At 69.1% G+C, this 57671-nt stretch carries 55 protein-coding genes and 1 rRNA gene (1 of these 56 running past the window's edge); 42 read left to right on the forward strand and 14 right to left on the reverse strand.

Annotation, left to right across the window (positions count from 1 at the left end; translation table 11 throughout):
- The 13 genes from rrf to ACIRG5_RS38970 form a co-directional block, all read left to right on the forward strand.
- Window positions 1-104 (forward strand): 5S ribosomal RNA (gene rrf, locus ACIRG5_RS38910); the annotation flags it as partial.
- A gap of 92 nt (window positions 105-196) precedes the next feature.
- Window positions 197-2770 carry a hypothetical protein gene (locus ACIRG5_RS38915; protein ID WP_402914593.1) on the forward strand — a complete coding sequence of 858 codons (2574 nt, stop codon included), beginning with the start codon at window positions 197-199 and terminating at the stop codon, window positions 2768-2770.
- The gene (locus ACIRG5_RS38920; RefSeq protein WP_402914595.1) at window positions 2767-3561 is read left to right on the forward strand and encodes an HAD-IIA family hydrolase; all 795 of its coding nucleotides are present in this window, start codon (window positions 2767-2769) and stop codon (window positions 3559-3561) included. The genes ACIRG5_RS38915 and ACIRG5_RS38920 overlap by 4 nt, the downstream gene beginning before the upstream one ends.
- A gap of 4 nt (window positions 3562-3565) precedes the next feature.
- A complete protein-coding gene (locus ACIRG5_RS38925) occupies window positions 3566-3733 on the forward strand; it encodes a hypothetical protein (RefSeq protein ID WP_382428719.1) in 168 nt (55 codons plus the stop codon).
- Between the two features lie 6 nt (window positions 3734-3739).
- Window positions 3740-4537: a TlyA family RNA methyltransferase gene (locus tag ACIRG5_RS38930; RefSeq protein ID WP_319978696.1), complete on the forward strand. Its 798-nt coding sequence runs from the start codon at window positions 3740-3742 to the stop codon at window positions 4535-4537.
- Complete coding sequence (locus ACIRG5_RS38935) at window positions 4534-5424, forward strand: NAD kinase (RefSeq protein ID WP_093604897.1); 891 nt, start codon at window positions 4534-4536, stop codon at window positions 5422-5424. The genes ACIRG5_RS38930 and ACIRG5_RS38935 overlap by 4 nt, the downstream gene beginning before the upstream one ends.
- Window positions 5425-5519: 95 nt before the next feature.
- The gene (gene recN, locus ACIRG5_RS38940; protein WP_402914599.1) at window positions 5520-7301 is read left to right on the forward strand and encodes a DNA repair protein RecN; all 1782 of its coding nucleotides are present in this window, start codon (window positions 5520-5522) and stop codon (window positions 7299-7301) included.
- A gap of 117 nt (window positions 7302-7418) precedes the next feature.
- On the forward strand, window positions 7419-7976 hold the full coding sequence (locus tag ACIRG5_RS38945; protein WP_402914601.1) for a hypothetical protein: 558 nt from the start codon (window positions 7419-7421) through the stop codon (window positions 7974-7976).
- Window positions 7969-8577, forward strand: a complete 609-nt coding sequence (locus tag ACIRG5_RS38950; protein ID WP_402914604.1) for a hypothetical protein — start codon at window positions 7969-7971, stop codon at window positions 8575-8577. Before ACIRG5_RS38945 ends, ACIRG5_RS38950 begins: the two co-directional genes overlap by 8 nt.
- Window positions 8574-9005, forward strand: coding sequence for a hypothetical protein (locus ACIRG5_RS38955; RefSeq protein ID WP_402914607.1), 432 nt, complete (start codon window positions 8574-8576; stop codon window positions 9003-9005). The genes ACIRG5_RS38950 and ACIRG5_RS38955 overlap by 4 nt, the downstream gene beginning before the upstream one ends.
- A complete protein-coding gene (locus tag ACIRG5_RS38960; RefSeq protein WP_402914610.1) occupies window positions 9002-9442 on the forward strand; it encodes a hypothetical protein in 441 nt (146 codons plus the stop codon). The genes ACIRG5_RS38955 and ACIRG5_RS38960 overlap by 4 nt, the downstream gene beginning before the upstream one ends.
- A gap of 62 nt (window positions 9443-9504) precedes the next feature.
- Window positions 9505-10689: a putative cytokinetic ring protein SteA gene (gene steA / locus ACIRG5_RS38965; protein ID WP_360032471.1), complete on the forward strand. Its 1185-nt coding sequence runs from the start codon at window positions 9505-9507 to the stop codon at window positions 10687-10689.
- Window positions 10686-11624 carry a copper transporter gene (locus ACIRG5_RS38970; RefSeq protein WP_402914613.1) on the forward strand — a complete coding sequence of 313 codons (939 nt, stop codon included), beginning with the start codon at window positions 10686-10688 and terminating at the stop codon, window positions 11622-11624. The genes steA and ACIRG5_RS38970 overlap by 4 nt, the downstream gene beginning before the upstream one ends.
- Here ACIRG5_RS38970 and ACIRG5_RS38975 read toward each other — a convergent pair.
- On the reverse strand, window positions 11621-12304 hold the full coding sequence (locus tag ACIRG5_RS38975; RefSeq protein ID WP_402914615.1) for a hypothetical protein: 684 nt from the start codon (window positions 12302-12304) through the stop codon (window positions 11621-11623). The genes ACIRG5_RS38970 and ACIRG5_RS38975 overlap by 4 nt on opposite strands.
- Before the next feature lie 177 nt (window positions 12305-12481).
- Between ACIRG5_RS38975 and ACIRG5_RS38980 the strand changes: the two genes are divergently transcribed.
- The 3 genes from ACIRG5_RS38980 to ACIRG5_RS38990 are packed head-to-tail and all read left to right on the forward strand — an operon-like array spanning window position 12482 to window position 15183.
- The gene (locus ACIRG5_RS38980; protein WP_402914617.1) at window positions 12482-14164 is read left to right on the forward strand and encodes a CTP synthase; all 1683 of its coding nucleotides are present in this window, start codon (window positions 12482-12484) and stop codon (window positions 14162-14164) included.
- Window positions 14161-14778, forward strand: a complete 618-nt coding sequence (locus ACIRG5_RS38985) for an NUDIX domain-containing protein (protein WP_402914620.1) — start codon at window positions 14161-14163, stop codon at window positions 14776-14778. Before ACIRG5_RS38980 ends, ACIRG5_RS38985 begins: the two co-directional genes overlap by 4 nt.
- Window positions 14779-14817: 39 nt before the next feature.
- Window positions 14818-15183: a DUF2752 domain-containing protein gene (locus ACIRG5_RS38990; RefSeq protein ID WP_402914622.1), complete on the forward strand. Its 366-nt coding sequence runs from the start codon at window positions 14818-14820 to the stop codon at window positions 15181-15183.
- Between the two features lie 10 nt (window positions 15184-15193).
- Here ACIRG5_RS38990 and ACIRG5_RS38995 read toward each other — a convergent pair whose 3' ends face one another.
- Window positions 15194-15802, reverse strand: coding sequence for an NINE protein (locus ACIRG5_RS38995; protein WP_402914624.1), 609 nt, complete (start codon window positions 15800-15802; stop codon window positions 15194-15196).
- 53 nt (window positions 15803-15855) lie between these two features.
- Here ACIRG5_RS38995 and ald point away from each other — a divergent pair, with 53 nt between their 5' ends.
- The 14 genes from ald (at window position 15856) to ACIRG5_RS39065 (ending at window position 32977) form a co-directional block, all read left to right on the forward strand.
- Entirely contained in the window at window positions 15856-16926 is a 1071-nt protein-coding gene (gene ald / locus ACIRG5_RS39000; protein WP_402914627.1) for an alanine dehydrogenase, read from the forward strand.
- Window positions 16923-17810 carry a site-specific tyrosine recombinase XerD gene (gene xerD / locus ACIRG5_RS39005; RefSeq protein ID WP_402914630.1) on the forward strand — a complete coding sequence of 296 codons (888 nt, stop codon included), beginning with the start codon at window positions 16923-16925 and terminating at the stop codon, window positions 17808-17810. Before ald ends, xerD begins: the two co-directional genes overlap by 4 nt.
- A gap of 24 nt (window positions 17811-17834) precedes the next feature.
- Entirely contained in the window at window positions 17835-18164 is a 330-nt protein-coding gene (locus ACIRG5_RS39010) for an ArsR/SmtB family transcription factor (RefSeq protein WP_402914633.1), read from the forward strand.
- 139 nt (window positions 18165-18303) lie between these two features.
- Window positions 18304-19227 (forward strand): ParA family protein, encoded by a 924-nt coding sequence (locus ACIRG5_RS39015; protein WP_402914635.1) that lies wholly within the window; start codon window positions 18304-18306, stop codon window positions 19225-19227.
- Complete coding sequence (locus ACIRG5_RS39020) at window positions 19224-19547, forward strand: hypothetical protein (protein ID WP_360032446.1); 324 nt, start codon at window positions 19224-19226, stop codon at window positions 19545-19547. The genes ACIRG5_RS39015 and ACIRG5_RS39020 overlap by 4 nt, the downstream gene beginning before the upstream one ends.
- Entirely contained in the window at window positions 19544-20377 is an 834-nt protein-coding gene (locus ACIRG5_RS39025; protein WP_402914639.1) for a segregation and condensation protein A, read from the forward strand. The genes ACIRG5_RS39020 and ACIRG5_RS39025 overlap by 4 nt, the downstream gene beginning before the upstream one ends.
- Entirely contained in the window at window positions 20374-21240 is an 867-nt protein-coding gene (scpB, locus tag ACIRG5_RS39030; protein ID WP_402914641.1) for an SMC-Scp complex subunit ScpB, read from the forward strand. The genes ACIRG5_RS39025 and scpB overlap by 4 nt, the downstream gene beginning before the upstream one ends.
- Window positions 21233-21967, forward strand: coding sequence for a pseudouridine synthase (locus ACIRG5_RS39035; protein WP_402914644.1), 735 nt, complete (start codon window positions 21233-21235; stop codon window positions 21965-21967). The genes scpB and ACIRG5_RS39035 overlap by 8 nt, the downstream gene beginning before the upstream one ends.
- 169 nt (window positions 21968-22136) lie before the next feature.
- A complete protein-coding gene (locus ACIRG5_RS39040) occupies window positions 22137-24869 on the forward strand; it encodes a hypothetical protein (RefSeq protein WP_402914647.1) in 2733 nt (910 codons plus the stop codon).
- 172 nt (window positions 24870-25041) lie between these two features.
- Window positions 25042-27756, forward strand: a complete 2715-nt coding sequence (locus tag ACIRG5_RS39045) for a helix-turn-helix domain-containing protein (protein ID WP_402914650.1) — start codon at window positions 25042-25044, stop codon at window positions 27754-27756.
- Window positions 27757-27871: 115 nt separating this feature from the next.
- Complete coding sequence (locus ACIRG5_RS39050; protein ID WP_402914653.1) at window positions 27872-30604, forward strand: helix-turn-helix domain-containing protein; 2733 nt, start codon at window positions 27872-27874, stop codon at window positions 30602-30604.
- A gap of 246 nt (window positions 30605-30850) precedes the next feature.
- On the forward strand, window positions 30851-31429 hold the full coding sequence (locus ACIRG5_RS39055) for an ABC transporter permease (protein ID WP_402914655.1): 579 nt from the start codon (window positions 30851-30853) through the stop codon (window positions 31427-31429).
- Window positions 31426-32193: an ABC transporter permease gene (locus ACIRG5_RS39060; protein WP_330273634.1), complete on the forward strand. Its 768-nt coding sequence runs from the start codon at window positions 31426-31428 to the stop codon at window positions 32191-32193. The genes ACIRG5_RS39055 and ACIRG5_RS39060 overlap by 4 nt, the downstream gene beginning before the upstream one ends.
- Window positions 32177-32977 (forward strand): ABC transporter ATP-binding protein, encoded by an 801-nt coding sequence (locus ACIRG5_RS39065; RefSeq protein WP_402914659.1) that lies wholly within the window; start codon window positions 32177-32179, stop codon window positions 32975-32977. The genes ACIRG5_RS39060 and ACIRG5_RS39065 overlap by 17 nt, the downstream gene beginning before the upstream one ends.
- A 175-nt stretch (window positions 32978-33152) precedes the next feature.
- On the opposite strand, the gene ACIRG5_RS39070 is transcribed toward ACIRG5_RS39065, so the two are convergent.
- Complete coding sequence (locus ACIRG5_RS39070) at window positions 33153-33890, reverse strand: IniB N-terminal domain-containing protein (RefSeq protein WP_402914662.1); 738 nt, start codon at window positions 33888-33890, stop codon at window positions 33153-33155.
- Window positions 33891-34066: 176 nt separating this feature from the next.
- Window positions 34067-35236, reverse strand: a complete 1170-nt coding sequence (locus tag ACIRG5_RS39075; RefSeq protein WP_402914665.1) for a 4-hydroxybenzoate 3-monooxygenase — start codon at window positions 35234-35236, stop codon at window positions 34067-34069.
- 198 nt (window positions 35237-35434) lie between these two features.
- Here ACIRG5_RS39075 and ACIRG5_RS39080 point away from each other — a divergent pair, with 198 nt between their 5' ends.
- The 5 genes from ACIRG5_RS39080 (at window position 35435) to ACIRG5_RS39100 (ending at window position 41595) form a co-directional block, all read left to right on the forward strand.
- Window positions 35435-36430, forward strand: coding sequence for an ABC transporter substrate-binding protein (locus ACIRG5_RS39080; protein ID WP_402914667.1), 996 nt, complete (start codon window positions 35435-35437; stop codon window positions 36428-36430).
- A 219-nt stretch (window positions 36431-36649) separates the two neighbouring features.
- Window positions 36650-39472: a nitrate- and nitrite sensing domain-containing protein gene (locus ACIRG5_RS39085; RefSeq protein WP_402914670.1), complete on the forward strand. Its 2823-nt coding sequence runs from the start codon at window positions 36650-36652 to the stop codon at window positions 39470-39472.
- Complete coding sequence (locus ACIRG5_RS39090; protein WP_030468876.1) at window positions 39469-39891, forward strand: roadblock/LC7 domain-containing protein; 423 nt, start codon at window positions 39469-39471, stop codon at window positions 39889-39891. Before ACIRG5_RS39085 ends, ACIRG5_RS39090 begins: the two co-directional genes overlap by 4 nt.
- 16 nt (window positions 39892-39907) lie before the next feature.
- Complete coding sequence (locus ACIRG5_RS39095) at window positions 39908-40504, forward strand: ATP/GTP-binding protein (protein ID WP_319978727.1); 597 nt, start codon at window positions 39908-39910, stop codon at window positions 40502-40504.
- A 572-nt stretch (window positions 40505-41076) separates the two neighbouring features.
- Window positions 41077-41595, forward strand: a complete 519-nt coding sequence (locus ACIRG5_RS39100) for a snapalysin family zinc-dependent metalloprotease (protein WP_402914673.1) — start codon at window positions 41077-41079, stop codon at window positions 41593-41595.
- 43 nt (window positions 41596-41638) lie between these two features.
- Here ACIRG5_RS39100 and ACIRG5_RS39105 read toward each other — a convergent pair whose 3' ends face one another.
- The 5 genes from ACIRG5_RS39105 to ACIRG5_RS39125 form a co-directional block, all read right to left on the reverse strand.
- A complete protein-coding gene (locus tag ACIRG5_RS39105) occupies window positions 41639-43471 on the reverse strand; it encodes a diguanylate cyclase domain-containing protein (RefSeq protein ID WP_402914675.1) in 1833 nt (610 codons plus the stop codon).
- The gene (locus ACIRG5_RS39110) at window positions 43471-44271 is read right to left on the reverse strand and encodes an SAM-dependent methyltransferase (RefSeq protein WP_402914678.1); all 801 of its coding nucleotides are present in this window, start codon (window positions 44269-44271) and stop codon (window positions 43471-43473) included. The genes ACIRG5_RS39105 and ACIRG5_RS39110 overlap by 1 nt, the downstream gene beginning before the upstream one ends.
- A 98-nt stretch (window positions 44272-44369) precedes the next feature.
- Complete coding sequence (locus ACIRG5_RS39115; RefSeq protein ID WP_402914680.1) at window positions 44370-44813, reverse strand: hypothetical protein; 444 nt, start codon at window positions 44811-44813, stop codon at window positions 44370-44372.
- Window positions 44791-45408: an RNA polymerase sigma factor gene (locus ACIRG5_RS39120; RefSeq protein ID WP_402914683.1), complete on the reverse strand. Its 618-nt coding sequence runs from the start codon at window positions 45406-45408 to the stop codon at window positions 44791-44793. The genes ACIRG5_RS39115 and ACIRG5_RS39120 overlap by 23 nt, the downstream gene beginning before the upstream one ends.
- A gap of 54 nt (window positions 45409-45462) precedes the next feature.
- Window positions 45463-46350, reverse strand: coding sequence for a S8 family peptidase (locus tag ACIRG5_RS39125; RefSeq protein WP_402914686.1), 888 nt, complete (start codon window positions 46348-46350; stop codon window positions 45463-45465).
- Here ACIRG5_RS39125 and ACIRG5_RS39130 point away from each other — a divergent pair.
- Both ACIRG5_RS39130 and ACIRG5_RS39135 read left to right on the forward strand, forming a co-directional pair.
- A complete protein-coding gene (locus ACIRG5_RS39130) occupies window positions 46321-46743 on the forward strand; it encodes a hypothetical protein (RefSeq protein WP_402914688.1) in 423 nt (140 codons plus the stop codon). The genes ACIRG5_RS39125 and ACIRG5_RS39130 overlap by 30 nt on opposite strands.
- Window positions 46740-49328: a CHAT domain-containing protein gene (locus tag ACIRG5_RS39135; RefSeq protein ID WP_402914690.1), complete on the forward strand. Its 2589-nt coding sequence runs from the start codon at window positions 46740-46742 to the stop codon at window positions 49326-49328. The genes ACIRG5_RS39130 and ACIRG5_RS39135 overlap by 4 nt, the downstream gene beginning before the upstream one ends.
- On the opposite strand, the gene ACIRG5_RS39140 is transcribed toward ACIRG5_RS39135, so the two are convergent.
- A complete protein-coding gene (locus ACIRG5_RS39140) occupies window positions 49325-50107 on the reverse strand; it encodes a hypothetical protein (RefSeq protein ID WP_402914691.1) in 783 nt (260 codons plus the stop codon). The genes ACIRG5_RS39135 and ACIRG5_RS39140 overlap by 4 nt on opposite strands.
- Before the next feature lie 94 nt (window positions 50108-50201).
- Here ACIRG5_RS39140 and ACIRG5_RS39145 point away from each other — a divergent pair, with 94 nt between their 5' ends.
- A complete protein-coding gene (locus ACIRG5_RS39145; protein ID WP_402914694.1) occupies window positions 50202-51737 on the forward strand; it encodes an FAD-binding oxidoreductase in 1536 nt (511 codons plus the stop codon).
- Here ACIRG5_RS39145 and ACIRG5_RS39150 read toward each other — a convergent pair.
- On the reverse strand, window positions 51718-51990 hold the full coding sequence (locus ACIRG5_RS39150; RefSeq protein ID WP_402914696.1) for a YggT family protein: 273 nt from the start codon (window positions 51988-51990) through the stop codon (window positions 51718-51720). The genes ACIRG5_RS39145 and ACIRG5_RS39150 overlap by 20 nt on opposite strands.
- An 84-nt stretch (window positions 51991-52074) precedes the next feature.
- Here ACIRG5_RS39150 and ACIRG5_RS39155 point away from each other — a divergent pair, with 84 nt between their 5' ends.
- The 4 genes from ACIRG5_RS39155 (at window position 52075) to ACIRG5_RS39170 (ending at window position 55660) form a co-directional block, all read left to right on the forward strand.
- A complete protein-coding gene (locus ACIRG5_RS39155) occupies window positions 52075-52404 on the forward strand; it encodes a TfoX/Sxy family protein (protein WP_319978743.1) in 330 nt (109 codons plus the stop codon).
- A gap of 113 nt (window positions 52405-52517) precedes the next feature.
- Window positions 52518-54848 carry an immune inhibitor A domain-containing protein gene (locus tag ACIRG5_RS39160; RefSeq protein WP_402914700.1) on the forward strand — a complete coding sequence of 777 codons (2331 nt, stop codon included), beginning with the start codon at window positions 52518-52520 and terminating at the stop codon, window positions 54846-54848.
- 10 nt (window positions 54849-54858) lie between these two features.
- On the forward strand, window positions 54859-55305 hold the full coding sequence (locus ACIRG5_RS39165) for a nucleoside deaminase (protein WP_093604833.1): 447 nt from the start codon (window positions 54859-54861) through the stop codon (window positions 55303-55305).
- Between the two features lie 10 nt (window positions 55306-55315).
- Window positions 55316-55660 carry a hypothetical protein gene (locus ACIRG5_RS39170; protein ID WP_402914703.1) on the forward strand — a complete coding sequence of 115 codons (345 nt, stop codon included), beginning with the start codon at window positions 55316-55318 and terminating at the stop codon, window positions 55658-55660.
- Here ACIRG5_RS39170 and ACIRG5_RS39175 read toward each other — a convergent pair.
- The 3 genes in view from ACIRG5_RS39175 to ACIRG5_RS39185 are tightly spaced (at most 31 nt apart) and all read right to left on the reverse strand, a layout consistent with a single transcriptional unit that may run on beyond the window.
- Window positions 55645-56010 (reverse strand): STAS domain-containing protein, encoded by a 366-nt coding sequence (locus ACIRG5_RS39175; RefSeq protein ID WP_330273653.1) that lies wholly within the window; start codon window positions 56008-56010, stop codon window positions 55645-55647. The genes ACIRG5_RS39170 and ACIRG5_RS39175 overlap by 16 nt on opposite strands.
- A gap of 31 nt (window positions 56011-56041) precedes the next feature.
- Window positions 56042-56797 (reverse strand): iron-containing redox enzyme family protein, encoded by a 756-nt coding sequence (locus tag ACIRG5_RS39180; protein WP_402914707.1) that lies wholly within the window; start codon window positions 56795-56797, stop codon window positions 56042-56044.
- Window positions 56797-57671, reverse strand: the 3' portion of a protein-coding gene (locus tag ACIRG5_RS39185) for a glutamate--cysteine ligase (RefSeq protein WP_402914709.1). The gene runs 193 nt beyond the window's last position; only the last 875 of its 1068 coding nucleotides appear in the window; its start codon lies beyond the right edge, outside the window; its stop codon occupies window positions 56797-56799. The genes ACIRG5_RS39180 and ACIRG5_RS39185 overlap by 1 nt, the downstream gene beginning before the upstream one ends.

Consider the following 57671-nt stretch of genomic DNA (forward strand, 5'->3'; position numbering starts at 1 on the left):
GCGTTGGGGAAACACCCGGTCCCATTCCGAACCCGGTAGTTAAGCCCTTCTGCGCCGATGGTACTGCACTGGTTACGGTGTGGGAGAGTAGGTCGCCGCCGAACTTTACTTCCCTGAAGGGGCTTGTGATCGCGGGGCACAATTACAGTGCTTCGCTCACAGGCCCCTTTCAGCGTGTCCATAGTAGGAGGATTTGGTGTCCAGGTTCGGGGATCGTCCCGGCGACCGTCAGCGTGGCCAGGGAGACCGACCGCGCCATTCCGACGGTGGCCGTCCATCAGGCGACCGCAAGTTCAGCAGCAGCAACAACTCCAGCAGCAATTCTCGGGGCGGTGAAGGCTCCGGCGACCGCACCAACAGCGGCGACCGTCGAGACAACCGCGCCGGCTCCAGTGACCGCGGCGGTTACCGCGGCCAGGGTTCCAGCGACCGCGGCAGCTACCGCAAGGACGACTCCGGCGACCGCGGTGGCTACCGCGGCGACCGTTCGAGCGACCGCGGTGGCTCCAGCGATCGTGGTGGCTACCGCGGTAAGAGCGACTCGGGCGACCGAGGCGGCTATCGCGGCCAGGGTTCCGGTTCCGGTGAGCGCAGCGGTTTCCGCAGCGACCGGCCCGGATTCCGCAAGGACGATTCAGGCGACCGCGGTGGTTACCGGGGCCAGGGCTCCAGCGATCGCGGTGGCTACCGCAAGAGTGAGTCCAGTGACCGTGGCGGCTATCGCGGCCAGGGTTCGAGTGACCGCCCCGGCTACCGCAAGGACGACTCCGGCGATCGTGGTGGCTACCGGGGTCAGGGCTCCAGCGAACGCGGCGGTTACCGCAAGAGCGAGTCGAGCGATCGCGGCGGCTTCCGCAAGGACGACTCGAACGACCGTGGCGGTTACCGCGGCAAGAGCGAGTCCGGTGACCGTGGCGGTTTCCGCTCCGGCTCGGGCGAGCGCGGTGGGTTCCGCAAGAGCGACTCCGGTGACCGTGGCGGCTACCGGGGTTCCAGTGACCGCGGTGGTTTCCGCAAGAGCGAGTCCGGCGACCGTCCTGGCTTCCGCAAGGACGACTCGGGCGACCGCGGTGGCTACCGCAAGAGCGACTCGGGTGACCGTCCCGGCTTCCGCAAGAGCGAGTCGGGCGACCGTGGCGGCTTCCGCAAGAGCGAGTCGGGCGACCGTGGCGGCTATCGCGGCCAGGGTTCGAGTGACCGTGGCGGCGACCGCGGTGGTTACCGGGGCGAGCGCTCCGGCGACCGTCCGGGCTTCCGCAAGGACGATTCAGGCGATCGCGGCGGTTACCGCAAGAGCGACTCCGGCGACCGTCCCAGCTTCCGCAAGAGCGACTCGGGCGATCGCGGTGGCTACCGCAAGAGCGAGTCCAGTGACCGCGGTGGTTACCGCAAGAGCGACTCTGGCGACCGTCCCAGCTTCCGCAGGGACGATTCAGGCGACCGTGGCGGTTACCGCAAGAGCGAGTCGAGCGATCGCGGCGGCTTCCGCAAGAGCGACTCCGGTGATCGTGGCGGCTCGCGTTCGAGCGACCGTCCCGGCTTCCGCAAGGACGACTCGGGCGACCGCGGTGGCTACCGCAAGAGCGAGTCCAGCGACCGTGGTGGATTCCGCAAGGACGACCGGGGTTCCAGTGACCGCGGTGGGTTCCGCAAGAGCGACTCGAACGACCGTGGCGGCTACCGGAAGAGCGATTCCGGCGACCACCGCAACGACGAGCGTTCCGGCCCGCCGCGCGACGACCGTCGTGACGAGCGCAGCCGTGAGCGTGCGGCGCGCTTCCAGGGGCGTCAGTCGGAGCAGGAGACCACGGACAAGGACGGCACCGGTGCCTCTGCCGAGGTGACCCCGGCCGTCGAGCGCGCCGGGTACCGCCTGGGCGATGGCGCCGCCGCCACGCGCGCGGCCGCCGGTCGTGAGCCGGCCGCTGACGCCGAGGTCGTCGCTGAAGGCGCCGAGGTCGCCGAGACCGAGGTCGCCGCTGACAGCGACGCCGCGGTCGACGCGCAGAAGCGGGACGACGAGCCCCGTGCGGAGCAGGACGACGCCGACAGCGCGGAGCCGTCCGACGAGGCGCCCGCGCCCCGTGGCGGACGGCCCGAACTGCCGGAGGAAGCCGACCTGTCGCTGCTCGACCCGGAGATCAAGGCCGAACTGCGCAGCCTGCCCAAGGGTCTCGCGGAGATCATCGGACGGCACCTGGCCGCGGCCGGGTTGCTGATCGACGAGGACCCGGAGCTGGCTCTGGAGCACGCGCGGTACGCGCGGAGCAAGGCTGCTCGCGTCGGTGTCGTGCGGGAAGCGGCGGGTCTCACCGCCTACTTCGCGGACGAGTGGGCCGAGGCGCTCAGCGAACTGCGGGCCGCGCGCCGGATGATGACCGGACCGGGCCACCTGGCGATCATGGCCGACTGCGAGCGGGCCCTGGGCCGGCCGGAGCGGGCGATCGACCTCGCCAAGGACCCGGCGGTCAAGGACCTCAGCCAGGAGGACGAGATCGAGCTGCGGATCGTCGCGGCCGGCGCTCGCCGCGACATGGGTCAGCTCGACGCTGCCGTGATCGCACTGCAGGGTCCGGACCTCGACCCGGGGCAGCGCAATCCCTACTCCGCGCGGCTCTTCTACGCTTACGCCGACAACCTGGCCGCGGCCGGTCGCATCGAGGAGTCCGTCAAGTGGTTCCTCAACGCCGCCGAGGCTGACGACGAAGGGGAGACGGACGCCGCCGAGCGCGCGTTCGAGCTGACCCAGGAGGAGACCCCGCAGCAGTGAGCGAGACGTTGGTCGACAGGTACGACGCGTTGCTGATCGATCTCGACGGCACCGTCTATCGAGGGTCCGAGGCCGTGCCGGGTGCCGCCGAAGCAATCGCGGCGGCCAGAAGCAAGGGCGTCGGGATCCGCTACGTCACCAACAACGCCTCCCGCTCACCGCAGATGGTGGCCGATCACCTCGTCGAGCTCGGGTTCGAGACGAACGTCGACGAGGTGAGCACCTCCTCGCAGGCAGGCGCGGCCATGCTGGCCGAACGCCTGCCGAAGCGATCCACTGTGCTCGTGCTCGGCACCAAGGCCCTGGAGGCCGAGGTGCTCAAGCGCGGACTCATCCCGACCGACACCGCCGAAGGCGCGGTGGCGGTCCTGCAAGGGCTGTCCATGGACCTCGGCTGGCGTGAGCTGGCCGAGGCCGCGGTGGCCATCCGCAACGGCGCGCTGTGGGTGGCGTGCAACGTCGACGCCACCCTGCCCACCGAACGCGGCCTCCTGCCCGGCAACGGCAGCCTCGTCGCGGCGCTGAAGACCGCGACCGACCAGGAACCGCTCGTCGCCGGCAAGCCCGCCACCCCGCTGCTCCAGCAGGCGGCGAAGGACCTCGGCGCGAACCGTCCGCTGGTGATCGGCGACCGGCTCGACACCGACATCCTGGGCGCGGTCAACGCCGGCATGGACTCGCTGCTCGTGCTCACAGGTGTGTCCACGGAGCAAGAGGCGCAAGCGCTTCCGGCTGAGCAAAGGCCCACGTATGTCGGCGCGGACCTGTCGGTACTCCATCGGCTACCGTAAGACCGTGAGCTACCCCCTGCCCGGACCTCCGCCCAACCCGGCTGACGCCATCGACGGCGCGCTGGAGCGGCTCGACGGGCTCGAGAACGTTCCCCTCGACGAGCACGTGGCTCGGTTCGACGCCGTGCACTCGACGCTCACCGACGCACTGTCGAGCATCGACAAGGTGTGATGCACAGTGCCTCGCAGGGTGCGGCTCGACGCCGAACTCGTGCGCAGGGGGCTCGCCAGGTCCCGTGAGCACGCCAGCCAACTCGTCGCGGACGGGCGCGTGAAGGTGCGCGGCACCGTCGCGACGAAACCCGCGACCGCCGTGGAGACCTCCGACCCGGTCGTCGTCAAGGACATCGGCAACGACCCGAACTGGGCCTCCAGAGGCGCGCACAAGCTCATCGGCGCGCTCGAAGGCTTCAAGATCGACCCCACCGGCAGGCGTTGCCTCGACGCCGGCGCGTCCACTGGCGGTTTCACCGACGTGCTGCTGCGCAAAGGCGCGCGTCAGGTGGTCGCGGCCGACGTCGGCAGAGGTCTGCTCGACTGGAAACTGCAGACCGACGACCGGGTCGTTGTGAAGGACAAGACCAACGTCCGTGCCCTCACGCCCGAGGACATCGGCGGCAAAGTTGAACTCGTGGTGGCCGATCTTTCGTTTATCTCGTTGAGGCTTGTGCTTCCCGCACTGGCCGCGTGCCTCGACGAGGAGGGCGACCTGCTGCCCATGGTCAAACCGCAGTTCGAGGTGGGCAAGGAACGCCTCGGCTCCGGTGGCGTCGTGCGTGAGCCCGAGCTGCGTGCCGAAGCCGTGCTCGACGTGACCAGGGCGGCAGCAGAACTCGGTCTGGCCGTGCACGGGGTCGTCGCGAGCCCGTTGCCCGGCCCGTCCGGGAATGTCGAGTACTTCCTCTGGCTTCGCAAGGGTGAACCCGTCCCTGCGGAGGAGATGGTGCGCACCGCCGTCGAAGAAGGGCCCCAATGAGGGAAGTCCTGCTGGTCGTCCACACCGGTCACCAGAGCAACATCGATCTCGCCCGTCAGGTGGCAGGCCGTCTCGCGGTCGGGGGCGTCACGACGAGGGTGCTCGACGACGAGGCGCGTGACCTCGGCCCGTCGTGCTGCACCAAGGTCGTGCCCGCCGACGACCACGCGGCCGAGGGCACCGAGCTGGTGCTCGTCCTCGGCGGTGACGGCACGCTGCTGCGCGGCGCCGAGCTCGCCCGCCCGGCGCGGGTGCCGGTGCTGGGCGTGAACCTGGGCCGCGTCGGGTTCCTCGCGGAAGCCGACTCGGACGCGTTGCACGAGGCCGTCGGCCACGTGCTGGAGCGCGACTACTTCGTGGAAGAGCGCATGACGCTCGACCTCGTCGCGAAGGTCAACGGCGACGTGGTCGCGCAGACCTGGGCGCTCAACGAGATCACCGTCGAGAAGCTGATCCGCGAACGCATCCTCGACGTCGTCGTCGAGGTCGACGGCCGGCCGGTGTCGGCGTTCGGCTGCGACGGCGTGATCTGTGCGACGCCGACGGGCTCGACGGCCTACGCGTTCTCGGCGGGCGGACCGGTCGTGTGGCCGGACGTGCAGGCGATCCTGGTGGTGCCGAGCAACGCGCACGCGCTGTTCTCACGGCCGCTGGTCGTCTCGCCGAAGTCGCACGTGGCGTTCGAGATCGACTCGTCGGGCCACCCGGCGGCGCTGTCCGCGGACGGCCGGCGCACGTTCGAGCTGCCCGCCGGCGCGCGGATCGAGATCGTGGAAGGCGCGGTGCCGCTCAAGGTCGTGCGGCTGCGCCAGGCACCGTTCACGGACCGGCTGGTCGAGAAGTTCGCCCTGCCGGTGAAGGGATGGCGGGGACCATCGGCAGGCTGACCGCGCCGCTCGGCGCGTCGGCACTCGCTGGCTATGGTGCCCCCAGAGCAAGGATCCATCCGGAAATGTCGGACCCGACAAGTAAGGTTCGCCCTGTGCTGGCCGAGATGCGCATCAATGGCCTTGGCGTGATCGACGAGGCCACCCTTGAACTGGACCCCGGATTCACCGTAGTGACTGGTGAGACGGGTGCGGGCAAGACCATGGTCGTGACCGGGTTGCACCTGCTCGGCGGTGGCCGTGCGGAGGCGTCGCGGGTCCGTACCGGAGCCGACAAAGCGGTGGTCGAAGGCCGCTTCCAGGCCCCGGCGGGCAGCCCTGCCGCGAAGGTGGCGGAGGAGGTCGGCGGCCAGGCCGACGAGGACGGGTCGCTGATCGCGATCCGCACCGTCGGAGCCGACGGCCGCTCGCGTGCCCACGTCGGTGGCCGCTCCGTGCCGGTCGGCGTCCTGTCCGAACTGGCAGAGCAGCTCATCGCCGTGCACGGCCAGAACGACCAGCTGCGTCTCATGCGCCCGACCGAGCAGCGCGCCGTGCTGGACCGTTTCGCGAGCGACGACGTGAGCGAGCCGCTGCGCGCGTACCAGGCCGTCCGCGAGGAGTGGCTGCGCGTCTCCACGGAACTGAAGGAACGCACCGAGCGCTCGCGTGAGCTCGCCCGTGAGGCCGACCTGCTGCGGCACGGCCTCGGCGAGATCGACGCCGTCGACCCGAAGCCGGGCGAGGACGTCGAGCTGCACGACGAGGCCCGGCGGCTCGCCGACGCCGACCAGCTGCGCGAGGCCGCTCAGGGCGCGCAGTTCGCGGTGTCCGGCTCGTTGGAGGGTGATCCCGACAATCCCGGCGCGCTCGGGTTGATCTCCGAGGCCGCTCGCCGGTTGTCGGCCTCCGAGGACCCGAAGCTGCGGGAGATGGAGCCGCGGCTGGTCGAGGCGGCGACGTTGCTGGCCGACGTCGGTGCCGAGATCTCCGGCTATCTGGATCACCTCGAGGCAGACCCCGGCCGGCTCGAGTCGGTGTTGCAGCGGCAGGCCGAGCTGAAGGCGCTGACCCGGAAGTACGCGGCCGACATAGACGGTGTGATCGCCTGGGCCAACGATGCTCGGGCTCGGCTGGGCGGGCTGGACACGTCCGAAGAGGCCCTGAGCTCGCTGGCTGCTCGGCGGGACGAGCTGGCTGTCGAGCTGGCCGCGTTGGCTGAGCGGGTCACCGCGGCCAGGGTCGAGGCCGCGCTGGAGCTCGGGAAGGCTGTTTCCGAGGAGCTCGACGGGCTTGCCATGCCGCACGCGACGGTGGAGCTGGCCGTCCGGCCTCGGCACGCTGAGGCGGGGGATGCCCAGGCGCTGGCAGTGGGGCGGTCGATCCTGCACGCCGGGTCGTCCGGAGTGGACGACGTCGAGCTGCGGTTGATCTCGCATCCCGGTGCGCCCGCGCTGCCCGTGCACAAGGGGGCCTCCGGAGGTGAGCTCTCCCGGGTGATGCTGGCGCTGGAGGTCGTGCTGTCGCACTCCGATCCGGTGCCCACCCTGGTGTTCGACGAGGTCGACGCCGGAGTCGGCGGGCGGGCTGCCGTCGAGGTCGGGCGTCGGCTGGCTCGGCTTGCCCGGTCGCACCAGGTGATCGTGGTGACCCACCTGCCTCAGGTCGCCGCGTTCGCCGACCGGCATCTCGTGGTGGACAAGTCCGCTGACGGGACCTTCACGCGGTCCGCCGTGCGGAAGCTGGACGAGACGCAGCGGGTCGTCGAACTGGCCCGGATGCTGGCCGGCATGGATTCGACCGACACCGGCCGGGCCCACGCCGAGGAGTTGCTGGCCGCGGCCAAGGCGGACAAGTCCTCCGCGGCAGTGGTCCGGCGGCGCAAGAAGAAGGGCTGACCTCGGCTCCGCCTTCGTCATCGCGGCCCAGCTGGGCGGTCGCGGTGCGGCCTGTTTCGGCATGATGGGGGTGTGACCGTTACCGGAACTTTGACCACGCGCCGGGTGTTCGGGGCCGTGCTGGTGGTCGTTGCCGCTGGGCTGGGTGTGACGGCCACGTTCTTGCCCGCCTACACGGTGCAGGTCGCGGCCAACGGGCGCACCCTGCGGTTCGAGGCCACCTTCTGGGCGGTCGAGCGCGACGACTTCCACGAATTGCTGATTCTGGAGCCCCTTGAGTTCGGGGAGCCCGCTCTGGGGGCCGCGCTGGTCATGGCCTTGGCCGCGGTGCTGGCCTTCCGTGTTCCCGCTGCCAGGGTCGGATCGTTGCTCGGGGCCGGGCTGCTGGCCGGCGTGGCCTGGTCCGCTGTCATCCGGCTGCAGGGGCTGGCCGACAGACTGGCCGACCTCGAGCCGCCGTTCACCATGGAGGTGGCGCAGGGAGACGGGGTCACCATGCTGATCGTCGCGGCTGGAGTGGCCGTGGTGGCGGCCGTGTTGCATCAGGAGCTGCCTCGGGCGGTTCAGACCGAGAGCGCCGGCGGAGGAGTGGTCATCCACCAGATCGACGAGGCGGATGACACCGACACGCCACCGTACGGGTATCCGGTGATCGTGGAGCCCAAGAGTGATTGAGCGTCGCAAGATCGCGTGGGTGCTGCTGGCGCTCGGGGCCGTGCTGGCGGTGATCGGGTCGATCCAGGACGTCTTCAGCACGGTCTACAAGGGGTTCGGGGCCGATCTGCGCTCCACCTCGACCCTGTGGGTCACCACGTCGAACCCGCAGGACGGGGCGGTCGAGCAGACCGCGCTCTTCGCCGCCGGGTGGCCCGTGGTGGTCGCGGCGATCATGATGACGGTCGCCGTGGTGCTGCTGGCGCGTCAGGAGACCGCGTTCGCCGGACGACCACTGGCCATGGCCGGGGCCGGAGTGCTGGCCGGGATCCTGTTCCTCTACGTGTTCCAGTTGCGGGAGCTGAACGAGCTCATCGACTCCGAGCCGCCGCGCGGTGCAGGCAAGGACGAGCTGCTCTACCACGACGGCTTCTACCTCCTGCTGATCGCGGCCGCCGCAGGGCTCGTGGGTGCGATGCTCGCCCAGCGGAGGAATCCCGAGCCGGCGGTGGAGGACGAGGACGAGGGGGACGGGGTGGTCGTGCACCAGCTCGACAGCGACGACGACACGCCTCCGTTCGGGATTGCCATTCCTGACGACGACGAGCGGGAGCCCCGGTGATCGGGAGACCTACGGCGATCGCGTTGATCGCGGCCGGAGTGGTGCTGAGCGCCACGGCGATGGTGTTGCCGTGGTACTCGACGGCCTACGCCGGTGGCGTTGAGGTCGTGGTGCGGGCCTGGGGGACCGAGGTGCTCAACAAGCCCGGCGACTGGCCCGCCGGGGAGCTTTCGCCCTGGTACGGCGTGCCCGTCGTGGTGACGGTCGCGTTGCTCGTGGCCGGGATCTGGATCAACCGCGCGGCGTTGGCCGGGGCCGCCGGGCAGCTTGGTGCGGTGGGAGTCATCGGCGCGCTCGTGGTGTCGGAACGCGGGCACGCGATCGAGCAGCAGGGGGACTTCGCAGTCGGGTTCGGGCTGGTGTTCCTCGTCGTGGGGACGCTGGTCGGGCTCGTGGGAGCTGTTGCCGCGCAACGGGAGGCGGCGTGAGGAAGATCCTTGGCGTCGTGCTGCTCGGGCTGGCCGCGGTGGCGGCGGTCGGGGCCACGTTCCTGCCGTTCTCGGAGTTGCTGATCCACCTCGCTCCCGGGCAGCCGCAGACCGCCTACGTCACCAGTGGGTGGAGCACGCACTTCGGTGGCGCCAAGGACGAGCACGGACCGTTGTTCGGCATCCCGATCGTCGCGATGGCCGCCGTGGTGCTCGTGGGCGTTCGGTGGCGGAAAGTCGCCTTTGCCGGAGCGGCGGGGCTGGCGGGCGTCACCGGAATGTTGTTCGTGTATTTGCTGAACGCGATCAGCTTTCACCAGGAGGGCAACATCGCCATCGATCCGGCGCTGGAAGCCGGGTTCGGCAACGGTATTTGGGTGCTCATAAGCGCAGTGGTTCTCGCGTTTGGAGCCGTAGTAGTTCACCCCGACGACTGACCAGCGAGAAATGCCCGGCGTGCCTCACCTGTCGCGTGCGCACCGTGAGTCACTATCGGCCCATGAAGCTTTCCGGGCTGCTGAGCCGCACCAACCACGAACTTCCCGGTGTCACGGGCGTCGCGCGGGTTGATCGGCGCGCGAGCGACCTGGTGCGGCGCGTCAGTGCCGGTGACATCGCTGTGATGGACCTCGTCGACCTCGATCGGCGGACCGTCGAAGCGCTCGTCTCGGCCGAGGTCGTCGGTGTCGTGAACGCGTCACCGTCGATTTCCGGGCGGTTTCCCAACCTCGGGCCGGAACTGCTGATCGAGGCGGGCATTCCGCTGATCGACAACGTCGGCGCCGTCGCGCTGCGGGAGATCAAGGAAGGCACGAAGATCCGGCTGCACGAAGGTGTCGTGTACGCAGGAGAACGTGAGCTCGCCAAGGGGATCGAGCAGAACGCCGAAAGCATCGCCGACGCGATGATCGAGGCGAAGGCCGGCATGTCGGCTCAGCTGGAAGCGTTCTCCGCCAACACCATCGAGTTCCTCCGCCGCGAACGCGCGCTGGTGCTCGACGGCGTCGGCGTGCCCGAGGTGTACGTGCCGATGCGTGACCGGCAGGTGCTCGTCGTCGCGGGCGGCCCGTCGCACGCGGAGGAACTGCGCAAGCTCCGCAAGTACATCCGCGAGTACCGGCCGGTGCTGATCGGCGTCGACACCGGCGCGGACACGCTGCACGACGCCGGGCTCAAGCCGGACATCATCGTCGGCGACCCCGACGGCATCGGCACCGCGTCCCTGCGCGCCGCGTCCGAGGTGGTCGTGCCCGCGCAGACCGACGGTCACGCGCCCGGCCTGCAACGGATCCAGGACCTCGGCATCGGCGCGGTGACGTTCCCGGCGTCGGGCAACGCGGAGGACCTCGCGTTGCTGCTCGCCGAGGCGCACGGGGCGTCCCTCGTGGTGACGGTGGGGCTGCGCGCGACGTTGCGCGAGTTCCTCGACCGCGGGCACTCCGGTTCCAACCCCTCCACGTTCCTCACCAGGCTCAAGCTCGGCAGCAAGCTCGTCGACGGGGAGGCCGTCGCGACGTTGCACCGCAGCCGGGTCTCGCTGGGCGTGATCGTCCTGCTGGTGACCGCCGCGATCGTCGCCATGGCGGCGGCCCTCGCGGTGTCCGGCGTCGGTCACGTCTACGTCGACATCGTGGTCGACGGCTGGCAATCCGTCGTCAACTGGTTCAAGGGGTTCTTCTCGTGATCACGCTGCGCTACCACATAGTTTCGATCACCGCGGTGTTCCTCGCGCTGGCGGTCGGTGTCGTGCTGGGGTCGACCGCGATCAGCGGGCGGCTGCTCTCCGGGCTGAGCGACGAGAAGAACTCGTTGGCACAGCAGGTGAACGACCTGCAGAACGACCGCAACGCGTTGAACGCCAAGCTGACCGAGGCGGACAAGTTCGCCGCGTCTGTCGGCCCGCTGGCGGTCAAGGACCGGCTCACCGAACGCACGGTCGTCATCGTGACCACGGCGGACGCCCGTCCGTCCGATCGGGACGCTCTCGCCGGGCTGCTGAAGTCCGCGAGCGCCACCGTCACCGGCGAGATCCAGCTGACCGACGCGTTCGCCGACCCGTCCCGCGGCGACCAGCTGCGCGATCTCGTGGCACGGTTGCAGCCCGCCGGCTCGCAGCTGCCCACGGCCGCCGACCCCGGCACCCGCGCGGGCGGCCTGTTCGGGACGTTGCTGCTGCTCAACCCGTCCAACAACGAGCCGCAGGCCACGGCCGACGAGACGGCGTCCGCGCTCGCCGGGCTGACCAACGCGGGCTTCGTGAAGGCGACCTCGGGCGTGAAGCCCGCGCAGCTCGCGATCGTGCTGACCGGTGGAGCCGCGATCGGTGACTCGGCCGCGGACCGGGCGGCGACCGTCGCGCGGTTCGCCACCCAGCTCGACCGGGCAGGCGCGGGTGTCGTGCTGGCCGGTGCGAACGGTTCCGCGAACGGCACGGGTGCGATCGGCGTGGTCCGCGCGGACACCGCCGCGACGTCGATCCTGTCCACGGTGGACAACTCCGACACCCCGGCGGGCCAGGTCGTCGTGGTGATGGCGTTGCGCGAACAGCTGGAGGGCCGCTCCGGCCGTTACGGTGTCGCGGGCAACGCGGAGGCGTCCTCGCCCGGCACCGCTGGTTAGTGCTCAGTCGTCCACTCGCCGGGCAGGGCCTTCAGGAGTTGGTCCAGCGCGTCCGGCGTGCGGGCGCGGGCCCACAGCCACTGGCGGTCGTCCTCGCGGACGATCAGGTCATCCGCGGCGAACCAGCGGGTGCCCGGACTGTGCAGCGGCAGCAGTGCGAAGTGATCTTCGAGCAGGGAGACGTCCGCCTCGGACGTCTCCCTGTCCGCTGTGTCGGCCCCGTCGCGGAACAGCGCCTCGGACAGCACCATCTCCACGCACGCCAGCGAGAACCGGGGCAGCCACGCGTCCCAGCGCTCCTCGGTCCTGTCCACGAGGTCGAGCTTGATCCGAACCTCCGGGTCGTCACCGTCCAGCGCGGTGCCCCAGGCCGCCACCCACTGGTTCTCGTCGCGGAACACCAGGACGTCGTCGACCACGCGCAGTTCGGACGGCGTCAGCAGGCGGTCCTGGTTGCTGGTCAGGTCGGGACGCTTGCCGAACAGCGCCAGCGCCTCTTTCACCGCCTCGGGCAGCCGGACGAGCAACTGCTCCTCGGTCGCGGCGAGATCCGACCGGTTCCAGCCGTCCTGCGGTTCCAGCGGCTCGGCCCACGCGGCCGCGAAACCCTCGATGAAACGCCACGCCGCCGAGCGGTCGTGCATGGCTCGTGCGGCGCTCCCTGCCACGTCGAAGGTCACGTGACAACGATTCCTGATCCCGGCGCGTGCCGTGGGAGTTCGGGAAAACCCCTCGCTGCGCCGATCGGGTGATGTGATCTGCCGGGTCGTGGTGCGCTGAGTGACCGGCGGCGTGTTAGCGTTATGGCCCGTGGATAGGGGGATTCGGCCCCCACGATTTTCACGGGAGCCCCGTTGGTGCAGCAGGCACGTACGACCAAGCACGTCTTCGTCACAGGGGGCGTCGCCTCCTCCCTGGGCAAGGGGCTCACGGCCTCCAGTCTCGGCCAGTTGCTCACCTCGCGCGGCCTGCGGGTAACGATGCAGAAGCTCGACCCGTACCTGAACGTGGACCCCGGCACGATGAACCCGTTCCAGCACGGCGAGGTCTTCGTGACCGACGACGGCGCGGAGACGGACCTCGACATCGGCCACTACGAGCGGTTCCTGTCGCGAGACCTGAGCGGCGAGGCCAACGTCACCACCGGCCAGGTGTACTCCGAGGTGATCGCCAAGGAACGGCGGGGTGAGTACCTGGGCGACACGGTCCAGGTCATCCCGCACATCACCGACGAGATCAAGCGCCGCATCAGGGCGATGGCCGAGCCGGACGCCGACGGCGTCACTCCGGACGTGGTCATCACCGAGGTCGGCGGCACGGTCGGTGACATCGAGTCGCTGCCGTTCCTCGAGGCGGCCCGCCAGGTCCGTCACGACGTCGGCCGCGACAACGTCTTCTTCCTGCACGTCAGCCTGGTGCCGTACCTGGCGCCCAGCGGCGAGCTGAAGACCAAGCCGACGCAGCACTCCGTCGCGGCGCTGCGGAACATCGGCATCCAGCCGGACGCGATCGTGTGCCGCGCGGACCGGGAGATCCCGGACGCGCTGAAGCGCAAGATCGGCCTGATGTGCGACGTCGACACCGACGCCGTCGTCGCGGCCGTGGACGCGCCGTCGATCTACGACATTCCGAAGGTGCTGCACGCCGAGGGCCTCGACGCCTACGTCGTGCGCCGTCTCGACCTGCCGTTCCGCGACGTCGACTGGACGGTGTGGGGCGACCTGCTGGAGCGGGTGCACAACCCGTCCGAGACGGTGAAGATCGCGCTCGTCGGCAAGTACGTCGACCTGCCCGACGCCTACCTCTCGGTCACCGAGGCGCTGCGTGCGGGCGGTTTCGCGCACCACGCCAAGGTCGAGATCAAGTGGGTGCCGTCGGACGAGTGCCAGACGCCAGAGGGCGCGGCACGGGCGTTGTCCGGCATGGACGCGGTGCTGATCCCCGGCGGGTTCGGCGTGCGCGGCATCGAGGGCAAGGTCGGCGCGCTGAAGTACACCCGCACGCGCGGGGTGCCGACGCTGGGCCTGTGCCTCGGCCTGCAGTGCATGGTGATCGAGGCCGCGCGGAACCTCGCGGGCATCGAGGACGCGAACTCCAGCGAGTTCGAAGAGGGCGGCACTCCGGTCATCTCCACGATGGCCGACCAGCAGGACGTCGTGGCCGGTCAGCGCGACATGGGTGGCACGATGCGCCTCGGCGCGTACACCGCCAGGCTCACGCCGGGGTCGGTCGTCGCTCAGGCGTACGGCGCGACCGAGGTGTCCGAGCGGCACCGGCACCGTTACGAGGTCAACAACGCGTACCGGGGCAAGCTCGCCGAGGCCGGTCTGGTGTTCTCCGGCCTGTCGCCGGACGGCCGCCTGGTCGAGTTCGTCGAACTGCCGGCGGACGTGCACCCGTTCTACGCGGGCACGCAGGCGCACCCGGAGCTCAAGTCGCGTCCCACGAAGCCGCACCCGCTGTTCGCGGCGTTCGTGAAGGCCGCGATCGACTACCGGGTGGCCGACCGCCTCCCTCTGACCGCGGGGGTCGGCAAGTGAGCCGGCACGACTTCCGGACGGTCTCCAGCGAGGACGTGCACGTCGGGAAGGTCGTCGCGCTGCGGGTCGACGAGGTCGAGATGCCCGGTGGCGGCACGGCCAAGCGCGAGATCGTCGAGCACATGGGCGCCGTCGCGGTCGTGGCCGTGGACGACGCCGGTGAGGTCGTGCTGATCCACCAGTACCGGCACGCGCTGGGCAGGCACCTCTGGGAACTGCCGGCCGGGCTGCTCGACCACGACGGCGAGGAGCCCGTCGTCGGCGCCCGCCGTGAGCTGGCCGAGGAGGTCGGGCTCGACGCCGGGCGCTGGGACACGCTGGTCGACACGGCCGCGTCTCCCGGGTTCACCGACGAGGTCGTGCGGGTGTTCCTGGCACGCGAACTGTCCGAGGTGGACCGTGACGTGCAGGGCGAGGAGGAGGCGGATCTGGAGATCCACCGCTTCCCGATCGACGAGGCCGTGCGGATGGTGCTCTCGGGCGAGATCGTGAACTCCTCGGCGGTCGCCGGGCTGCTCGCGGCGCGTGAGGTGCTGGAGAACCGGGCAGAGCCGCGTCCGGCCGACGCACCGTTTCGGGACAAGCCGACCCGGTTCGCCGCGCGCAGGAAGTAAGTTGGACTGATGCAGACGCTGAAGGGTTCTCTCTCACGGATGAGGGGACCCCTCAGCGTGCTCGCGGCCGGCGCCGCGGGTTCCGTGCTCTTGCTGTTCGTCGACCCGAACCAGCCGGGCAACCTGTTGCCCAAGTGCCCCTTCAAGGCGCTCACCGGGCTCGACTGCCCTGGCTGCGGGATCACGCGCATGGTGCACGCACTGCTGCACGGCGACGTGGTGGCCGCGTGGCACTTCAACGCCGTGCTGCTCGTGCTCGGTGTACCGCTGATGGCCTGGCTCTTCACACGCTGGACGGTGAGCCGCTGGAAGGGAGAACGGCGACCGGTGCCGGCATCGGTCGGATTCGCCGCTCTCGCCGTCATGCTCGTGTGGGGCGTGGGCCGCAACATCGCGGGTGTCTAGTGGCGGGCCACTAGCCCTTCAGCGGGCGTCCTTCCGCGTCGGTGCCGCCGTTGATCAGGATGAGCACGCCGTCGATCAGCGACCAGATGCCGCAGCCACCGCACGTCAGCAGCTGGGCGACCGCGATTCCGGTGTCCCCCATGTAGAACCGGCCGATGCCGAAGTTGCCGAGGAACAGCTGGAGCAGGCCCGCGGCGATCTTCGACTTCTCCGAGTACGGCACGCCCGTGTACGGGTCGCGGCCCCACGGGGCGCCGGGGTCGTAACCCACGCTGTGGGGAACCATGCCGGGCGGCGGGACCGCGTACTGCGGCTGCGGGCCGGTGGGCGGCGGGTAGTACGGCTGGTTGGGCTGCGGCGGGTAGCCGGGCGGCGGCGGGGGCACGGCGGTGAACGGCACCGAGGGCGGCGCGAGGAACGGCGGGTGGGGCTGCGGCAGGTCGCGGAACAGCTCCGCGAGCTCGACGTAGCTCTGCGCGCCGGACGCGCGGTTCACGCGTTCCTGGTACTCGCCGATGTCGAGCCGCGCCATCGCGAAGTGGTCGTTGAGCGCGGTGATCGCCTCTTCGCGCTGCTGGTTGCCGATGCGCTGCTGCTCAGGCCCGAATGCTTCTGACACGGCTGGCCACGTTATCCGATGCAGCAGATCGATATCGGGAATACGCTGCGACGATGCTGGTCGGTGTCCCAAAGGAGATCAAGAACCACGAGTACCGCGTCGCGATCACACCGGCCGGAGTGGTCGAACTGGTGCGGCGCGGACACTCCGTCGTCCTCGAGCGCGACGCCGGCGCGGGCTCGTCGTTCCCCGACCACGAGTACGTGGCCGCCGGTGCGCGGATCGCCGCCACGGCGGACGAGGTGTGGGGTTCCGCGGACCTGGTCCTGAAGGTCAAGGAGCCGATCGAGCCCGAGTACCACCGCATGCGCCGCGACCAGGTGCTGTTCACCTACCTGCACCTGGCGGCGTCGCCGTCGTGCACCGAGGCGATCGCGTCGGCCGGCATCACGGCCATCGCCTACGAGACCGTGCAGCTCGCGGACGGGTCCTTGCCGTTGCTGGCGCCGATGAGCGAGATCGCCGGGCGGATGGCCGCCCAGGTCGGCGCGCACTGCCTGGAACGGGCCCAGGGCGGGCGCGGCGTGCTGCTGGGCGGTGCTCCCGGCGTCGCGGCGGGCAAGGTCGCGGTGATCGGCGCGGGTGTGGCGGGGATGAACGCGGCGACGATGGCCGTCGGCATGCAGGCCGAGGTGATCGTGCTGGACAACAACGTCAACCGGTTGCGGCAGATCGACTTCACCTACCGCGGGCACCTGCAGACGATCGCGTCGAACGCCTACGAGGTCGAGAAGGCCTGCCGTTGGGCGGATCTCGTCGTCGGGGCCGTGCTGGTGCCCGGTGCGAAGGCGCCGAAGCTCGTCAGCAACGACCTGGTGTCGCGGATGCGCTCCGGCAGCGTGCTCGTGGACATCGCGGTGGATCAGGGCGGGTGTTTCGAGGACACGCGGCCGACGACGCACGACGCGCCGACGTACCGTGTGCACGATTCCGTGTTCTACTGCGTCGCGAACATGCCTGGTGCCGTGCCGAACACGTCGACGTACGCGCTCACGAACGTGACGCTGCCGTACGTCATCGCGTTGGCGGACAAGGGTTTTGAAGCTGCGGTGGCGTCGGATCCGGCTTTGGCCAAGGGCGTCAACGCGCGTGACGGGAAGATCCTGTTGGAAGGGCTCGCGTGATTGCTGAGTTGGTGGCGACCTATCTCGACCACCTCGCCGTGGAACGCGGCACCGCCCGCAACACGCTCGACTCCTACACCCGCGACCTGCGCCGCTACACCGAACACCTGGAGTCCCTGGGTGTCACGGATCTGGGTGCGGTGACGGAGCTTCAGGTGAGTGAGTTCCTGGCCGTGCTGCGCGAGAGCGGGCTCGCGGCGTCTTCTGCCGCACGGACGTTGGTTGCCGTGCGCGGGTTGCACCGCTTCGCACACCGTGAAGGCGTTGTGCCGCAAGACGTTGCACGGGCCGTTCATCCGCCGTCGCCGCCGAAGAGGCTGCCGAAGGCTTTACCGATCAATGAGGTTCTCACCCTCCTGGAAACTGTGGGAAACCTCAGGGACAAAGCGCTGCTGGAGCTGCTGTACTCGACAGGAGCGCGAATCTCCGAGGTGGTCGGGCTGGACGTGGACGACATCGACGCTTCCGAGCGGACGGTGCTGCTGGACGGGAAAGGAGGGAAACAACGGCTGGTTCCGGTCGGGCGGCCGGCGTTGGCGGCGGTCGACGCCTACCTGGTTCGAGCGCGTCCCGCGTTGGCGGCGAAGGGACGTGGCACACCTGCATTGTTCTTGAATACAAGGGGCGGAAGGCTCTCTCGGCAGAGCGCGTGGACCGTTCTGAAGACCGCCGCGGAGCAGGCTGGAATCACGGCGGTGGTGTCTCCTCACACGTTGCGGCATTCGTTTGCCACCCATCTGCTCGAAGGGGGTGCTGACGTTCGGGTGGTGCAAGAACTCCTTGGGCACGCATCGGTTACGACCACTCAGGTGTACACACTGGTAACCGTTACGACTTTGAGGGAGGTCTACGCAACTGCACACCCTCGAGCCACTGGAACATGAGGCTTCCACGGGTACGGTGGGCAGGTGCCGAACTTGGACGAGCCGTCCCCACAGGCCATTGATCTAGCCGCTGTGCTGCACGCGCTGAGTGACCCGACAAGGCTCGCGGTCGTGCGCCAGATCCAGATGAGCGGCGAGAGGCTGTGCGGGGCTTTCGAGGTCGACGTAGCGAAGTCGACCCTTTCCCAGCATCTGCGGGTATTACGCGAAGCGGGCATCACACGAACACGATGCCGCGGCAATCAACGGTGGGTGTCACTGCGCCGCGATGACCTGGATCATCTGTTCCCAGGCCTGCTGGACGTGGTGCTCTCGGCCGCCGATCGGCGAACACGAACGGATGTCACTGTCTAATCAAGTCTTGACTGCGACATGCCGACCCCCAAAACATGTTCCCACCCCCACCGGCCCGGCGAGGCGCGTTGCCGCTCGCACGGGTGCGGCCTAGGCTGCGCCCGGAGAGACGACTACGACCAGTGAGGGATCGCCAGCCATGTCGACACCGGAGCACGCTTTCGCGCCCCGTGCCGATCTGAGCCTGGCTCCGCACGCCGCGCCGGTGGACGACGTCGCCACGGAGCAGGTCGACGGCATCGGCCCGACGGGCAGACCGCGTCGTCACATCCCTGATCCGCCGGCGTTGCTGCACCACGGCCCGGCGAAGATCCTGGCCGTCTGCAACCAGAAAGGTGGCGTCGGCAAGACGACGACGACCATCAACCTGGGTGCGGCGCTGGCCGAGTACGGCCGGCGTGTGCTGCTCGTCGACTTCGACCCGCAGGGCGCGCTCTCGGTGGGTCTCGGCGTGCACCCGCACCAGCTGGAAACCACGATCTACAACGTCATCATGGAGAACGACACCGCCGTTCCCGACGTCATCCGCAAGACCATGATCGACGACATGGACCTGCTGCCGAGCAACATCGACCTGTCGGCGGCCGAGATCCAGCTGGTGTCGGAGGTGGGCCGCGAACACACCCTCGTGCGCACCCTTCGTCCCGTCATCGACCACTACGACTACGTGCTGGTCGACTGCCAGCCCTCGCTCGGCCTGCTCACGGTGAACGCCCTCGCGGCCGCGGACGGTGTGCTGATCCCGCTGGAGTGCGAGTTCTTCTCGCTGCGCGGGGTGGCGCTGCTCATCGACACCATCGAGAAGGTCAAGGAACGCTTGAACCCCAAGCTCGACATCACCGGCATCCTCGCCACGATGTACGACCCGCGCACGCTGCACTCGCGTGAGGTCATGGCACGCGTCGTGGAGGCGTTCGGCGAGATCGTGTTCGACTCGGTCATCAACCGCACGGTGCGCTTCCCGGAGACCACCGTGGCCGGTGAGCCGATCACCCGCTGGGCGCCGCGCTCGGCCGGCGCCAACGCGTACCGCGGCCTGGCTCGCGAGGTGATCGCCCGGTGAACCGTCGCCCTTCACTGCCGGGGGCCGCGGAACTGTTCCGGCTGACCTCTGCCGCGCCCGCGCCCGAAGTCTCCTCGGACGAGGTCACGCCGCAGCAGCGCCGTGGTTCCGGCCGCACCAAGCACACCACGAAGATCACGGTCTACGTGTCCGACGAGGAACTGCTGGCCCTGGAGCAGGCGCGGCTCGTGCTGCGCGGCTCGCACTCGCTGGCCGTCGACCGCGGTCGTGTGGTGCGTGAGGCGATCGCCATCGTGCTGGACGACCTCGAGACGCACGGCGACGCGTCGTTGCTGGTACGCAGGTTGCGCGAGCAGTGACCGAGGAAGCCCCTGCTGAGGTTGCTGCTCCGGACGATGGCAAGTTCAAGGTCAGGCTCACGAACTTCGAAGGTCCGTTCGACCTGCTGCTGCAGCTGATCTCCCAGCACACGCTCGACGTGACCGAGGTGGCCCTGCACACGGTCACCGACGACTTCATCGCGCACCTGCGCGGCATGGGTGACAAGTGGGACCTCGACGAGACCACCGAGTTCCTGGTCATCGCGGCCACGCTGCTGGACCTGAAGGCCGCCAGGCTGCTGCCCACCGGTGACGTCGAGGACGAGGACGACCTGGCCCTGCTGGAGGCACGCGACCTGCTGTTCGCCCGCCTTCTGCAGTACCGCGCCTACAAGCAGGTCGCGGCCCTGTTCGCGGAACTGGAGCAGGGCGCGTTCCGGCGCTACCCGCGTTCGGTGTCGCTCGAACCGCGCTTCGAAGGCCTGCTGCCCGAGGTGATGCTCGGCGTCACGCCCCACAAGTTCGCGCTGATCGCGGCCGCCTCCTTCCGCCCGAAGCAGAAGCGCACGCTGTCGGTCGACCACATCCACCAGCACCGCGTGTCGATCCGTGAGACCGCCGACATGCTGCGCGCGATTCTGATCGAGAAGGGCACCGCGTCGTTCTCGGAGATCGTCGCCGACTGCACCGAGACCATGGAGGTCGTGGCGCGGTTCCTCGCGCTGCTGGAGCTGTACCGGGAGAAGTCGCTGGCCTTCGAGCAGGAGGACCCGCTCGGGCCGCTGCAGGTGACGTGGGTCGGCGGGACGTTGGACGACGCGCAGGCGCAGGTGCACGCCGGCCACGAGGATGAGGACTACGGCGGATGAGCGAGCCACTGGTCGGGCCGGACGCGGCGGAGATCGAGAAGCCGGGACCGGCGTTCGACGGGGGCGAACCCGAGGTCACGGAAGTCGAGGCGGCGGAGGTCGAGGCGGCGGAGGTCGAGGCCGCCGAGCCCGAGCCTGATGCCGCTCTCGACGACGCCGCTCCCGCCGCCGTTGTGCTGGACGAGCCCGCTGCCGAGCCCGAGGCCCCTGAACCCGAGCCCGAGCCCGACCCGGCCGACGCCGAAGACGCCACCGCCCTCGAGGCCCAGCTCCTCGCCGCCGCCCCCGAGGAGGCGATCGAGGACAGCGGCCTGCCCGACCTGACCGACGACGCGGTCTTCGAGGCCGCGCTCGAGTCCGTCCTGCTCGTGGTGGACAGCCCGATCGCCGAAGACCAGCTCAGCAGTGCCCTTGAGCAGCCGGTTAAGCGAATCAAGGCGGCACTCCGTAGACTGGCTGCTCGGTACACCGAGTCCGGCAGCGGCATCGACCTGCGCAGGGCGGGGGACGGCTGGCGGTTCTACACGCGGGACCGGTTCGCCCCGTTCGTGGAGAAGCTGCTGCTCGACGGTCAGCGCGCGAAACTCACCCGCGCGGCCCTCGAGACGCTCGCGGTGATCGCCTACCGGCAGCCTGTCACGCGGGCGCGGATCGCGGCGGTTCGCGGCGTCAACGTGGACGGCGTGATCCGGACCCTGGTCGCACGGGGGCTCATCGAGGAGACGGGCACCGACAGCGACACGGGTGGGATCCTGTACCGCACGACCGAACTGTTCCTGGAGCGGTTGGGGCTGTCGTCACTTGCCGACCTGCCGCCAATCGCCCCGCTCCTGCCCGAAGTGGATGCGATCGACGATGTCTGACAACGAGGGCGTGCGCCTGCAGAAGGTGCTCGCGCAGGCGGGGGTCGCCTCGCGCCGCGCTTCCGAAGAACTGATCGAGCAGGGGCGGGTGCAGGTCGACGGCAAGGTCGTCACCGAGCAGGGGCGGCGGATCGACCCCGAGACCGCGATCGTGCACGTCGACGGGCTGCGGGTGCAGATCCGCGAGGACGTCGTCACGATCGCGCTCAACAAGCCGTACGGGATGCTCTCCACCATGGAGGACGACCTGGGTCGTCCGTGCGTGGGCGACCTGGTGCGCAGCCGCAAGGAACGGCTGTTCCACGTCGGCCGCCTCGACGCCGAGACCGAGGGCCTGCTGCTGCTCACGAACGACGGCGAGCTCGCGCACCGGCTGATGCACCCGAGCTACCACGTCAAGAAGACCTACCTCGCCGAGGTCCCCGGGCCTCTCGAGAAGGGCCTCAACAAGAAGCTCAAAGAGGGCATCGAGCTCGAGGACGGGCCGGCCAAGGTCGACTCCTTCAAGCTCATCAGCTCCGTTCCCGGCAAGGCGCTGGTCGAGATCGTGCTGCACGAAGGCCGCAAGCACATCGTCCGCCGCCTCATGGAGACCGCCGGTTTCCCGGTGCAGTCGCTGGTCCGTGTCGCTGTCGGCGGCGTCTCCCTCGGGAACCAGCGTCCGGGTTCGATGCGGGTGCTGAACCGCCAGGAAGTCGGCGGCCTTTACAAGCTCGTCGGCCTCTGATCAGAATCTGAACCCCGCTCGCTCCTCCGGCCCCCAGAGCCGGAGGAGCGACCTGCGGTGAATCCCCATTCACCTTGCGACGGAAACGCTATGGCGACGACGTTGTAAGGGGTCGGAAGTGCGCTTTGAACAACAAGGTGTGGACAATCAGTCTCAGGGGGAGACCGACATGCCACGCACCGAACGTCCGCTGGACTGCGAAGACACCGAACTCGGCCAGTTCGCCGCCGACCTGAGGAAACTCCGCGAGAAGGCGGGCAAACCGTCCTATCGCGCGCTCGCTTCACGCGCGCATTACTCGGCCGCGACGCTGTCCGACGCCGCCGGCGGCAAGAAACTCCCGAGCCTCGCGGTCACTCTCGCCTACGTCACGGCGTGCGGTGGCGATCCGCAGCAGTGGGAACAGCGCTGGCGAGACATCGCCGCGCCACCGGAACCGACGGGTGAAGCCCCGTACGTGGGATTGAAGGCCTTCCAAAAGGAAGATGCCGACCGTTTCCACGGCCGCGAGAAACTCACCGCGAAACTGGTCGAACTCACGCACGCGCGCCCGTTCGTCGGCGTGTTCGGCGCGAGCGGCTCCGGCAAGTCGTCACTGCTGCGTGCCGGCCTGCTGCCGAGGCTGAAGCAGGCGCTGATCTTCACCCCCGGCGTCCAGCCGCTCGACGAGTGCGCCGTCCGCCTCGCCCAGCTCACCGGGCACTCGGCGGTGGTGCTGCGCGGCGAGCTCGCCGATCCCGCGGCGCTGGGCCTGCTGATCCGGCAGCACGACGCCGGCCTCGTCCTGGTGATCGACCAGTTCGAGGAGGTCTTCACGCTCGCGAGCCCCGAACAGCGCGACTGGTTCGTCCAGGCCCTGATGAGCGCCCCGCACGTGGTCATCGGCGTCCGCGCCGACTTCTACGGCCACGTCGGCCGCCACCCCGAACTGGTCGAGGCCCTCGACGGCGCCCAGCTCCTCGTCGGCCCCCTGACCACCGACGAACTGCGCCGAGCCATCACCGAACCGGCCCAGCGCGTCGGCGCCACCGTCGAGTCCGCCCTGGTCACCCGCCTGGTCGCGGACGTCGCGGGCCAGCCGGCCGCCCTGCCGCTCGTCCAGCACGCCCTCGTCGAGACCTGGCACCGCCGCCGCGGCATGACCCTCTCGCTCGTCGGCTACGAGCAGGCCGGCGGCGTCGAGCACGCCATCGCCCGCACCGCCGAGGCCGTGTACTCGCAGCTCACCGAGGACCAGCAGCAGACCGCCCGCCGCACCTTCCTGCGCCTGATCGCGCTGGGCGAAGGCACCGAGGACACCAAACGCCGCGCGAACCGCGAAGGCCTCGACGCCGAGGTCCTGGAACACCTCGCGAACGCCCGCCTGGTCACGCTCACCGAGCAGCACGCCGAACTCACCCACGAGGCGTTGATCCGCTCCTGGCCGAGACTGCGGGACTGGATCGCTGAAGACCGCGAGACACTGCGCGTGCACCACCAGCTCAGCGAGGCCGCCGCCGAGTGGGACGGCGACCGCGACCTCCTCTACCAGGGCGCCCGGCTGGCCCAGGCCGCGGAACTGAGCGCGGACTCGCTGACCGAACCCGAACGCGCCTTCCTCAGCGCGAGCCAGGCGGAAGGCCGCCGCCGCGTCCGTCGTGCCCGTGCGGTCGTGGCCGTGTTGTCGGTCCTGGTACTGCTGCTGGCGGGCACCGTCGTGTTCGCGATGAGGAAGGCCGACGACGCCGCCGCGCAACGCGACATCGCGGTGGCGGGCAACGCCGCCGCAGAGGCCAGGTGGCTCGCCAGGATGCCGATGGACACCGGACAGGCCGTGCGCCTCGCTCTGGCCGTGTACCGGGTGTCGCCCAGCGATGCCCACCGCGATCTTCTGCTCAGCACCGATGCCGCGTCCCGGCAGAGGCAGTACAGGCCCGCCCGCTCCGGCCGGCAGGTCGTCAAGGTCGACGGCGGCACGCTCTACGCGGCGGTCGACGAGGGGAGGACCGACGTAGGACTGTGGGACCTCCTGAAGGACAGGATGGTCGGCTCCCTGCCCACCGTTCCGGCAGCGGTCAGCGAGGACGATCGCCGCGCGGTCGTCGCCGGGAAGGACAAGTACGGGCTGTACGACATCTCCCCGGCCGGGGAGGGGCGCAGGCTCGCCGATCTCCCCGTGCTCAGCAACCTGACGGTCGTGAGCAACAACGGAGTCGACGTCGTCACCGGTCTCGTGCGCACCGGCCAGGACAACGCGGCCATGCCGACGGTCTGGGTACACGACGGTTCCGGTCAGATGCGGGAGATCGGGCCGGTGGGCGGTGAGACCGCACACGACCTGCGACTCGCGCCGGACGGCCGGACGCTCGCGGTGGTGCGGGCTGACGAAGGCGGCAGCCGGATCGAGCTCTGGCGGTTGGACGGGGCCGAACTTCGCCTCGCAGGCCGGATCGACAGCTCCGTCTCCTCGAACCGGCCGGAGTTCAGCCCGGACAGCCGCCTGCTGGTGCTGCCGAACCCGCGCAGCGCGATCACGACCGCGTGGGACGTCTCCGATCCGGCGAACCCCGTCCACTGGGCGGATCTGCCGGAGCAGTTCGCCGGCACCGCTGAGCCGATGATCAAGTTTTCGCCGGACAGCCGTCAGGTGCTCCTCTCCACGGCGAGGACGGCGAACGTCTGGGATCTGGCGCACCGCGACGCTCCGGTGAAGGTCGCGGGCTTCGACAACTTCACCGCCGACGTGAGGTCCGCCGGCAACTGGTCGAACGTCTTCATGGTGATGACGGAGGACAGCAGCATCTGGCTGTTCCGCCTGGACGCCGAGCAGATCGTGCGGGACATGTGCCTCGGCGGCGCCGAACTGTCCGATCGGGAGTGGGCGAAGTACTTCCCGGACATCGAGCGCGTGCCCGTCTGCTGAGTTCGTGAGCCGTGGGTGGCACGTGCGCGAGCCACCCACGGCCACTCCGGCGCCGGTTCGGGGCGCGAGCACCGGGTCTTCCCCGTAGTTGCGTCTGCCTCGACATTAGGGCGAACGGGTTGTTCACGGTCATGTGTCCGCCGCTGAACAAAGTTCTCTGAACAATGACGGGATGCCGAGACGGGAACGCCCTCTCGACGAGGGCGAGAGCGGTGTCCTGCGGTTCGCGGCGGATCTGCGGCGGCTGCGGGAGCGCGCGGGCAGCCCCACCTACCGGGAGCTGAGCCGGCGGGCGCACTACTCGGCCGCGGCGTTGTCGGAGGCGGCGGGCGGGCGGAAGTTGCCGAGTCTCGCGGTGACGAAGGCGTACGCCAAGGCCTGTGACGCCGATCCGGAGGAGTGGGCGCGGCGGTGGCGTGCGGTGGCCGAGGCCGAACCGCGTGCGGCGGAGGACAGTCCGTACGTCGGGCTCGCGATGTTCCAGCCCGACGACGCGCCGAAGTTCTTCGGGCGGGAGCGGTTGACGGCCGAGCTTCTCGCCACCAAGAACCGGTTCACGGGTGTGTTCGGGCCGTCGGGTGTGGGGAAGTCGTCGTTGCTGCGGGCCGGTCTCATCGCCCGCACCCGTGAACCCGTCCTGCTGTTCACTCCCGGCGCGAATCCCGTGGAGGAGTGCGCGCTCGCGCTCGCCCGGCTCACCGGCGGGGAGGCGATCGAGCTCGCCGGCGAACTGAAAGACCCGCGGCGACTCCGGCACCGCCACGGACACCTCGTGGTCGTCGACCAGTTCGAAGAGCTGTTCACGTTGTGCCGCGACGAAGAGCTCCGCCAGTGGCTGATCACGGCGCTCACCGCCTGCCAGAAAGTGGTGATCGGCATCCGGGCCGACTACTACGGCCACTGCGCGCAGTACCCCGAACTGGTCGAGGCGCTCGACGGCTCCCAGCTCCTGCTCGGCCCGATGACGCCGGACGAGCTCCGCCTCGCGATCACCGAACCCGCCGCGGTCGTGGGAGCCAAGGTCGAGACGGCGTTGCTGGCGAGGCTCATGGCCGACGCGGTCGGGCAGGCGGCCGTGTTGCCGTTGTTGTCGCACGCGCTCGCGCAGACCTGGCAGCACCGGCGCGGCATGACGCTGACCCTCGCCGGCTACGAGGAGGTCGGCGGCCTCGACCACGCCGTCGCCCGTACCGCGCAGGAGGTCTTCGACGCGTTCTCCCCGGCCGGGCGGGAACAGGCGAAACGGATCCTGCTGCGGCTCGTCACCGCCGAGGACACGAAACGCCGCGCGGACCACGCCGAGCTCGAAGCCGACGACGAGGTGCTGTTCGCGCTGGCGGCGGCGCGGCTCGTGGTGATCGACCGCGACGGCGTCGAACTGGCGCACGAGGCGTTGATCCGCGGCTGGCCCGCGTTCCAGGGCTGGGTGGAGGAGGACCGCGAGAACATCAAGGCACAGCGCGAACTCACGCTCGCCACGCGGACCTGGGAGTCGCTCGACCGCGACGCGGGCGCGTTGTTGCGGGGACGCCGGCTCGCGAACGTTCCCGGCGGACTCTCCCTGAACGCCGGGGAACGCGCCTTCCTCGCCGCGAGCCTGGCCGCGGAACAGGAGGTCTCGGCGAGCGCGCGAAGACGCACCCGCCGCCAGCGTCAGCTGCTCGCCGCGCTGGCGGCACTCGTGGTCGTCGCCGCCAGCTCGACCGCCTTCGCCTTGCAGGCGGGCAAAGCCGCCGACGAGCAACGTGCCAACGCCGCCGTCCTGAGGGCCGTCGGCGACGCCGCCGCACTGCGTTCCACGAACCCCGCTCTGGCCCAGCAGGTCGCGCTCGCCGCCTATCAGCTCGTGCCGTTACCTCAGGCGCGCAACGGTCTGCGGCAGGAGGACGTGCCCTCCCAGGTGCTGCGCGAGGCCCAGTCCGAGATCACCGCGCTCGTGGTCGGGCCGACCCTGCAGCAGGTCGCGACCGGGCACCGCGACGGCACGGTCGTGCTGACGGGCCTGGCCGACCTGCCGGCGCCGCGCACCTCCTACGACGCCACCCGGCACTCCGGCGCCGTCACCGCTCTCGCGATGGATTCGACCGGCGGTCTGGTGGCGTCCGCCGGCGACGACGGCACCGTGCACGTCGTCGACGTCTCCCTCGGCAAACCACGCGAACTGCCCGTGCTTCCCGTGCGCGCCATCGCGATCGCCTGGCAGGGCAGCACTCTCGTCACCACCGACGAGACCGGCACCCTGAGCTTCTGGACGGACCTGCGCGACGAACGCCCGCGGCTCCTCACCACGGCGCAGCTCGGCCTGGGGCCGCTGGCGGGCCTGTCGTTCCGCCCGGACGGCCAGGTCCTCGCCGCCGTCACCACCGGCCGCGCCGTGCACCTGGTCGACGTCACCGACCCGCGCGACGTCAAGCTCCTGTCGCTGACCAGGGAGTTCGCCGGCACCGCCCAGTTCGTCGGCGCCGAGCACCTGCTGACCACCGCCCGCACGGCCGTGCACCTCTGGGACACCACCGACCCGCGCGGCCCGGTCCTGCGCGCCAGGATCCCCTCTGGCGGCGGCGAGGTCACCTCGGCCTGGCTCGGCGCGGACCACGTCGCGATCGCCACCGACGACGGGCTGGTGCGGCTCTGGCGGCTCGGTGCCGGCGAACCGGTGGAGCAGGCCCTGCTGCGCGGGCACGCCGGGCCGGTCACCGCGGTCGGTCTGACGCCCCAGGGCGACGAGGTCGTGACGGGCGGTGCGGACCGCGCGGTGCGGCTGTGGAACGCCGACCCGCGCGACCCGGCGGTGAGGATCTGCGAACAGGCCATCCCGCGGATGACCCGCGAGGAGTGGGAGCAGTACTTCGGTGATCTCGACTTCACCCCGCCGTGCCGCGACTGAAAGCCCAGCACCTGGCAGGTGGAACGATCACGAAGCGCACGTCAGGGTGGTGAGCGGTTAGCAGGCCGTTAGACGGCGGGCGAACCTCTGGTGGACAATCCGGCCGGGAGGCGGCATGCCACGAGGTGAACGACCGCTGGGTCCGGAGGACACCGCGTTGCTGCGGTTCGCCGGTGACCTGCGCAGACTGCGGGACCAGGCAGGCAAACCGAGCTACCGCGAACTGGCCAGGCGCGCGAACTACTCGCCGACCGCGTTGTCCGACGCGGCCGGTGGGCGCAAGCTGCCGTCGCTCGCGCTGACGCTTGCGTTCGTGCGTGCCTGTGAGGCCGATCCCGCCGCGTGGACCAGGCGCTGGCGTGAGCTCGCCGCCGAGCACACGCAGCCGTTGCACCCGAACACGCCGTACCCCGGCATCGCCCCGTTCACCGAGGACGACGCGAAGCGGTACTTCGGGCGTGAGTGCCTCGTGGAGCAGGTCGTCGAGTCGGTCAGGGCCAAGCCCCTCACCGTCGTCTTCGGCGCCTCCGGATCAGGCCGGACGTCGCTGCTGCGGGCCGGTCTGCACCCCGCCCTGGACGACGCCGTGGTGATCACGCCGGGGCAGGACCCGATCGGGGACCTGGCCGCCGCCCTCGCCGGCGTCTTCGAGAACACCACCGCGGACCGCCTGGCCGAGGAGTTCCGGGAGGACCCCGAGCACCTCCGGCTGCGGATCCGCCAGCACCGCCCCGGCCTCGTGCTGCTCGTCGACGACTTCGAGAAGGCGCTCGACGCGGAGGACTTCGTCGCCGCCGTCACCCGCTGCCCCCACGTCGTGCTCTCCGTGCGCGCCGACCACGAGCAGCGCTGGCGTGAGAAGCGCATCAGCGGCACCGAGGTCGTCATCGAGCCGATGAGCGCGGACCAGTTGCGCCGCGCCATCACCGAACCCGCCGCCAAGATCGGTGCCACCGTCGAGACCGCGGTCATCGCCCGGCTGGTGGCCGACGCGGCGAACCAGCACGCGCTGCCGTTGGTGCAGCAGGCACTGGTCGAGACGTGGCGGCGCAAGCGCGGCATGACGCTGTCGCTCGCGGGCTTCGAGGAGTCCGGCGGCATCGAGCACGTCGCCGCGCGAGCCGCCGAGACGTTCTTCACGAGCCTCGGCGAGGACGACCAGCGCGCGGCCAGGCAGATCTTCCTGAGGCTCGTCTCCGTGCAGCGCAACGGGATCGCGCAACGCCGCGCCCGCAGGCTGGACATCGACACGCACCTGCTGGACCTCCTCGCGAAGGCCAGGCTGGTGACGCTCACCGAGGACGGCGTCGAGCTGACCCACGACGCCGTGCTGCGCTGGCCCAGGCTCGCCGGGTGGATCGACGAGGAACGCGAGAACCTCCGCACGCACCAGCAGCTCGTCACCGCGATCGAGCTGTGGGAGGCGAGCGACCGCGACCCGCTGGCGCTCTACCGGGGCCCGCGGCTGCGCAAGGCCAAGGAGCTCGGCGAGTTCTTGACGGTGGGCGAGCGCCAGTTCGTCGACAGGAGCATCAAGCGGGAGACGCGCCGTTCGACGGCGTTGATCGCGGTCGTGGCGGTGCTGCTCGCGCTGGTGCCCGGCACCGTCGTCTACGCGCTCGCGAACGAACGCAAGATCACCGAGATGAACGACCGAATGCTCGGCGGCAAGGCGCTGTCGCAGTCCGAGGCGCTGCTGGAGCAGCGCCGGCCGTACGCGGACAAGTACGCGCTGGTCGGCTACGAGGTCAGCCCGTCGGCCGAGGCCGAGAAGGTGCTGCGGCTCGCGAGCGCGGTCGCGCGCGGCATCCCGTTCACCGGCACGCCCAAGGACGACGCGGAGGTCGTGGTCGCCCCGCGCGGGGAGATGGCCGCGGTGACCGACGAGGACGGCACCGACCGGATGTGGAGCATCGACGAGGACAAGGCGGTGCCGGGCAAGAAGTTCGCCGACCGCCACCGGGTCGTCAAGCTCGCCGAACGCCGTGCCGTCACGAAGGACTTCACCGGCCAGGAACACCTGTGGGCCGTCAACGACGCGGGCGACATCACCTACCTCACGGCGCTGCCCAGCCGGTTCCGCACGCTCGACCTGAGCCCGGACGGCTCGCGGCTCGTCGGCAAGGTCGGCGACGCGGTCGAGGTCGGGCTCCCGACACCGGACGAGTCCGAGCACGCGGAGCTCTACGACCTGAGCGACCCGCGCAACCCCCGCAAGCTGCCGATGCCGGTGCGCGACCCCGAGACCGTCGCGCTGAGCCAGGACGGCCGTGAGCTCGCGACCGGCCTCTGGGACCCGGTCACCGGCACCACGACCATCGAGTTCTGGAGCATCGGCGGCACCGTCGAGTCCGCGGGACCGCCGTTGCCGCAGCACGTCTACGTCCGCGGCATCACCTACAGCGGCGACGGGCGCTGGCTCGCCGTCGAGCACTCGTCACCGGAGTCGATCGTCGAGGTGTGGCAGCGCGTGCCGAGCGGAACACCCGTGCTGCGCGCACGGCTCGACACCGCGTTGCGTGCCGGAGCCCGTGTCACGTTCTCCGACGACGGCCGCGTGGCCGTCGTCCGCGACAACATCTTCGAGGTGCACCAGCTCTACCCGAACGACCGTGCGGCGGACCGGCTCGTGTACGTCGTCGGGCACGGCAACTCGACGCGCGCGGTGTACCGGCCGCAGAACCGCGACTTCCTCGTGCGCAGCGGAGGCCAGGATCCCGAGCTGCTGCCGTACGACCTCGACACCGGCTCGATCATCAAGCGGATGTGTGAAAAAGACGGCGCACGGCTCACGGACTCCGAATGGGTTAAGAGCTTCGGCGAAGTGGCGCGCGTAGAGGTCTGCTGAACCGCCGCGATGTGTGGGAAACAACCCGGAGTTGAGCAACCACGCATTGTGAAGCCGAGATCCACTCTCTAGGGTGACCGAGTGCGTGCGTTCACAAGGGGACTACTCGGCATTGCCGGGTTCCTCGCGCTCTGGGAGCTCTTAGGACGCTCTCCCCTTCTACCTGCTGACTCGCTTCCGCCACCGTCCGTCGTGTTCGGTGAGCTCGTCACGCAGTTGACCTCTCCCGCCTTCATGAGTCATGTGGTGGCAACGGTCCTGGCGGTGCTGATCGCCATCTCGATCGCCATCGCCATCGCGGTGCCGAGTGGACTGGTGCTCGGCAGCGTTCCCGCCGTGCGCCACGCGACCCGCGCGGTCATCGAGTTCCTGCGCCCGATCCCTTCTGTCGCACTGATTCCGCTCGCTTTGGTGATGCTGGGGTTCGGCCCTGAAACGAAGATCACGCTCGCGGTCTACGCCGCGTTGTGGCCGATCTTGTTCAACACCATCTACGCGCTCGACGAACTGGACCCCCTGCTCGTCGAGACGTCACGGGTTTTCGGCACCGGACGCGTGGGTGTGCTGTTCCGCGTGGCACTGCCGAGCGCGTTGCCGTTCGTCCTCACCGGAATCAGGCTCGCGGCGACGACCGCGCTGATCGTGATGGTGAGCGTCGAGCTCATGGCCGGCAGCCAGATCGGGCTCGGTTACTTCATCATGGAGGCCCGCAGCGGGCCCGGCCGGATGGACCAGGTGCTCGTCGGCACCGTGGTCGCGGGCGTGATCGGCGTCCTGCTGAACAGCGGTCTTGAGCGCGTCCGCCGGCGTTGGGTGGCCTGGTGAACAAGTTTCTTCAACGGTGGACCGTGTTCGCCGGTCTCGTCGTCGTTTGGCAGTTGCTCGGCATGGTCGCCGAGGACCCGTTCTTCCCGCCGCCGTCCGACATCGTGACGGCGGCCTGGGAGTGGTGGGTCCTGGAGCCGGAGAACGTCACCGAGCACATCCTGCCGTCGATCGGCAGGCTGTTGTCGGGCTGGGCGATCGCGTCGGTGATCGGCGTGGCGCTGGGTCTGCTGCTCGGCCGCTCGGACCGGGCGATGGAGTACGCGGGACCGCTGCTGGTGTTCCTGCGTTCGATCCCGCCGCCCGCGCTGGTGCCCGTGTTCCTGTTGCTGTTCAAGACGGGCACGTCGATGCAGCTCGCGACGATCGTCTTCGGCGTGATCTGGCCGGTTCTGCTCAACAGCGTGGACGGTGCCCGTTCCGTCGACGTGACCAAAGTGGACACTTCCGCGGTCTTCCGGATCCCGCGCTACCAGTGGGTTCTGGGCGTCGTGCTGCCCGCGGCCTCCCCGAAGATCTTCGCGGGGTTGCGGGTGTCCCTGTCCCTGTCCCTGGTGTTGATGGTCATCTCCGAGCTCGTGGGCACGGACAACGGCATCGGTTCACAACTCATTCAGGCACAGCGCGAGTTCGACTACACGCGCATGTGGGCGGGCATCGTCCTGTTGGGCGTGCTCGGCTACGGACTCAACACCGTGCTTCTGGCGGTGGAACGCAGGGCTTTGGCTTGGCAACCGAGGAGCAGGGATGAGCAACATGCTTGAGGTGGCCGACCTGGGCCACACCTACGGCGACTACGAGGCCATCGGCGGCCTCACCTTCACCGTCCGCGCCGGCGAGCTGGTCTGCGTGGTCGGACCATCCGGATGTGGCAAGTCCACACTGCTGCGCACGATCTCAGGACTCATCGCACCCTCCCGCGGTGACGTGTCCCTGAAGGGTTCCCACCTCGCGGTGGTCTTCCAGGACTACTCGCGCTCGTTGTTCCCGTGGCTCTCGGTGCAGGGCAACGTGGAGTTCCCGCTGCGGTCCCTGCCGCGCGCCGAGCGCCGCGCCCGTGCCGCCGAAGCCCTGGAGTGGGTGGGTCTCGGCGCGGCGGCCAAGAAGCGGCCGTGGCAGCTTTCCGGTGGGATGCAACAACGTGTGGCGATCGCCCGCGCTCTGGCGTACCGGCCGGCGTTGTTGCTGATGGACGAGCCGTTCGCCTCGGTGGACGCGCAGACCCGGTTCGAACTGGAGGACCTGTTGCTTCGAGTGCGCCGTGAGCACGACACGACCGTTCTCGTTGTCACGCACGACATCGACGAGTCGGTGTACCTGGGTGACCGCATCCTGGTGCTGTCCGGCTCGCCCGCGAAGCTGGTGGCCGACCTGGAGGTGCCGCTTCCCGCCGAGCGCGACCAGGTGACCACGCGCACCGACGAGGCCTTCGTGGCGTTGCGCTCCAAGGTGGCGCGGCTGCTGAACGTCGGCGGCAAGACCACCATGGACGTCGAGAAGTGGGCTGCGGCGGAACGGGAATCGCTGAGCGAGACCGTCTCGTCCTGACAGTCGTTCCTGACAGCTGAGCCCCGGACCACCGCGGTCCGGGGCTCAGCTGCGTTCTCAGTGCCAACTGGAGGGTGTGAGCACTGTTGTGGCGAAACGGGCGCCCGCGCTCGGGGGCAGAGCGCTGAGCGCCCGTCGTGCGGTTCCCCTTGGCCTACAGGGCGAACACAGAAGATCAGAAGTGGATGTCGAGGTCGGCGCCGTTGCCGATGCCGCCGTCGAGCAGGTCGATGTCGCCCACCTTGACGTCACCGACGACCTGGCCGAGGTCGTTGTGCACGTCGCCGACCTGAGCGACGTCCTGCACGACGTTGCCGGTGACGTTGTCGGTCACGTCCAGGACGTCCTTGACGTCGACGTCTGCCGAGCCGATGACGTCCTTGACCAGCACGTCGGAGTCCACGACGTCCTTCACGAGCACGTCGGCGTCGAGGTCCTTCACGACCACGTCGGTCATGCCGTGCACGTCCGCGAGGTCGGTCACGGTGCTGACGACGGAGCTGTCGTGGGCGATGCCGGTGACGTCCGAGACGACCTCGTCGGCGTTGACGACGTCGAGGGTGCCGGTCACGTCGCCGAGGCCGCCGAAGTCGGTGACCAGCGCGGTGATCGCGGAGGGGGCGGCGACGTCGGCGATGCCCGTGACGCCCTCGATGTTGCCGGTGATCAGCTTGAGGCTGTCCACGGCGGTCAGGTCGCCCGCCTCGACCAGGACCTTGTCGATCGCGTCGATCTTCACGACGGACGCGCTGTCGAGCACCAGCGGGAGGATCTCGTGGACGTCGACCGGCGAGATGTCGCCCAGACCCGCGGCCTCGAGGGTGCCTTCCGGGTCGAGCTGGAACGCCTCGCGGGCGTCCAGGTCGCCGAGGAGGTTGAGGGTGAAGTCGTGCAGCGTGGTCTGGGTGGCCATGGAACTCGAGCTCCCTGTGGGGTGGATCGGGGGATGTCGTGATGAACCGTATGGACGAACGACATCCCCCAGCATCGGGAGTTGGCCCCAGATTGTGACGTACTGAGATCCCTAGGGGGAGGGCGTCACCCGTTAGGGGGGCGGGGATTTCACCCTTGAGGGTCGACTTTTCGCCATCACGGGCCGACGTAGTTCTCCGCGAAGGTGGCGCGGTAGGCGGGGGACTCGGCCAGGTGCTCCAGCCGCGCCTGGGCCAACCGTCCGAAGAACGGGGAGCTGACATCGGTGTGGATCATGTTCACCATCCACTGTGAAAATTCCTGTGCCCTCCAGACGCGGCGCAGGCAGTCCTCCGAGTAGGTCTTGAGACCGGTCTCGGATCCGGTGGCGTAGAAGTCCATAAGCGCACGTCCGAGCGTTGCGGCGTCGTTCATGGCGAGGTTCATGCCCTTGGCGCCGACCGGGGTGATGATGTGGGCTGCGTCACCCAGCAGGAAGAGCCGGCCGTACGACATCGGCTCGACCACGTGACTGCGCATGTCGAGCACGCACTTCTCGATGATCTTTCCCTCGGTCAGTCCCCACGACGAGTCGTGCAGTGCGAAACGTTTGTGCAACGCTTCCCAGACCTGTTCGTCGGACCAATCGGAGGCCTTTGTTCCGACTGGCACCTGCAAATAGAAGCGGGATATCGACGGCGACCGCAACATATGTCCCGCGAATCCGTCCTCGTGCAGCGCGTAAATGATCGCTTTAGTCGACGGAGGGGCCTCCGCGAGAATGGCCAGCCACTCGATCCCGTGCTGATGCGTGAATTCCGTCAGCACGCCCTCGGGAATGGAGGGCCGGCTTACGCCATGAAATCCGTCACAGCCTGCCACGAAATCGCTCGTGATGGTCTCGCGGGTGCCGTCTTCGCTGGTGAAGGCCACTGAGGGGGACGAGGACGTCAGGTCGTGCAGCTCCACGTCGCTGACCGAGAACCGGATGTCCCCACCCGTGTCCAGAAATCCCCCGATGAGGTCCTTGACGACTTCCTGCTGGGGGTAGACGTAGTGTTCGCGGCCGCCGTAGAGGTCGCTGTAGGACACCTGGAACGCCTGGCCGCTCACGCGGAATTCACACGTACCGTGACGGTCTGCTTCCATCAGCAAACGATCTGCCAGTCCGAGTGACTCCAACATGGTTACGGAGCGGTGTTCCAGGACTCCCGCCCGTGCTCGGGTTTCCACATGGGTTCGACTAGCTTTTTCGATCACGACGCAGTCGATACCTGACTGCTGGATCAGGTTTGCCAAGGTCAGACCGGCCGGCCCTGCGCCGACAACGGTCACGGAGCGCTTCAACTGGGGTTCTCCTAGCCCTAGACCTGCTGTGCTTAGATGCTCACCGCAGGTAGTTGACTGGAACCTGCTCGTGTCGGTCAACTGGGGTCTTTTGGAGCAGCGTCATTACTCTGAGTGGTTGACCGTCGCGATCCTTCCCCGCAACGACGACACCGCTCCGACAGGAGAGTGCTCCCGATGACTCGAAGAGTCCGCCGTATGGCCATCCGTGGCATCGCCCTTGCCACGCTGCTCGCCACCGTGGCGAGCTGTGGTGCGCTCGGCGGCACAGAGCAGGCACCCCAGACTGGCCAGAACACCAGTGGTCCGGTCGAGAAGGCCAAGATCACTCTGGGGGTCCTACCCATCCTCGACGTGGCGTCCGTCCACGTCGCGATCAAGAAGGGTTACTTCAAGGCCGAAGGCCTCGAGGTCGACCTGAAGGTCATCCAGGGTGGAGCCGCGGCGATCCCCGGCCTGATCAGCAAGGAGCTGGACTTCACGTTCGGCAACTGGGTCTCGTTCTTCGCCGCCCAATCGAAGGACGCCGCGAAGGCAGTCGACGGAATCAAGCTCATCTCCGACGGCTACCAGGCAAAACCCGACATGTTCCTGATCTTGGCCGGCGGTGACTCCGCCATCAAGACCCCCGCTGACCTCGCGGGCAAGACCATCGCGATCAACACGTTCAAGAACATCGCGGAGCTCACCGCGAAGGCCACGCTCGAGGCCGCGAACGTGGACGTGAACTCGGTCAAGTTCAAGGAGATGGCGTTCCCGGACATGCAGGCCGCTGTCCAGAACAAGTCCGTCGACGCCGCCTTCATGGTCGAGCCGTTCATCACTCGCGCGCAGCGCGCCGCCGGTCAGATCAAGGTGCTGGACGCCGCGTCCGGCCCGACCGACAACATCCCGATCGCGGGCTACGCCACCAGCGGCGCCTTCGCCAAGGAGAACCCCAAGACCGTCGCGGCGTTCCAGCGCGCGATGGCCAAGGGTCAGGCCGAAGCCGCCGACCGTCCCACGGTCGAGCCGCTGCTCGTCGAGTACGCCAAGGTCGACAAGGAAACCGCTGGTCTCGTCCACTTCGGTGCCTTCCCGACCACGCTCGACGCGACCCGGCTTCAGCGGGTCGTCCAGCTGATGGTGCGGTACCAGATGATGGACAAGGAGCTCGACGTCAAGCCGATGCTCATCCAGCCCTCCGGTAGTTGACGAACCGCGCGGGTGACTGTGATCAGGCCGTGATCACGGTCACCCGCGCGAACGTTTCCACCAGATGAATTATCGCTTAGGGGCCGTTTAGTCGCCCGGTTCAAGTTGTTGATTCTCGAACCAGCTGTTTTGTCGTCCGAACGGCGGTATGAGAACAGCGCGTTTTACTCCAAGATCCACCAGGTTTGCAGTTATTAAACGGGGCGGGGAGTGTTGACGGTGCGCGGTCGTGAGGACCAGCGAGGCATCGACCGGTTCCGCCTACGCAACTGGCGGTTGCGGAGCAAGCTCGCGGTGGTGTTGCTAGTACCAGCCCTGACTACCGCGACTCTTGCGGGCCTGAGGCTGAACACCCAGCTCGACGACGTCGAACTCTTCGGCAGCGTCCAGCGCGAGCTCGCCGTGAGCCACCAGGCCGCGAAGGTGGAAAACGCTCTACAGGTCGAACGTGACTGGGCAGTGCAGTGTGTGGCCGCCGGCAGGCAGAACGCGTGCCCTGAGCACGCCGCCCGCACGGGTCTCACCGATGTGGAATTGAGCAAGTACAGGGATTCGGGCGCGACGGCCACGGCCTTGAGCGCGCCCTTGCAGGAGTCGTTCACCAAGTCGCTGCAGGCCCTTGCCGGACTGGGCAGCCTGCGCGTGACGTTGCTGAGCACGAAGTACCCCGACGTCGCCGTGATCAGTGCGTACAACCAGATCATCGCGTCGCTCGGCACGGTGCACCGTGCCGCGGTGTCGAGCCTCAGCGAGCCGGAGATCGTTCCGCTGGTCACGGCGGCGCAGGCGCTCTACACCGCGCAGGAACAGCTCGGCCAGCAGAACTCGATCCTGACGTCCACCGCGCTGCGCAAGGGTTTCGCGCCCGGCGCCGCGGACGAGCTGCGTGCCGCGCAGTCCCGGCTGGACGCGGCGTTCAACGAGTTCAACGACGTGGCCTCGGCCGGCAACCAGCAGAAGTTCCAGGACGTCGTGTCCGGTTCGGCCGTGGACGGTCGCAACCGGCTGGTGCGGCTCGCGCTCGCGCAGGACGCCGAACGCAAGCCCGTGTCCATCACGGACGCCGAGGTGCTCAAGATCGGCCAGGACACCGCGAACCTGGTTCGCGAGGTCGCGACCGAGCTGGAGAGCCAGGCCGACGCGACGACCACGCGCCTTGCCGACGTGGCACGGGGTTCCGCGTGGCGTGACGCCGGACTGGTCGCCATCTCGCTGCTGATCGCGTTCGGTCTGATGGCGATGGTCGCGCAGTCGATGCTGCGGCCGCTGCGAGTGCTGCGGCGCAGCGCACTGGATGTGGCACGCAACCAGCTGCCTGACGCGATTCGCCGCATTCGTTCGCACCGCGACCCCGAACGGGCCGCGGAGGAGGCGATCGTCCCGGTGCCGCTCAACACGACCGAAGAGGTCGGTCAGGTCGCCAGGGCGTTCGACCTCGTGCAGCGCGAAGCCGTCCGCCTCGCCGTCGAGCAGGTGGCACTGCGCGCGAACGTCAACGACATGTTCATCAACCTGTCGCGGCGCTCGCAGGCGTTGGTGGAGCGGCAGATCAGCGTGATCGACCGGCTCGAGCAGGACGAGCAGGACCCGGACCACCTGGCGTCGCTGTTCGAGCTCGACCACCTCGCGACGCAGATGCGCCGCAACAGCGAGAACCTGCTGGTGCTCTCCGGCACGACGGTCAACCGCCGCGTCACCCGCCCGGTCGCGATCGCCGAGGTGCTCGGCGCCGCGGTGTCCGAGGTGGAGAAGTACGCGCGCGTCCAGATCGCGCCGACGCCGGAGCTCATGGTGCAGGGCCGCGTGGTCAACGACCTCGCGCACCTCGTCGCCGAGCTGCTCGACAACGCGACGGCGTTCTCCAAGCCCACCACCAAGGTGACGGTGCGGACGATAGAGACCCGCAAGGGCGAGGTCGCCATCCGCATCCACGACCGCGGTGTCGGCATGCAGGAGAGCGACGTCGTCGAGTTCAACGCGAAGCTCGCCGAGCCGCCGGAGGTCGACGTCTCGGTGGCCCGCGAGATGGGCCTCTACGTGGTCGGCCAGCTCGCGAAGCGCCACGAGATCCGCGTGACGCTCGGGAACAACGACGACATAGAGGGTGGCGTCACCGCCCAGGTGATCCTGCCGATCTCGTTGCTGCACAAGGGATCCGCTCCCGCGCTGCCGTTGCCGGCCGCACCGGTTCCCTCCGCGATCGAGTCCACCAGCGCGGGCGAGGCCCTGTCCGGTGTGCCGAAGTGGACGCCGGAGCACCCGGTCATGGTGCCGGGCCCCGTCACCGAGGACGACAACTCCGGCCGGCACCGCATCGAGCAGACGTCCACGGACGGCCTGTTCACCGCGCGGATCGAGGCGTCTGAGGATGCCGCTGAAGAGGGGTACTCCTACGAGCCGCCGGCGGACCGTCCCGCCGATCCCGCCACGGAGATCTTCCCGGCGATCGTCGACGAGCCGTTGATCTCGCACGACGACCTGTCGCGGTGGTTCCAGACCCCGTCGGCGCCCGAACCCTCCACAAAGGTCATTCCGTCAGCGGAGCCGGAACGCGCCGAGCACGACCAGCCGGTGCACGACCAGGCAGGGCACGACCTCGCAGGGCACGACGAAGCGGAGCACGACGCGGAGCCCGCCACGGTGAACGGCCTGCCCAAGCGGCACCGTTCGGCGGACACCGTGAAGATCGAGGCACCAACGGCGGTGCCGCGCGCGGTCGCCGACTACGCCGACTCCGACTGGGGCGCGGCGGACGAGGGCTGGAAGGCCGCGGGCGCACTCGGCAACGGTGGTACGGCGCAGACGACGGAGAACGGTCTGCCCAAGCGCGTCCCGAAGGCGCGCCTGGTCCCCGGTTCGCTGCCGAAGCCGTCGTCGCCGGCACCCCAGCTGACGAGCGCCGCCGCCATCCCAGGCCGGTCCGCCGACCGGTTGCGTCAGCGGTTCGCCACGTACCAGAAGGGTGTCCAGATGGGCCGTGAGTCGCTCTTCGACTCGGCCGTCGGAGGCATCCCCGTGATCGCAGAAAGGGAACGCCAGTGACCACCGCGACTGAGGAACTGGACAACTTCAGCTGGCTGGTCGAGGACTTCGTCAGCAGGGTGGCCGGTGTCGCGCACGCGATCGTCGTCTCCGCCGACGGCCTGTTGCTCGCTTCGTCCGACCGTCTGCCGCACGACCGCGCGGAGCAGCTCGCCGCCGTCTCGTCCGGACTGGTCTCGCTGAACCTCGGCGCGGCGCGCTGTTTCGAGGCCGGCGAGGTCAAACAGACCGTCGTCGAGATGGAACGGGGCTATCTTTTCCTGATGTCCATCAGCGACGGGTCCTGCCTCGCCGTGCTCGCCGCACCCAACTGCGACATCGGGCTCATCGGCTACGCGATGACCCGCCTGGTGGAGAGGGTCGGCCTCCAGCTGACGCCGGAGATTCGCGCCCAGCTGCACGTTTCCATGAGAGCCTGAGTAGAGAGAAGTTCCCATGAGCAACGGTGCTCCGGGTCGTCCGGGGTCACCTGGGGCCGGCCTGAGCGTGGTGTCGTCGAAGATCGTCGTCGCCGGTGGGTTCGGCGTCGGCAAGACGACGTTCGTGGGGTCGGTCTCCGAGATCACCCCGCTGACGACCGAGGCCGTGATGACCCAGGCATCGGTAGGCGTCGACGACCTGTCGATGGTGCCGGACAAGGTGACCACCACGGTGGCCATGGACTTCGGCCGGGTGTCGCTGGACAAGGACCTGATCCTGTACCTGTTCGGCACGCCCGGTCAGCACCGGTTCTGGTTCATGTGGGACGACCTGGTCCGCGGCGCCATCGGTGCCGTGGTCATGGTCGACACCCGCAGGATCGACGAGGCGTTCGCGCCCATCGACTTCTTCGAGGACCGCGATCTGCCCTACGTGATCGCGGTGAACTGCTTCGACGGTCTCATGCACCACCGTGCGGAGGAGATCCGGGACGCACTGACGATTCCGTCGTCGGTGCCGATAATCCCGTGCGACGCCCGCAACCGGCAGTCCACGAAGCAGATCCTGATCGCGCTGGTGGAGCACGCGCTGCGCCAGCCTTCGTTCGCGTAGACCCGCTTCCCGCGGAAACGGGGCCGGTGCCGTGTGCACCGGCCCCGTTCGCGTTGTGCGGTAACCCTTCTCGCGTCACGACCGATGACCCGGCGAGTCTTCGTACTCGGAAGGGCAGGCGCGTCAGGTGGGTCAGCGACTGGACAAGATCACCAGGAACCAGTGGTTCGTGCTCGCCGGTGAACAGGACGAAACCCGCGTGGACGGTGAGGATCGGCGATTTGGGCGAGGACAACGCGAGTTTTCCGCCGCCTGCCGACATGCGCGTGGTCACCGCTTACTTCGCCGCATCGCCCTGATCGTCGTTGCGCCTTCTGGTCCATCAGAGCCAGACGCGTGTGAACAGTTATTCGCCCGTTCGGCGGCGGCCGGTCCGGTGCCCGAGTTCGCGTGAAGTCCGGTAGTAGGGCGTGTTTCGCCTTGCCGTGCGGTACTTTCGCGATCCGGGTCGTCCGATCACCTACGAACGCTCTTGACCGTGCCAGCGGCGGTTCACACTTGACTCTTCTTGTGCCCCAACGGCGCAGCGATACAGTCGGGGTGCAATTACCCTGCATTGCGAGGAGATTCCTGTGTCCCTGCGCAAAACAATTGCTGTGGTCGCCAGTGCTGCCGCCCTCTCGGTCGGTCTCATCGGCACCGCGGAAGCCGCGCCCCGCACACTGACCTACAACTCGTCCGGCGCCGCTGAGTTCGTGTCGGCCGTCGACGCGGGCGCGAACGTGTGGAACACGCAGCTCCCGAACACCATCAAGCTGGTCAAGGTCTCCGGGGCTGCGAACATCACCATCGTCGCGGACAACGGCTGGCCCCGTGCCCAGACGACGAGCCTCGGCCGCGGCAAGATCTGGATGGGCCGCCAGGCGGTCACCGAGGGCCACAACAAGACCCGGATCGCCGCGCACGAGCTCGGCCACATCCTGGGCCTGCCGGACCGTCGCACGGGCCTGTGCACCGACCTGATGTCCGGTGCCAGCGCCGGCACGTCGTGCACGAACCCCAACCCGAACGCCGCGGAGAAGGCCGAGGTCGTGCGCAACTTCGGCGGGTCCGTGACGGTTCAGGCCACGACGTTCGAGGACGCTGCCTAAATCGCACGTGAGTGGTTGTGGTCTCCCTGACGGCCACAACCACTCACAGCGAGACCACGAGATCCACGCCCAGCGCCCGAAGCTCGTCCGGGTCGCCCGGCCCGCCGATCACGTGCACGCCGGCCGACCGCAGCAGCGGCACCATGAGCGCGAGCCCTTGCCGCGCAAGCCGTTCCGAGGGCGGCCTGGCCAGCCGGACGCCCCACACCGGACTGCGGTCCACAGTGGACAGCCCGCCGAACCCGCCGCCGAACTCGTGTAGCAGCACGTGCACGCCCATGTCGTGCAGCACCTCGAGGTTCTCCTCGCCGTCCGGCATCGACCGGACGTCCAGCGCCAGGAACAGCGAGGAAGCCGGGAACGAGTTGGCCCGCAACGTGGACCGCACGTGCGCCGCGAGGTCCGGGTCCCGCGACTGGTCCCGGGACAACCGGATCAGCACCGGCTCGCCGCGCGAACACGCGTCCTGCAGCACCATCCTGGCGAGCCGGGCGGCCAGGCCGAGAGCGTCCGCGTGGGCGACGACGTCGTCGTGCCGGGTGGTGCCCCACCGCAGTGAGGCCTCCACGAAGGCGAGCGGTCCCGAGACCCACGACACCGGCGCGTACTTCACGGAGATCTCGCCGTTCTCGAAGGCACCGGGCATCGCCGCGATCCGCGCGAACCGGGTGCGGTCGGCGGCGTCGGCCTCGTGGTCGTAGATCGCCCACTGCCTCTTGCCGCCGGTTTCCGCTCTTCGCAACGTCGAATGCGCGCGCCGCAGCACCGCCGTGGGATCCACGCCGGGACCCGCCGTGTGCACGAAACCGATCGACGTCGACACCGCGACGCCGGCGCCCTCCAGGTACACCGGCTCGGACAGTTCCTCGTCGATCATCGCCGCCAGCGCCGCGACGTCGGGAGAACCCTGGATCAGCACGACGAACTCGTCGCCGCCGACCCGTGCCACCACCGCGTCCGGCAGCACCACCCGCAACCGCCGCGCCACCTCGACGAGCACGGCGTCGCCCGCCACGTATCCCAGACCGTCGTTGACGATCGTCAGGCTGTCGACGTCCAGGTAGCCCAGCGTGTGCGGTTCGCCGGTCGCGAGCGCGGACTCCAGCTTGTCGGTGAACGACGCCCGGTTCGGCAGTCCGGTCAGCAGGTCCGTCAGCGACTGGTGGCGCAGCCACTCCTGGAGCATCCGCTGCTCGGTGACGTCCTCGATCAACGCCACGTGGAACTTCGGCAGCCCGTCCGATCCGCGCAGCACGGACAGCACGACGTTCGCCCACACCGTGTCACCGTTGGCGCGGGTGAGTTCCCACTCCCGCCGATCAGTGTCCACAGAGGACGCGAGTGTCCGTCGGCAGGCCGCGGCCAGCGCGGTCGCGTCCGGCTCGGCGAACAGTTCCTTGGGCATCTCCTCGTGCCCGAGGATCGCGGCCAGCGCCTCGTTCGCCTCCACGACCGCGCCGTCCAGGTCGAAGATCGCGATGCCCACCGCAGTCGTCGCGAAGACCTGGGCGAAGCGGGCCTCGCTGTCGTGCAGGTCGCGCTGCGCGTCCTCGACGGCCTTCAGCAGCGCGTTCTTGACCAACTCCTGCTCGGCGAACAACTGGTCGCGCGTCGCCCGCACGTAGCCCGACGCCAGCGCGCCGAGCACCTCGGGAGGAAACTCCGGCCCGAGCACCTCCAGCGTGCGGCGCAACGAGTCCGGCCCGGTGAAACGCTTGCGCACCAGCCATTCGCCGATGGCCGCCGCCTCTTGCCCAGCACGCAGCCGGGCGGCGTGTTCCTCGAGGTGCTGCGTCAGCCTCCGCCGTGACATCGGCGAATACGCGCTCTCGATCAGAACAGCCGCCCAGCGCTCTGCGACGGGCGTGGCGGTCATCAGGGCTTGCGACCCACCGCGGCGTAGAGGTTGGCCTTGGACGGGTCGTCGCCGACGTCCTCGGGCGTCTCGGGCCGCCACTGCGGCGTGAACACGACGCCGGGCTTCACGATCTCGGTGCCCGCCAGCATGTCCGTCACCTGGGAGCGGGTGCGCGGGGTGATGGGCTCCGCGGTCTTCGCGAAGATCTCCTTACCCGCAGCCATGGCCGCCGGCATGCTGTCCGCGGTGAAGTGCGACAGCGCCAGGTACGAGCCGGACGAGAGCGACTCCACGTAACGGGACAACACGCCCCACGGGTCGTCCGAGTCCGGGATGAACTGCAGGACGCCCACGACCAGCAGGCCGATCGGCTGGAAGAAGTCCAGGTGCTGCCGAGCCTGCGCCACGACCTTCTCCGGCTCGCGCAGGTCGCCCAGCAGCGCCGTCACGTCCTGCTCTCCCGCCAGCATCAGCTCGGCGTGCGTGATCGCGACCGGTTCGAAGTCGACGTACACGACCTTCGAGCCGGGGGCGACCTCGTGCGCCACCTCGTGCACGTTGCCCACCGTCGGGATGCCGGAACCGAGGTCGAGGAACTGCCGGACACCCAGTCCGGCCAGCTCCAGCACGACCCGGCGCAGATAGGCGCGGTTGCGCCTGGCCATGTCGCGCACCGGAAGGACCTTGATCAGCGCTTCCGCCGTCCTGCGGTCCGCTTCGAAGTTGTGTCCGCCGCCGAGCAGGTAGTCGTAGATCCGGGCGGAACTCGGAACCTCGACGTTGACGCCTTCCGGAACCCAGCTGACTCGATCGACCACAGCCACACCTCTCGCGATGCGAATTCTGAGCGTCGATAACCCTACTGGCCGCAGGCGTAGGCCGAACGAGGGAATTCACCCATCACACGAATGGTGAGTCAGAGGATGAACCAATCGGTGCAGCCACTTGCGAACCGGAACTTCACCGGTCCTCGTGGTGCGGCCCCCATGACGAACATGCCCATTTCGTCGAGCTCCGCTGTCTCGTGGTCGCCGGCCGGCGTCACGAGGGTGACCTGTCCGGTGGCCGGCATCAGCTGGCCGGTGACACCCGCCGCCGACACCTCCACCTGCAGCATCACGCCGTCCGCGTCGAACACGAGCTGTCGCGCCGTCGACGTCGACCGCGCACGGGCGAACAGCGTGTCGTCCAGCACGGAGTCGTACGACGTGATGAGCATCAGCTCCTCGTCGATGTTCCGCCACGTGAAAGCGGCCTTCGCGGCCTCCACGAACTCCGGCGGCACATCCTCCGAAGGTGTGCTCAACGCGTCGCGCAAGGCGTCGAGCAGTACTTCGTCACTGTCCCAGTCGTGCCGCACCCAGCACACCTCCTCTCTTCAACGGTGACCCCAGAAACGCCGACAGCGCAGGGGTCTTCCGCAACTTCTCCAGGCAACGTATCCGCGTCGGGCCGATGCTGCCGACCGGCATCGAGAGCTCTTCGCTCACGACCTGGTAGCTCGGCGGCGGATCGGTCATCAGCCTCGTCAGCAACCGCTTGCACTGCTCCGTGAGCTCGGCGAACCCATCTCGCAACGCCTGCCGCCGCTCCACGGCCAGCAGGTCCGCCTCCACGTCCGCGTCCGCCTGTTCCGACTCCAGCGCGTCGGACTCGGACAACGGGTCGTAGAGGTGCGTCCGCTGCTGCACCCGCAGCACGCGCAGGCACTCGTTGCGGGTGGTCGTCATGATCCAGCCCGGTAGTGCCTCCGGCTCGCGCAGTCGTCCGATCTGCTCCACGAGCCGAAGCCACAGCGTCTGGTTCACGTCGGCCGCGTCCGCTGGGCGCAGCCGGTGCTTGTAGATCACCGACACCACCAGCGGCGTGTAACGGTCCACGATCTCGTTCCACGCCGACTGGTCGCCCTCGGCCGCCGCGCTCACGAGCGCGGCGATCGGGGATGCAGAACTCACGTCGACTCCTTGCGATCACAACTGGCGGAGGCCGAGGTTGCTCCCCAGATACAACTATTTGACGAAAATTCCGTAGCCGGGATGCATCTCCGGCCCGCTCAGCAGTTTGTCACGTGCCTGAGCTGCGCCGATGCCGTCCGACACCATCGTGGCGGCGATCCGGCCGGTGACCAGGGGAGCGGCGAACGACGTGCCGTACCACTCCGCCCACAGCGCGAACGGCGTGGCGGCGGCCTCGCCGGGCAGCTGCCACTCGCCCTTGAGGTAGGTGGAGGCCCGGTTGCCGATCGCGCACGCGTCGACCCAGTGGCCCCAGTTCGAGTAGAAGGCGGGGCCGATCGAACCGTCCCGCTCCTGCTGGGCGGCGGCGACGGCGGTGACCCCGCACAGCGCGGCGGGCCAGCTCGGCCGCTGCGTGCCCTGGTTGCCGGCCGAGGCCACCACGACGATGTCGTCCGGCAGGGCCTCGATGGTGCGCCGCAGCGGTTCGGAGGCGATGTCGTCCTCGGTGAAGCAGCCGAGCGACAGGTTCAGCAGGTTGATCTTCTTCCGGCCCAGCTCGGTGATCTTGCGGCAGAGCCGTTCCTCGTCGCCGAAGCCGTTCGGGTCGAGGCCGACCTCCGGGTCGAACGTGACGCCAGGCGCCGCGTTCTGGATGACACCCGCGACGAACGTGCCGTGGCCGCCCTGCAACGCGAAGTTGTCGCCGCTGCTGTAGGCGGGGTCGACGTCGTCGGCCTCCTTGGCGTAGCGGCCCCCGAACCAGTCGGAGTGGTCGCTGTCGGCGCCCTGCGAGATGCCCGTGTCGATGATGCCGACCCGCACGTTCTTGAGGCGCTCGTCGAACTTCGGCGCGACCACCGGGCCGGTCGGGTAGGGCCGGTCGCCGGGGTTGCCCATGACGAGACCGCCGTGCCCGACGATCACGTGGTGCGGCTGCACGAGGGGAACGCGCTCGTTCGGCCAGTTTCGCTGGTCGCGCAACAGGCGAACAATGCGGGGAATGTCCTCCGCGTTGTTCGGCAACGTCAATCGCGCCAATCCGGCGAATCCTTCGCCTGGCCGGGCGTCGATGTTGTTTTCGCGCAGTTTCTCGATCACGCGTTGCTGATCCTCGGCTGCGACGAGCAACTGGCCGGGTCGATAAAGGAATTCACGTCCGCGTTCGGCGTGGAAGCTGATGTTCTTGTCGTCGGCGATGAGCTGCAGGAAAGCTCTTTGGTAAAGCTCCGCGCTTTCTGGCGTTTTCGACACCACGGCCTCACTAAAGCAGCGTTGACGGGCACCCCGACCGAGCTTGATCAAGCTACCACAGCGGATAAAGTGTTGCCGTGACCGACTTTTGTGCGGAGGACGCGCTGGAGGCCAGGCAGCGCAACCCGCGCGCGGCCGTGGAGATGGCCCGCGCTGTCCTTCGCGCGACGGAAGATCGCTCGGAATGGTCGATCGCCGAGCGCGCGATCGGCCTCGCGTTGCGGGAGATGCACGACTTCCCCGGCGCGGCCAGACATCTGCGTCGCTCGATCAGGATCGCCTCGGACGCGGCGCTGCCCCGACTGACCGCTCTGGCCCAGATGAGTCTCGCGTGGGTGCTCGCCTACACGGGCAAGCAGAAGGCCGCGCTGACGTTGCTGGACGACGCCATGCCCTCGCTGACGGGCGCGGACTCGGTGGCCGCCCTGATGCAACGCGGCGTCGTCTTCCACTACCTGACCCGCTACGACGACGCGCAGCGCGACTACACCGCGGCCATCGCCGGCGCACGTCGCGTGGTGGACCAGTTGGTCGAGGCGCGCGCTCTGAACAACCGCGGCCTCGTGCGCGCGTACGTGGGGAACATGCGTGAGGCGTCGGCCGACTTCGAGCTGGCGGCTTCCCTGCTGGGCGAGCTCGGCCAGGAGCTGGGCGTCGCCGACGTGCACTGGAACGCCGGCATCATGGCGACCCGCAGCGGCGACGTGCCCGCCGCGCTGACGTTGTTCGACAAGGCGGAGGAGGTGCACCGCCGCCTCGACGTGATGCGACCGGTGTTGCTGGTCAACCGGCTGGAGCTGCTCGTCTCGGTGCCGCTGCTGGACGAGGCCCGCGCCGCCGCCGACCGCGCGATCACCGAGTTGAAGGCGCTGAAGAACCCGCTGGGTGTCTCGGAGGCCCTGTACTTCCGCGCCCGGATCGCTTTGCTGGACGACGATCCCGACGCCGCCAACTCCTTCGCCGCCGAGGCGCGCCGCCGGTTCCGCCGCGAGCAACGCCTGCTGTGGGCGGCCGGTGCGCGCTACCTGGAACTGCACGCGGCGGTGCTGCGCGGGGACCGGAACAGGCCGTTGCGGCTGGCCCTGTCGCGGGTCGCCTCCGAGCTGGACGCGATGGACTGGCGGCTGCCCGCGCTGGAGGCCCGCATCGACGCCGGCGTGGTCGCCGCCGACCTGGGCCACCGCGCCCGTGCCGTCGCCGAGTTCTCCGTCGCCGCCGGTGCCCGGCTGCGCGGCCCGGCCGGTCTGCGCGTGCGTGGCTGGTACGCGGAAGCGCTGCGCCGCAAGCTTTCCGGTGACGTGCGGGGGACCTCGTCCGCGTTGCGCCGGGGGATCGGGCTGCTGGACGAGTACCGGGTGTCGCTGGGCGCGGCCGAGCTGCGGGCGTCGACCGGTGTGCAGGGCCAGGCTCTCGCGCTGGAGGGCCTGCGGCTCGCGGTGGCGTCGGGAAACGCGGCGCGCGTGCTGTCGTGGACCGAGAGCTGGCGGGCCGGGGCGTTGCGGATGAAGTCCGTGTCACCGCCGGACGATCCCCGCCTCGAGGACGCTCTGGCGTCGTTGCGCGCGGTGGCGGCGGACGTGGAATCCGCTGTGCTGGCCGGGAAACCCGCCGGTGCCCTGCGCGCGAAGCTGGTCCGCGCCGAGCAACGCGTCCGCGACCTCACCCGCCAGGTGTCGGGCGAGGTCTCCGTCTTCAAACCGCCGTCGGTCGGCTCGCTCGGGTCCGCTCTGGGCTCGTCGGCGCTGATCGAGTTCGTGGAGTACGACGGCGTGCTGATGGCCGTGGTCCTGGCCGGCGGCCGCGCCTCGCTGCACTCGCTGGGCGCCGTGGAGGGCGTGGTCCGCGAGATCCGCCTGCTCCGCTTCGCCCTGCATCGCCTCGTGACCCTGCCGCCGCAGTTGCCGAACATGGCCGTGGCCCGCTCGTCGGCCGCGCACGCCGCTTCGCTGCTGGCTCGCCGTCTGCTCGATCCCTTGTCGTCGCGGATCGCCGGACGGCCTTTGGTGGTCGTGCCGACCGGTGCTCTGAACGGCCTGCCGTGGGCCGTCCTGAACCGTCAGGTGACCGTCGCGCCTTCGGCATCGGTCTGGCTGCGCGCCACCTCCGTGCCTGATGCTTCCGGTGAGGCCGTGCTGGCCGCCGGGCCGCGCATGGCCGCTGCTCCTGCCGAGATCAAGGCCATCAGCGCGCACGTCGCCGGACGTGTTCTGGTCGAGTCCGAGGCGACCGTGAGCGCCGTCGCGTCCGCAATGGACGGTGCCGCGCTCGCCCACATCGCCGCCCACGGCTCGTTCCGCGTCGACAACCCGCTGTTCTCGGCTCTGGAGCTGGCAGACGGTCCGTTGACCGTCTACGACATCGAACGCCTGCGCACCCCGCCGACCCTCGTGGTGCTGTCGGCGTGCGACACCGGGCAGTCCGCTGTCCGGCCTGGCGATGAGTTGATGGGCTTCACCGCGGCACTGCTCGGCCTGGGCACCCGGACGTTGATCGCGCCCGTGGTGCCGGTGCCGACCGACGGCACGGCTCCGGTGATGGTGGAACTGCACCAGAAACTCGCCGCCGGGATGGCTCCGGCCGAGGCTTTGGCGGCGGTGCAACGGGCTGCCACCGACGACGCTGCCTACGCGGCGGCCGTGGGGTTCGTCTGCTTCGGCGCGGGTTAGTGCGGTGGGGGCGTCGTGTAGAGGACCAGCGCGCCCTCGCCGGAACAGCCGATCTCGCCCGGCTGGGTCTGCACGCGCGGCGGGTGCCAGGCTTCGACCGTTCCGTTGGCGAGCCGCACTCCGTTGAGGCAGTCGCCACCGCCACCGGCGACGATGCCGACGGCGCCGTCCTTGACGAACGCGTCGAGGCGCGGTTCCTTCCAGGGCAGCTTGGTCTCCGGATCGACCGGCATCGGCGGCAGGCCGGCCCGCAACGCCGCGAGCACCTCGTCCCGCGTCGGGGTGGGTGGCAGTGCGGTGAGAACGGTCTTGAAGGCTTCGACGTAACTCTCCGGAACGCCGGTGCGCTGGGCGGGCGGCGGGACGATCGGCCTCGCGCCGTCCGGGCAGCGGACGCGGTCGGGGCCGCCGCCGGTGACGCCGTAGTGGTTGAAGTCCGCGCGGTAGCACGCGGTCACCGGATCCTCGTCCCAGAGCCGGAAGCCCGTGGACTCGGTGGTACCAGGGTCGTAGACGCGGAAGAGCAGGCTGGCGCGCACCTTCTGGGGGTCGGTGGTCGGGCTGTCGGTGATCTCCAGGACCGCGAAGTACTTCTGGTCCGTGTTGCCGTAGAGCGCGGAACGGGCGTAGTCGTTGCCGTCGGTGCCGCGCGGGTAACCGATGCGCTCGGCGACCTGTCCGGCCTTCTCGTCGGTGGCACTGTTGCCGTCCGGCTGGCCGGCGAAGTACGCGGTCACCACGAGCGCCATCACCAGAAGTGCTATCCCCCAGACCTTCATGACGTCGACGGTAGCGCCGCGATCCTCTTGTTCGCGCGAGTACATCTACTCACGCCATTCCAGAACGGCAGCGTTTCGCTTATGGTTGCTCGTCATGACAACGAGGTCGTGGTGGGGCTGGGGCACCGTCGAGGACGCCGTCACCCCCGAGGAACGCAGTGCGCTGGTCGAGCGGGTCCGGGCCGTGCTGCCGGACGCGGACCTGACGTTCCACGAGCCACCGGACCCGTCGTCCCTGGACCTGCCGGAGCCGCGCATCGAGCCGCCGGGCGAGATCTACTCGACCGATCCCGTCGACCGGCTCGCGCACGCCCGCGGTCAGGCCTACCGCGACGTCACCCGCAACCTCGCCGGCGACGTCGGCCCGTTGCCGGACGCCGTCGCCCGGCCGCGCACCGAGCAGGACGTCGTGGACGTGCTCGACTGGTGCGGGTCGAACGGCGTGGCGCTGATTCCCTTCGGCGGTGGCACTTCCGTCGTCGGCGGGGTCGAACCGCGTGACCTGGACCGGGTCGTGACGCTGGACCTCGGCGGGCTGGACCGGGTGCTGGAGGTCGATCCGGCGAGTCGTGCCGCGCGGATTCAGGCGGGGGTGCTGGGGCCGTCGCTGGAGGCCCAGCTGAAGGAACACGGGCTGACGTTGCGGCACTTCCCGCAGTCGTTCGAGTTCTCGACGCTCGGCGGCTGGCTCGCGACGCGCGCCGGTGGCCACTACGCCACGCTTTACACGCACATCGACGACCTGACCGAGTCGCTGCGGGTCGTGACGCCGAGCGGGATCTCCGAGTCGCGCCGGCTGCCGGGGTCGGGCGCGGGTCCGTCGCCGGACCGGCTCTTCCTGGGCTCCGAGGGCACCTTGGGCGTGATCACCGAGGCGTGGATGCGGCTGCAGGAGCCGCCGGTCCACCGGGCGGGCGCGTCGGTGCGGTTCGCGTCGTGGGACCGGGCCGTCGAGGCGACGCGGCTGATCGCGCAGTCCGGGCTGCATCCCGCCAACTGCCGGCTGCTGGATCCGGCGGAGGCGTTCCTCAACGCCGGGTCGCCGTCGTCCGTGCTGGTGCTGGCCTTCGAGTCCGCCGACCACCCCGTCGACGCGTTGCTGGCTCGCGCTTTGGAGCTCTGCGGTGACGGCGAGGTCGTCGAGGGAGCGGCGCGGCAGTGGCGGAAGTCGTTCCTGCGCATGCCCTACCAGCGGGACGCGATGGCCCAGCACGCGATGATCACCGAGACGTTCGAGACGGCCTGCACCTGGGACCGCTTCCCCGGACTGCACGCGGCGGTGACGGAGGCGGCGACCGAGGCGTTGAAGAAGGTGTGCGGCATCGGCATCGTCACGTGCCGCTTCACCCACGTCTACCCGGACGGTCCCGCGCCCTACTACGGCATCTACGCGCCGGGCCGCTGGGGCAGCCTCACCGCGCAATGGGACGAGATCAAGGCCGCGGTCTCCGAAGCACTCATCGCGTCGGGCGGCACCATCACGCACCACCACTCCGTCGGCCGCGACCACATGCCCTGGTACACGCGCCAACGTCCGGACGTCTTCGGCGCGGCCCTGTCCGGTGCCAAGGCCGCGCTGGACCCTCAGGGCGTGCTCAACCCCGGCGTTCTCACCACACGATCGACCTGAGGATCAGCGCCGCGATGAACACCACCGTGAACGCGAGGTCCAGCCCGAACCCGCCGAACCGCACCGGCGGCAACACCTTGCGCACCGGCGCCAGCACGGGCTCGGTGACGCCGTGCGTCACCCGCCGCACCTTCCACACCCAGTCACCGCGCGCCTGCAGCGTGACCGCCCAGTCCACGATCATCCGGCCGATCATCACGAGGATGAACAGCGTCAAGATCCAACCGACGATCCATCCGACCAAGCCGAACAAGATGGCCTCCTTATGTCCTGTATGTCCATCAAGCCACAGCAAACTGAGAGGCGCCTGGCAACTCGCTGAGAGAGTATTCAGCGTGTGGCGTACGACGAGGGCCTTGCGCACCGTCTGGGCGAGTCGCTGGGCGACCTCCCGGACCTGAGCACGAAGAAGATGTTCGGCAGCCTGGTGTTCATGTGGCGGGGAAACATGCTGGTAGGAGTGCTGGGCTCCGATGTGATCGCGCGCGTCGGCCCGCAGGCGCAGGCCGACGCGCTGGCCCAGCCGGGCGCCCGCGTCTTCGACTTCACCGGACGGCCGATGAACGGCTGGGTGGTCGTCGACGGCGAGGCGGTGGCGGAGGACGAGGCGCTGGAGGACTGGATCGCGCGGTGCCGCGAGTTCGTGGAAGCGCTGCCGCCGAAGTGAGCCGGCGGCGAGCCCGCACTCACGGCTTGTCCCTTTTCTCCCGACCTTCGGACGTGTCGAGCCGAAAATCCCCTACGTAGCGTGCGCTCGGGATTCCGAGAGGGGAACGACAAGTGCGAAGAGTTCTGGCGGGAGCAGCGGCGTTCGCGCTCATCACCGCGGGCATGGTCACACCGGCGACCGCGACGCCGCCCGCGCAGCCCGAGGTGCAGGAGACGCGGCAGTCCGACGAGCAGCCGCACGAGCTGGAGATCAAGCGCCGCGCGTTGAAGCAGCAGGCGCTCGCCGACGTGCTGACCGGTCAGAAGTCGACCGAGAAGCGGGGGACCAGCACCGTCGCGAAGGTCGGCAAGAGCAAGAAGCAGGACAAGGACCAGTACGTCGAGCTCAAGCGGGAGAAGACCGACAAGATCTTCGTGATCCTCACGGAGTTCGGCAACGAGCGGCATCCCGACTACCCCGACCGCGACACGAACCCGGCCACGCCGGGGCCGCAGCGGTTCGACGGGCCGACGCACAACCAGATCCCCGAGCCGAACCGGGCCGTGGACAACACGACCATCTGGCGCCAGGACTTCAGCCAGAAGTACTTCCAGGACCTGTACTTCAGCCGTAAGAAGGACGCCAACTCCGTGGCGAACTTCTACGACAAGCAGTCGAGCGGCCGGTACACGGTCAACGGCCTCGTCACGGACTGGGTGAAGGTCAAGTACAACGAGGCGCGCTACGGCCGCAGCAACGGCTACCCGTGCAACGACAACATCTGCAACAACTCGCGTGAGCTCATCAAGGACGCGGTCACGCAGTGGGTCGCGGACCAGAAGGCCGCGGGCAAGACCGACGCGCAGATCAAGGCGTCGCTGGCCGAGTACGACGTGTGGGACCGCTACGACTACGACTCCGACGGCGACTTCAACGAGGCCGACGGCTACATCGACCACTTCCAGATCGTGCACGCCGGTGGCGACCAGGCCGACGGCGACCCGTTGCAGGGCGAGGACGCGCTCTGGAGCCACCGCGGTTACGCGTACAAGAACTACACGTCCGGTCCTGGCAGCAACAAGCTCGGTGGCGCTCAGATCGGTGACACGGGCCTGTGGGTCGGCGACTACACCGTGCAGCCCGAGAACGGCGGCGTGAGCGTCTTCGCGCACGAGTACGGCCACGACCTCGGCCTGCCGGACCACTACGACACCAACGGCGGCACGAACGGCGTCAACTGGTGGTCGATCATGGCCCAGAACCGGGTGAACGCCCCTGGTGAGGCTCCCGGTGAGCGCGCCAACGAGTTCTCCGCGTGGGACAAGCTGCAGCTCGGCTGGCTGGACTACGAGGTCGCGGTCGCCGGTCAGGAACGCGTCTTCGACCTCGGCCCGCACGAGTACAACAGCGCCAAGGCCCAGGGGCTCGTGGTCGTCCTCCCGGACATCTCGAAGAACTTCGACTACGGCGCTCCCTTCGCGGGCAGCAGGATGTGGTGGAGCGAGAAGGGCAACGACCTCGACAACTCCATGACGGCCCCGCTCGACCTGCGCGGCAAGACCAGTGCGTCGCTGACTCTGAAGGCGCGTTTCGACATCGAGGCCGACTACGACTACCTCTACGTCGAAGCGTCCAATGAGGACGGCAGCTGGACGCAGCTCGACGGCACCGCCGGTGGCCAGCCGTTCGCGCGTGACTCCGGCAACTCGCCCGCGATCAGCAGCTCGTCGGACAACCAGTGGGTCGACGTGAACGTGTCGCTCGACGCGTACGCCGGCAAGAACACCAAGCTGCGCTTCGCCTACCGCACCGACGGAGCCCTTGCGCTGCAGGGCTTCTTCGCCGACCAGATCACGGTGACCGCGGACGGCGCCCCGGTGCTGACCGATGGCGGCGAGACCGCCGGTCTGTGGACCACGCGCGGCTTCCGCACGACCGAGGGCAAGGAAACGAAGGCGTTCGACCAGTTCTACATCGCCTCGAACCGCACCTACGAGTCGTACGGCAAGTACAACCAGACCGGCCCGTACCGCTACAGCTTCCCGGACAAGCCCGACTTCGTGGAGCACTTCCCGTACCAGGACGGCCTGCTGGTGTCGTTGTGGAACACGAGCTTCCTCGACAACAACGTCAGCGAGCACCCCGGTGAGGGCCTGATCCTGCCGATCGACGCCAATCCTGCGCCGCTCTACAACCTGGAGGGCCAGCGCTGGTCGCCGACCGTCAGCGGGTACGACGCACCGTTCTCGCTGCAGAAGTCGGACTCCTTCACGTTGCACGTCAACGGCAAGGCGTCCTACGTCCGCGGCGCGGCGGCTCAGCCGACGTTCGACGACACCAAGCAGTTCTGGTACGCCGAGCAGCCGAACGCGGGTGTGAAGCTGCCCGCCGCCGGTGTCGGCCTGAAGGTTCTGCGCCAGAGCGGCACGTCGATGACGGTGAAGTTGTACAAGACGAAGTAGCGTCGAATGCATGACTGCTGCTGAAGACATGCTGGCCGTCGCCGTCGAAGAGGCGCGGATGGGACTCGCCGAAGGCGGGATCCCCATCGGCGCGGCACTCTTCGACGGCGACGGCCGTCTGCTGGGCCGGGGCCACAACCGGCGCGTGCAGGACGGCGACGCCTCGATGCACGCGGAGACCTCGGCCTTCCGCAACGCCGGTCGCCAGCGCGGTTACCGCGGCACCACGATGGTCACGACCCTGTCGCCGTGCTGGTACTGCAGCGGCCTGGTCCGCCAGTTCGGCATCTCGAACGTCCTGATCGGCGAGGCCACGACGTTCCACGGCGGCCACGACTGGCTGGCCGAGCACGGCGTGGGCATCACCGTCGTCGAGGATCCCGCGCTGGTCGAGCTGATGACGACGTTCATCGCCGAGCGTCCCGAGCTCTGGTACGAGGACATCGGCCAGGATTAACGTGGGACGCATGGCTTCTGTGCTGATCACCTCGGCCGCGACCCCGGACTCGCTCGACGTGCTGGTCAACCACGGCGGGGCCGCGGAGGAGACCTTCGAGGGCGCCCTCGAAGGCGCGGCTCGCGTCCTGCAGGCCTACCTGCCGCTGCTGGAACGGTCGGCCTCCCCGGTCGTGGTGAACGTCAGCGGTCCTCAGGACTCGCCGTCCGCGGCAGCGGTCAACGTGGTCACGGTGCAGTACGCGAAGGCGTTCCCGCGGATGCGGATCAACGCCGCCGAGCAGAACACCGACGCCGTCGAGCGGTTGACGCGGATCGGACCGGACGGGCCGACCGGCGGCTACTTCGCCGAGTAGCGCTCCACTGCCTCGTCCATCGATCCCAGGATCGTGAACACCGCGTCCAGTCCGGTCGCCTCGATCGGCCGCAGCGCGGCTCGCGTCGACGCCACCACGACGAACTCGACGCCGGTCCGCGAAGCCCGCTGCTGGCCGAGGACGAGAGCCTCCAGCCCGGCGGAACCCAGGAACTTCACGCCGCCGAGATCCACGACGATGGCCCGCTGGCCTTCTGTCACGTGGCTTTCGAGCGGACCGGTCAGCTCGCCGCTGGACGTGGTGTCCAGTTCGCCGGACACGTGCAGCACGGCGACGTCCGGGGCGATCCGGTCGGCGACCACGGTGGCCAGAGCGGTGGGGTCAGGCACGCGAGCTCCTTCAGTCGGTCAGCACCCCACGTTAAACCCGGCTCGAAACCAGCGGCCGACGGCCCCTCAGCGAACTGCGGCCTGCCTGGCGGGAAACGTGGACGTGCTGGGTGAGGCGGGCGTGCAGTTCGTGGCACGCGGTGAAGCCGAGACGGATGTCGTCCGGCGGGCACTGCACGGGCAGCAGCTGCGCGAACGGGTCACCGCCGATGGTGTCGACCGCGGTCAGGAACCCGACCAGGGCACCGACCAGCCGCCGGTGCAGGCCGAACAACGACAGCGCGTTCGCGAGGGCCAGGGTCGGCGCGGGCATCTCGTCGACTCCGACGGACGGTTCCAGATCGCGCAACGTCACGGTGAACAGCGCGGAGTGCGTCCGCTCGGAACGCGTGCCGTATGCGTCGCCCTGGATGTCGCGCAGCACCGACCGCATCTCGCGGCGCGGCTGCCAGAACGAGTGGTGCCGGCGGAGTTCGGCCACTCCCTCCGGCGGCAACGCCGTGGGAGCGGTGACCTCGGTCAGCGACCGCAGCGCCTCTTCCCAGCGCGCCTCCAGGGCCGCGTGGAACTGGGCCAGCGCGGGGTGGTCCTCCCAGCCGGAGGCGACGTCGTCGAAGCCGCGCATCCGCAGCTCGTAGCAGATCCACAGCGACAGCTGCAGGTCGTCGTCGAGCCACGCCTCCCTGGTGCCGCCGCTGACGAGCAGCGCGGGCCGCGGTGGGGGCGGCAGGCGCAGTGCTGCGACCAGGGCGGAGCTCATGTGGCCGCGGGGACCGGGGAGGCGCATCAGGTTTCCTCACGCGTTCGGGCGATCAGCATGTCCACAAGGGACTCGGGGTCCGGGCAGCGTCGTTGCCGAGCGGCACCGCAGCCGTTGTGGCGCAACCAGTCCAACTGGTGCTCCACAGTAGACAGCGTGCCGCGATCGCGCAGCGCGACCGCGACGTGCTCGACGAGCGATGTCGCCCGGTCGAACGCGGGGGAGAGTTTTCCGGTGTGTGGATCGGCGGCCAGTCCGTCGACCCCGTCGCGCGACGCCCGCCAATATGCCGCTCGCAGCACGGAATCGTCCACCCGCTGTTCGGAGGGTTCCGTCACGACGAGGGCACGGACCAGCTCCGCGAGAACCGAGACTTCCGTTGCCAGCTGGGGAATGTCCGCAACACGCACTTCAACCGTCGGATGATCGGCGGAGGGGCGGACGTCCCAGTACACCATCGCCCTGTCCATCAACGCTTCCGAGCTGATCAACGCGTCGACGGTCCGGTCGTAGTCGGCGGGGCCGTTCCAGAACGGCGGCGGCCCGCTCACCGGCCAGCGCGACCACACCATCGACCGCCAGCTCGCGTACCCGGTGTCCTCTCCCTGGGAGTACGGGGAGTTCGCGCTCAGTGCCAGCAGCGTCGGCAGCCACGCCCGCAGTTTGTTCGACGCCGCCAATGCTTCGGACTTCGATGAAACACCCACGTGCACATGCAATCCGCACGCGCCCGTTCCCGATACGAGTCTTCGGTGGGAGTACTCGATCCGGTGATAGCGGGGGTCATCCGATCCGGGAGGGGGACCGGCCTCACCGATCGGCGGCATGCCCGTCGCCACGAGCCGGCACCCGGCCTCGTCGGCGGCGTCCACGAGCACCCGCCGTCCCTGCCGCACCTGCT

The organism is Lentzea sp. NPDC102401 (genome assembly GCF_044765805.1).
GTDB lineage: Bacteria > Actinomycetota > Actinomycetes > Mycobacteriales > Pseudonocardiaceae > Lentzea > Lentzea sokolovensis.

Coding starts and splice junctions, on each gene's coding strand:
- ACIRG5_RS39040 (WP_402914647.1), top strand. CDS start 22,137: ATGCCACGCACCGAACGTCCGCTGGACTGCGAAGACACCGAACTCGGC.
- ACIRG5_RS39065 (WP_402914659.1), top strand. CDS start 32,177: ATGAGCAACATGCTTGAGGTGGCCGACCTGGGCCACACCTACGGCGAC.
- scpB (WP_402914641.1), top strand. CDS start 20,374: ATGAGCGAGCCACTGGTCGGGCCGGACGCGGCGGAGATCGAGAAGCCG.
- ACIRG5_RS39170 (WP_402914703.1), top strand. CDS start 55,316: ATGGCTTCTGTGCTGATCACCTCGGCCGCGACCCCGGACTCGCTCGAC.
- ACIRG5_RS39180 (WP_402914707.1), bottom strand. CDS start 56,797: ATGCGCCTCCCCGGTCCCCGCGGCCACATGAGCTCCGCCCTGGTCGCA.
- ACIRG5_RS39045 (WP_402914650.1), top strand. CDS start 25,042: ATGCCGAGACGGGAACGCCCTCTCGACGAGGGCGAGAGCGGTGTCCTG.
- ald (WP_402914627.1), top strand. CDS start 15,856: ATGCTGGTCGGTGTCCCAAAGGAGATCAAGAACCACGAGTACCGCGTC.
- ACIRG5_RS39050 (WP_402914653.1), top strand. CDS start 27,872: ATGCCACGAGGTGAACGACCGCTGGGTCCGGAGGACACCGCGTTGCTG.
- ACIRG5_RS39165 (WP_093604833.1), top strand. CDS start 54,859: ATGACTGCTGCTGAAGACATGCTGGCCGTCGCCGTCGAAGAGGCGCGG.
- ACIRG5_RS39070 (WP_402914662.1), bottom strand. CDS start 33,890: ATGGCCACCCAGACCACGCTGCACGACTTCACCCTCAACCTCCTCGGC.
- ACIRG5_RS38935 (WP_093604897.1), top strand. CDS start 4,534: ATGAGGGAAGTCCTGCTGGTCGTCCACACCGGTCACCAGAGCAACATC.
- ACIRG5_RS39105 (WP_402914675.1), bottom strand. CDS start 43,471: ATGACCGCCACGCCCGTCGCAGAGCGCTGGGCGGCTGTTCTGATCGAG.
- ACIRG5_RS39015 (WP_402914635.1), top strand. CDS start 18,304: ATGTCGACACCGGAGCACGCTTTCGCGCCCCGTGCCGATCTGAGCCTG.
- steA (WP_360032471.1), top strand. CDS start 9,505: ATGAAGCTTTCCGGGCTGCTGAGCCGCACCAACCACGAACTTCCCGGT.
- ACIRG5_RS39095 (WP_319978727.1), top strand. CDS start 39,908: ATGAGCAACGGTGCTCCGGGTCGTCCGGGGTCACCTGGGGCCGGCCTG.
- ACIRG5_RS39145 (WP_402914694.1), top strand. CDS start 50,202: ATGACAACGAGGTCGTGGTGGGGCTGGGGCACCGTCGAGGACGCCGTC.
- ACIRG5_RS39140 (WP_402914691.1), bottom strand. CDS start 50,107: ATGAAGGTCTGGGGGATAGCACTTCTGGTGATGGCGCTCGTGGTGACC.
- ACIRG5_RS39035 (WP_402914644.1), top strand. CDS start 21,233: ATGTCTGACAACGAGGGCGTGCGCCTGCAGAAGGTGCTCGCGCAGGCG.
- ACIRG5_RS39080 (WP_402914667.1), top strand. CDS start 35,435: ATGGCCATCCGTGGCATCGCCCTTGCCACGCTGCTCGCCACCGTGGCG.
- ACIRG5_RS38990 (WP_402914622.1), top strand. CDS start 14,818: ATGAGGGGACCCCTCAGCGTGCTCGCGGCCGGCGCCGCGGGTTCCGTG.